Source organism: Mucilaginibacter sp. McL0603 (assembly GCF_049992945.1).
GTDB lineage: Bacteria > Bacteroidota > Bacteroidia > Sphingobacteriales > Sphingobacteriaceae > Mucilaginibacter.
Window position 1 is genome coordinate 3,571,440 of the sequence record NZ_CP188251.1, and the last position, 57,671, is coordinate 3,629,110.

General features: G+C 38.2%; 47 protein-coding genes (1 of these 47 only partly in view). 27 read left to right on the top strand and 20 right to left on the bottom strand.

The features are described from left to right. Window positions 1-397 precede the first annotated feature (397 nt). The 4 genes from ACPPVU_RS16405 to ACPPVU_RS16420 all read right to left on the bottom strand — a co-directional run bounded on the left by ACPPVU_RS16405 (window position 398) and on the right by ACPPVU_RS16420 (window position 3,619). Window positions 398-1,147, bottom strand: coding sequence for an ABC transporter ATP-binding protein (locus tag ACPPVU_RS16405; RefSeq protein WP_426667605.1), 750 nt, complete (start codon window positions 1,145-1,147; stop codon window positions 398-400). Further along, entirely contained in the window at window positions 1,144-2,013 is an 870-nt protein-coding gene (locus ACPPVU_RS16410; RefSeq protein ID WP_426667606.1) for an ABC transporter permease, read from the bottom strand. The genes ACPPVU_RS16405 and ACPPVU_RS16410 overlap by 4 nt, the downstream gene beginning before the upstream one ends. Beyond that, the gene (locus ACPPVU_RS16415; RefSeq protein ID WP_426667607.1) at window positions 2,013-2,981 is read right to left on the bottom strand and encodes an ABC transporter substrate-binding protein; all 969 of its coding nucleotides are present in this window, start codon (window positions 2,979-2,981) and stop codon (window positions 2,013-2,015) included. Before ACPPVU_RS16415 ends, ACPPVU_RS16410 begins: the two co-directional genes overlap by 1 nt. Window positions 2,982-3,127: 146 nt before the next feature. Continuing rightward, window positions 3,128-3,619, bottom strand: coding sequence for a hypothetical protein (locus tag ACPPVU_RS16420; RefSeq protein WP_426667608.1), 492 nt, complete (start codon window positions 3,617-3,619; stop codon window positions 3,128-3,130). A gap of 183 nt (window positions 3,620-3,802) precedes the next feature. Here ACPPVU_RS16420 and ACPPVU_RS16425 point away from each other — a divergent pair, with 183 nt between their 5' ends. The 4 genes from ACPPVU_RS16425 (at window position 3,803) to ACPPVU_RS16440 (ending at window position 9,439) form a co-directional block, all read left to right on the top strand. Further along, window positions 3,803-4,948, top strand: coding sequence for a methionine aminotransferase (locus ACPPVU_RS16425; RefSeq protein WP_426667609.1), 1,146 nt, complete (start codon window positions 3,803-3,805; stop codon window positions 4,946-4,948). Between the two features lie 49 nt (window positions 4,949-4,997). Further along, window positions 4,998-5,798, top strand: coding sequence for an amidohydrolase (locus ACPPVU_RS16430; protein ID WP_426667610.1), 801 nt, complete (start codon window positions 4,998-5,000; stop codon window positions 5,796-5,798). A 142-nt stretch (window positions 5,799-5,940) separates the two neighbouring features. Further along, window positions 5,941-8,985, top strand: coding sequence for a GH92 family glycosyl hydrolase (locus ACPPVU_RS16435; protein WP_426667611.1), 3,045 nt, complete (start codon window positions 5,941-5,943; stop codon window positions 8,983-8,985). A gap of 67 nt (window positions 8,986-9,052) precedes the next feature. Continuing rightward, window positions 9,053-9,439, top strand: coding sequence for a hypothetical protein (locus ACPPVU_RS16440; protein ID WP_426667612.1), 387 nt, complete (start codon window positions 9,053-9,055; stop codon window positions 9,437-9,439). A gap of 73 nt (window positions 9,440-9,512) precedes the next feature. Here ACPPVU_RS16440 and ACPPVU_RS16445 read toward each other — a convergent pair whose 3' ends face one another. After that, window positions 9,513-10,391, bottom strand: coding sequence for a polyphosphate kinase 2 family protein (locus ACPPVU_RS16445; protein ID WP_426667613.1), 879 nt, complete (start codon window positions 10,389-10,391; stop codon window positions 9,513-9,515). A gap of 144 nt (window positions 10,392-10,535) precedes the next feature. On the opposite strand from ACPPVU_RS16445, the gene ACPPVU_RS16450 reads away from it, so the two are divergent. The 4 genes from ACPPVU_RS16450 to msrB all read left to right on the top strand — a co-directional run bounded on the left by ACPPVU_RS16450 (window position 10,536) and on the right by msrB (window position 17,375). Then, window positions 10,536-12,857, top strand: coding sequence for a transglycosylase domain-containing protein (locus ACPPVU_RS16450; protein WP_426667614.1), 2,322 nt, complete (start codon window positions 10,536-10,538; stop codon window positions 12,855-12,857). 124 nt (window positions 12,858-12,981) lie between these two features. Then, a complete protein-coding gene (locus ACPPVU_RS16455; protein ID WP_426667615.1) occupies window positions 12,982-16,164 on the top strand; it encodes a tolB protein precursor in 3,183 nt (1,060 codons plus the stop codon). Between the two features lie 91 nt (window positions 16,165-16,255). Further along, a complete protein-coding gene (locus ACPPVU_RS16460) occupies window positions 16,256-16,840 on the top strand; it encodes a fasciclin domain-containing protein (RefSeq protein WP_426667616.1) in 585 nt (194 codons plus the stop codon). A 73-nt stretch (window positions 16,841-16,913) separates the two neighbouring features. Next, entirely contained in the window at window positions 16,914-17,375 is a 462-nt protein-coding gene (gene msrB, locus ACPPVU_RS16465; RefSeq protein ID WP_426667617.1) for a peptide-methionine (R)-S-oxide reductase MsrB, read from the top strand. Here msrB and ACPPVU_RS16470 read toward each other — a convergent pair. Beyond that, the gene (locus ACPPVU_RS16470; RefSeq protein WP_426667618.1) at window positions 17,365-17,721 is read right to left on the bottom strand and encodes a GIY-YIG nuclease family protein; all 357 of its coding nucleotides are present in this window, start codon (window positions 17,719-17,721) and stop codon (window positions 17,365-17,367) included. The two genes, msrB and ACPPVU_RS16470, sit on opposite strands and share 11 nt — an antisense overlap. An 83-nt stretch (window positions 17,722-17,804) precedes the next feature. On the opposite strand from ACPPVU_RS16470, the gene ACPPVU_RS16475 reads away from it, so the two are divergent. The 6 genes from ACPPVU_RS16475 (at window position 17,805) to ACPPVU_RS16500 (ending at window position 22,300) form a co-directional block, all read left to right on the top strand. Beyond that, a complete protein-coding gene (locus tag ACPPVU_RS16475) occupies window positions 17,805-18,581 on the top strand; it encodes an XRE family transcriptional regulator (RefSeq protein WP_426667619.1) in 777 nt (258 codons plus the stop codon). A gap of 193 nt (window positions 18,582-18,774) precedes the next feature. Further along, entirely contained in the window at window positions 18,775-19,143 is a 369-nt protein-coding gene (locus tag ACPPVU_RS16480) for a hypothetical protein (protein ID WP_426667620.1), read from the top strand. An 81-nt stretch (window positions 19,144-19,224) separates the two neighbouring features. Next, a complete protein-coding gene (locus ACPPVU_RS16485; RefSeq protein ID WP_426667621.1) occupies window positions 19,225-20,349 on the top strand; it encodes an aminotransferase class I/II-fold pyridoxal phosphate-dependent enzyme in 1,125 nt (374 codons plus the stop codon). After that, a complete protein-coding gene (gene bioD / locus ACPPVU_RS16490; RefSeq protein ID WP_426667622.1) occupies window positions 20,342-20,959 on the top strand; it encodes a dethiobiotin synthase in 618 nt (205 codons plus the stop codon). The genes ACPPVU_RS16485 and bioD overlap by 8 nt, the downstream gene beginning before the upstream one ends. Window positions 20,960-21,025: 66 nt before the next feature. Then, on the top strand, window positions 21,026-21,919 hold the full coding sequence (locus tag ACPPVU_RS16495; RefSeq protein WP_426667623.1) for a 3-hydroxyacyl-CoA dehydrogenase family protein: 894 nt from the start codon (window positions 21,026-21,028) through the stop codon (window positions 21,917-21,919). A gap of 66 nt (window positions 21,920-21,985) precedes the next feature. Beyond that, window positions 21,986-22,300, top strand: a complete 315-nt coding sequence (locus tag ACPPVU_RS16500) for a hypothetical protein (protein ID WP_426667624.1) — start codon at window positions 21,986-21,988, stop codon at window positions 22,298-22,300. An 89-nt stretch (window positions 22,301-22,389) separates the two neighbouring features. Here ACPPVU_RS16500 and argS read toward each other — a convergent pair whose 3' ends face one another. Beyond that, the gene (gene argS, locus ACPPVU_RS16505) at window positions 22,390-24,486 is read right to left on the bottom strand and encodes an arginine--tRNA ligase (protein ID WP_426667625.1); all 2,097 of its coding nucleotides are present in this window, start codon (window positions 24,484-24,486) and stop codon (window positions 22,390-22,392) included. Between the two features lie 179 nt (window positions 24,487-24,665). Here argS and ACPPVU_RS16510 point away from each other — a divergent pair, with 179 nt between their 5' ends. From ACPPVU_RS16510 to ACPPVU_RS16525, 4 genes are all read left to right on the top strand, one after another. Further along, window positions 24,666-26,114 carry an arginine deiminase family protein gene (locus ACPPVU_RS16510; RefSeq protein WP_426667626.1) on the top strand — a complete coding sequence of 483 codons (1,449 nt, stop codon included), beginning with the start codon at window positions 24,666-24,668 and terminating at the stop codon, window positions 26,112-26,114. A gap of 70 nt (window positions 26,115-26,184) precedes the next feature. Beyond that, window positions 26,185-27,111 (top strand): citrulline utilization hydrolase CtlX, encoded by a 927-nt coding sequence (ctlX, locus tag ACPPVU_RS16515; protein WP_426667627.1) that lies wholly within the window; start codon window positions 26,185-26,187, stop codon window positions 27,109-27,111. 83 nt (window positions 27,112-27,194) lie between these two features. Beyond that, entirely contained in the window at window positions 27,195-28,589 is a 1,395-nt protein-coding gene (locus ACPPVU_RS16520; RefSeq protein ID WP_426667628.1) for an arginine decarboxylase, read from the top strand. A gap of 47 nt (window positions 28,590-28,636) precedes the next feature. Continuing rightward, complete coding sequence (locus ACPPVU_RS16525; protein WP_426667629.1) at window positions 28,637-29,356, top strand: class I SAM-dependent methyltransferase; 720 nt, start codon at window positions 28,637-28,639, stop codon at window positions 29,354-29,356. Here ACPPVU_RS16525 and ACPPVU_RS16530 read toward each other — a convergent pair whose 3' ends face one another. Next, window positions 29,357-30,076 carry an RluA family pseudouridine synthase gene (locus ACPPVU_RS16530; RefSeq protein WP_426667630.1) on the bottom strand — a complete coding sequence of 240 codons (720 nt, stop codon included), beginning with the start codon at window positions 30,074-30,076 and terminating at the stop codon, window positions 29,357-29,359. A 142-nt stretch (window positions 30,077-30,218) separates the two neighbouring features. On the opposite strand from ACPPVU_RS16530, the gene ACPPVU_RS16535 reads away from it, so the two are divergent. Continuing rightward, the gene (locus tag ACPPVU_RS16535) at window positions 30,219-30,698 is read left to right on the top strand and encodes a hypothetical protein (protein ID WP_426667631.1); all 480 of its coding nucleotides are present in this window, start codon (window positions 30,219-30,221) and stop codon (window positions 30,696-30,698) included. 58 nt (window positions 30,699-30,756) lie between these two features. On the opposite strand, the gene ACPPVU_RS16540 is transcribed toward ACPPVU_RS16535, so the two are convergent. The 3 genes from ACPPVU_RS16540 to gatB all read right to left on the bottom strand — a co-directional run bounded on the left by ACPPVU_RS16540 (window position 30,757) and on the right by gatB (window position 34,229). Then, window positions 30,757-31,446 carry a response regulator transcription factor gene (locus ACPPVU_RS16540; RefSeq protein WP_426667632.1) on the bottom strand — a complete coding sequence of 230 codons (690 nt, stop codon included), beginning with the start codon at window positions 31,444-31,446 and terminating at the stop codon, window positions 30,757-30,759. A gap of 92 nt (window positions 31,447-31,538) precedes the next feature. Beyond that, window positions 31,539-32,663 carry a redoxin domain-containing protein gene (locus ACPPVU_RS16545; protein WP_426667633.1) on the bottom strand — a complete coding sequence of 375 codons (1,125 nt, stop codon included), beginning with the start codon at window positions 32,661-32,663 and terminating at the stop codon, window positions 31,539-31,541. A gap of 96 nt (window positions 32,664-32,759) precedes the next feature. After that, window positions 32,760-34,229, bottom strand: coding sequence for an Asp-tRNA(Asn)/Glu-tRNA(Gln) amidotransferase subunit GatB (gene gatB, locus ACPPVU_RS16550; RefSeq protein ID WP_426667634.1), 1,470 nt, complete (start codon window positions 34,227-34,229; stop codon window positions 32,760-32,762). Window positions 34,230-34,495: 266 nt separating this feature from the next. Between gatB and ACPPVU_RS16555 the strand changes: the two genes are divergently transcribed. Continuing rightward, window positions 34,496-35,680, top strand: a complete 1,185-nt coding sequence (locus tag ACPPVU_RS16555) for a M56 family metallopeptidase (protein WP_426667635.1) — start codon at window positions 34,496-34,498, stop codon at window positions 35,678-35,680. Window positions 35,681-35,746: 66 nt separating this feature from the next. On the opposite strand, the gene alaS is transcribed toward ACPPVU_RS16555, so the two are convergent. Continuing rightward, on the bottom strand, window positions 35,747-38,689 hold the full coding sequence (alaS, locus tag ACPPVU_RS16560) for an alanine--tRNA ligase (protein WP_426667636.1): 2,943 nt from the start codon (window positions 38,687-38,689) through the stop codon (window positions 35,747-35,749). A gap of 190 nt (window positions 38,690-38,879) precedes the next feature. Here alaS and ACPPVU_RS16565 point away from each other — a divergent pair, with 190 nt between their 5' ends. The 3 genes from ACPPVU_RS16565 (at window position 38,880) to ACPPVU_RS16575 (ending at window position 42,100) form a co-directional block, all read left to right on the top strand. Next, entirely contained in the window at window positions 38,880-39,215 is a 336-nt protein-coding gene (locus tag ACPPVU_RS16565; protein WP_426667637.1) for a MerR family transcriptional regulator, read from the top strand. Between the two features lie 73 nt (window positions 39,216-39,288). Then, complete coding sequence (locus tag ACPPVU_RS16570) at window positions 39,289-41,391, top strand: ComEC/Rec2 family competence protein (RefSeq protein WP_426667638.1); 2,103 nt, start codon at window positions 39,289-39,291, stop codon at window positions 41,389-41,391. Between the two features lie 64 nt (window positions 41,392-41,455). Beyond that, on the top strand, window positions 41,456-42,100 hold the full coding sequence (locus tag ACPPVU_RS16575) for a hypothetical protein (protein ID WP_426667639.1): 645 nt from the start codon (window positions 41,456-41,458) through the stop codon (window positions 42,098-42,100). Between the two features lie 71 nt (window positions 42,101-42,171). Here ACPPVU_RS16575 and ACPPVU_RS16580 read toward each other — a convergent pair whose 3' ends face one another. Genes ACPPVU_RS16580 through ACPPVU_RS16595 form a run of 4 tightly spaced genes read right to left on the bottom strand, consistent with a single transcriptional unit; the run spans window position 42,172 to window position 45,466 of the window. Continuing rightward, window positions 42,172-42,789, bottom strand: coding sequence for a hypothetical protein (locus ACPPVU_RS16580; RefSeq protein WP_426667640.1), 618 nt, complete (start codon window positions 42,787-42,789; stop codon window positions 42,172-42,174). Window positions 42,790-42,792: 3 nt separating this feature from the next. Next, a complete protein-coding gene (bioA, locus tag ACPPVU_RS16585) occupies window positions 42,793-44,058 on the bottom strand; it encodes an adenosylmethionine--8-amino-7-oxononanoate transaminase (RefSeq protein WP_426667641.1) in 1,266 nt (421 codons plus the stop codon). After that, the gene (locus ACPPVU_RS16590) at window positions 44,055-44,495 is read right to left on the bottom strand and encodes an NUDIX domain-containing protein (RefSeq protein WP_426667642.1); all 441 of its coding nucleotides are present in this window, start codon (window positions 44,493-44,495) and stop codon (window positions 44,055-44,057) included. The genes bioA and ACPPVU_RS16590 overlap by 4 nt, the downstream gene beginning before the upstream one ends. Then, window positions 44,495-45,466, bottom strand: a complete 972-nt coding sequence (locus tag ACPPVU_RS16595; protein ID WP_426667643.1) for a cation diffusion facilitator family transporter — start codon at window positions 45,464-45,466, stop codon at window positions 44,495-44,497. Before ACPPVU_RS16595 ends, ACPPVU_RS16590 begins: the two co-directional genes overlap by 1 nt. A 174-nt stretch (window positions 45,467-45,640) precedes the next feature. Here ACPPVU_RS16595 and ACPPVU_RS16600 point away from each other — a divergent pair, with 174 nt between their 5' ends. Then, complete coding sequence (locus ACPPVU_RS16600; RefSeq protein ID WP_426667644.1) at window positions 45,641-46,834, top strand: pyridoxal phosphate-dependent aminotransferase; 1,194 nt, start codon at window positions 45,641-45,643, stop codon at window positions 46,832-46,834. A 71-nt stretch (window positions 46,835-46,905) separates the two neighbouring features. Here ACPPVU_RS16600 and ACPPVU_RS16605 read toward each other — a convergent pair whose 3' ends face one another. From ACPPVU_RS16605 to ACPPVU_RS16620, 4 genes are all read right to left on the bottom strand, one after another. Beyond that, window positions 46,906-47,472: a hypothetical protein gene (locus ACPPVU_RS16605; RefSeq protein WP_426667645.1), complete on the bottom strand. Its 567-nt coding sequence runs from the start codon at window positions 47,470-47,472 to the stop codon at window positions 46,906-46,908. A 344-nt stretch (window positions 47,473-47,816) separates the two neighbouring features. Beyond that, complete coding sequence (locus ACPPVU_RS16610; RefSeq protein WP_426667646.1) at window positions 47,817-50,996, bottom strand: efflux RND transporter permease subunit; 3,180 nt, start codon at window positions 50,994-50,996, stop codon at window positions 47,817-47,819. A gap of 28 nt (window positions 50,997-51,024) precedes the next feature. Next, the gene (locus ACPPVU_RS16615; protein ID WP_426667647.1) at window positions 51,025-52,161 is read right to left on the bottom strand and encodes an efflux RND transporter periplasmic adaptor subunit; all 1,137 of its coding nucleotides are present in this window, start codon (window positions 52,159-52,161) and stop codon (window positions 51,025-51,027) included. A gap of 11 nt (window positions 52,162-52,172) precedes the next feature. Then, entirely contained in the window at window positions 52,173-53,507 is a 1,335-nt protein-coding gene (locus tag ACPPVU_RS16620; protein ID WP_426667648.1) for a TolC family protein, read from the bottom strand. A gap of 344 nt (window positions 53,508-53,851) precedes the next feature. Between ACPPVU_RS16620 and spt the strand changes: the two genes are divergently transcribed. From spt to ACPPVU_RS16635, 3 genes are all read left to right on the top strand, one after another. After that, the gene (gene spt, locus ACPPVU_RS16625) at window positions 53,852-55,057 is read left to right on the top strand and encodes a serine palmitoyltransferase (RefSeq protein ID WP_426667649.1); all 1,206 of its coding nucleotides are present in this window, start codon (window positions 53,852-53,854) and stop codon (window positions 55,055-55,057) included. Between the two features lie 66 nt (window positions 55,058-55,123). Beyond that, window positions 55,124-56,239: a hypothetical protein gene (locus ACPPVU_RS16630; RefSeq protein ID WP_426667650.1), complete on the top strand. Its 1,116-nt coding sequence runs from the start codon at window positions 55,124-55,126 to the stop codon at window positions 56,237-56,239. 199 nt (window positions 56,240-56,438) lie between these two features. Next, window positions 56,439-57,671 carry the 5' portion of an inositol-3-phosphate synthase gene (locus ACPPVU_RS16635; RefSeq protein ID WP_426667651.1) on the top strand. The gene runs 90 nt beyond the window's last position, so 1,233 of the gene's 1,323 nt are visible here — the first part of the coding sequence; it begins with the start codon at window positions 56,439-56,441; the stop codon falls past the right edge of the window.

Below are 57,671 nucleotides of genomic sequence, written 5' to 3' on the forward strand. Positions count from 1 at the left end.
TAAGTCGTAAGTCTTAAGTCAATTTTGTGAATTTCTGACTCACGACTCAACTTTCGACTCAGGACTAAACGTCAGTTCTTAATTGGCACGACACTATTGACTTTCTAAAAACCCATGAACACTTAATTGACTTATAATCAGCTATTAACAAAAATAGCGTTCACGCAAATGGTAAAAAAACGTAAAAACGGACCTGATTAAAAAGTTAACCTACTGATAAACAGTCGTTCATACAGTGTTCACAGCGTTCGTGCGTAGAATGTGAACGGCATTTTTTAAAAATCTAAATCCTAAAATCCTAAGCTCTAAATTCTAATACTGATTACTAATCGCTGATTAACTGATCACTAATCAACCAATCTCTAATCACCGGTTAACTAATCACTGATTAACTACCCTACCCAAACCAATCAAAAAGATCATTTTGTTTTAAAGCTGATTTCTTTTGCCCGTCCATATCTTTGATGATCTTTCCTTCGGCCATCTGGATGATACGATCGCCATAATTATAGGCATCTTTAAGATTATGGGTGATCAGTATTGTGGTCAGGTCAAAATCCTTAGTCAACTTATCTGCTGTCTTCATTACCACTTCTGCCGAACGTGGATCTAGTGCAGCAGTTGGTTCATCAAGTAGCAGCACTTTGCAGCTATCCATTACACTCATCAGCAGGGTAAGCGCTTGTCTTTGCCCGCCGGATAAGGTACCCATTGGCTGTTCTATCTTATTTTCAAGCCCCATACCCAGCAGGGCAATTTTTTCCTTTACAGATTTTTTAAATTGATCATTTACGCCGATAGATAAACCTTTAGCTTTTGTCCGTATAGCTGCTAATCGGAAATTGTCCAGTATGCTCAGGTCTGGTGCTGTACCGCTTAAAGGGTTTTGAAAAACACGTGCTATCCATTTACTGCGTTTATAGTCTTGCAATTTACTTACATCGTTGTCATCAATATAAATACTCCCCGAACTTGGTAATACGCTGCCTGCAATCAAATTAAGCAATGTGGTTTTACCAGAACCATTAGAGCCTACAATAACCAAAAATTCCTTTTCATTGACATGTAAATCAACGCCACTAACAGCATCAACCTGGTTGGCTTTACCCCTGTTAAAAGTTTTATGGACGTTTTTCAGATCGATCATGATGAACTTTTAAAGGATAAACGCGGCAGGCTGACGATCAGCAATACAAATACTGCTGTTACCAGTTTTAGTAAAGTAGCATCAACACCAATACTCAATGTAATAGCTAAAACGAATTGAAATATGATGGCTCCTAAAAGCACCAGGACAAGGCTTAGCCAAACAGAGGTGATACGGAACCAATTAATCAATGTTTCGGCAATTATTACAGAGCCTAACCCGGTTATTACGATGCCTATGCCCATGCTTATATCGGCAAAATCCTGTAATTGGGTGAAAAGCGAGCCGCTTAGTGCCGTTAAAGCATTAGCCAATGCTAATCCTATGATCTTCATACGGTCTGTATTTACGCCTAACGAGCGTATCATGGATTCGCTGTTCCCGGTGGCCCGCATGGCAATACCGAAGTCTGTTTTCAGTAAATAGCCGATTATTAGCGTGATAACCACAACAAAAACTATCAGTATCCAAAAGGAATTATGATTAGGATTGGTGGAGATATTGATGATTGTAAACAGATTTGGAAAATTCCCTATTGGAACATTTGATCTGCCTAAGATGAGTAAGTTAATTGAATACAAGGCCGTCATTACTAAGATACCGGCAAGCAATGGATTAATTTTTAGTTTGGTATGAATGATCCCCGTCAAAGAACCTGCTATAGCGCCTGCAACAATAACTATGGGTAAAATAACATAAGCAGGCAAATGATGTGTTAACAAAACTGCTGTTACCACCCCGCCGAGCGTATAGCTGCCATCAGTCGTAATATCAGGGATATTGAATATCTTCATCGAGATATAAATACCCATTGCAATAGCTGAAAAGCAAAGCCCCTGTAATAATGCGGTCAGGTAAAAGTCCATTATTTCACAGCTTCAAAATTTGCGGGAACAGTGATGTTATATTTCTTCGCTGCAACAGGATTGTATATCCGCTTGCGTATTTTCACCATTTCGGGCTTTAAACCATCTGTTTTGTGCGTTTTTAAAAATTGCGCGGCCTGTTCACCTGCCTGATACCCCCATTGGTAAATATCCGCTCCAAAAGCTGCCACTGCCCCTCTTTGTACTAAACCTGATTCACTGGTAAAAATCGGCACATTGGCTTGGTTGCAGCTTTTCAGAATAGTCTCAAAAGAAGCAAATACAGTATTATCTGGATTAGCAAAGAACGCATCAATGTTTTTGCTTAGTAAAGATTGTGTGACCAATTGCGCATCCGCAGATGAATTGAGTGGCAACGCAACAAGTGTAATATTTAACTTATCAGCCAATGACTTAATACGGTTCATCGCATCGGCTGATTGGGGTTCTGATTGATTATAGATCATCCCTATCACCAATTTTGTTCCTTTGGGCTTTAACAATTTCGGTATAATAGAAAATGAGGTATCGATATAAGCCAGTTCCTCTACAGCGCCAAACAAATTAGCGGGTGACTCCCCGGTAGAACTGATAACATTCATCCTGGCCGGTGTGGGCGATACCATCGCGAAAATTGGAATGGTTTTAGTCTTTTGTATTGCGGTTATTGTCGATAAAGTTGTACAGGTCGCCAGCAGGTCAACTTTCTCCGAAACAAAATAATTGACAATTTGTGTAAGTGTCGGAATATCTCCCTGCGCGTTACGGTATTCTATTTTAATATTTTTCTGGCTTTCGCTAAATCCATTTTTCTTGAGCGCATCTGTAAACCCTACACGGGCTTGTGAGATGGTGGCATCTTCAAAGGCGTCAACAAAACCGACAACCGGTACGTTGCTTTTTTCGGAATGACAGGATGCAAAAAGGATAACTATAAAAACTAAAGGGAGATATTTTAGAAGCTTCATCTGGCTAAGTTAAATAAAGCGGTGGAAAGGTGAAAGCAGAATGGCAAATGGCAAGGAAATCCGCATCTAATTGTCAAAACTTTTACAAGTTCTTGATAAACAAAAAAGGCCACCATCTGGCAGCCTATTTATTCCGTTTGATATTTCTACATACTACCCTGCCCTACATACTGCAACATAAGTGAAACTTTTCCGGCACTGTTAAATCCCCATACTTCCTGCATACGTCTTGAAACCTGTTTCCCGTCCTTATCTGTAAAAGTCTCATTTCCCCAAACACACACTAAATTTTCGTCACGGTCCAGGCTTTTTATGCTCATCCACGCATCAACTTTTACTTTTAAATTTTTAATTGAGCCTCTGAAGTCTTTTACGCCTGCCATATTATTGGCTTTGCCTTTTACTAATGTCCCATCCGCAAGCAACATCGTAACCGTATCCGATATCATATCCGCATGCTTGTCTAATGTATTATTTTCATAGTCTTTCCATAGTGTCAATACTTTTTCGGAATAACTCGGATCAGCCATGGTAAAACTTGAAGAATAATCTGCCTTGTAAAGCATCTTTCCCGCCTGTGCCCGGCATATACCGGCAAATGAAAGGGCCACCAAAGTAGCCAAAATAAACTTTTTCATGTCCTTGAGGTTTAATTGATTTGTAACTGGTTTGTTACATTAAATATATAACTTAAATAGTTAATAATCAAAATTTTATATCTAAAAAATCAAAGTAATTAAATAACTCATCAATTAATAATTGCGGGGAGCTTACAGCTGTATATCCATCCATTCAAAATAATATCACTAATTTAGCGCGGCATGATACCTATTGTTTCAAAACTACCCCAGGTTGGCACTACCATTTTTACAGTGATGTCGGCTTTAGCTAATGAAGTCGGCGCTGTTAACCTTTCGCAAGGCTTTCCTGATTATGACACCTCTCCGGAACTGATAAAATTGGTGACCCAGGCTATGAAGAAGGGCCACAACCAATACGCGCCAATGGCGGGCTATATGCCTTTACGTGAACAAATAAGCCGAAAAACAGAGAAACTATATGGCGTAAATTATGATCCGGATACTGAAATCACCATTACAGCCGGCGGTACACAGGCCATATTTACGGCCATTGCTACCGTTATTCGTCCTAATGATGAAGTAATTATTTTTGAACCTGCTTTTGATTGTTATGCTCCTGCTATTAAAGTAGCCGGAGGAATAGTAAAATCGCTGGAGCTGGAGCCACCGGATTATAGAATAAATTGGGATATGGTAAAAAGGCTGACTAACAGTCGCACAAAAATGATCATTCTCAATTCGCCGCATAATCCTACTGCTACTATTTTACAGCAAAAAGATATTGATGAATTATCCGCTATTGTGAAAAATCAGGACATTCTGATTTTGAGCGACGAAGTATATGAACATCTGATCTATGATGGACAGTCGCATCTGAGCATGGCACGTTATCCTGAATTAAAACAGCGCAGTTTTATTGTAGCTTCATTTGGGAAACCATTTCATGCAACTGGCTGGAAAGTAGGCTATTGCATGGCCCCTGCAGATTTGATGAATGAATTCAGGAAAGTACACCAGTTCCTGGTATTTTGTGTAAATGCGCCAATGCAGGTAGCCATTGCTGAATATTTAAAAAATGAAGAAACTTACTTGGGTCTGCGGGAATTCTTTCAACAAAAGAGAGATTATTTCAGAGAGGGATTAAAAAGCAGCCGTTTTGAAATATTGCCGTGTGCCGGATCTTACTTTCAGTCAGTAAGATATGGTAGAATAACTGATGAAAATGATACTGACCTTGCTATACGACTAACCAAGGAAATTGGTGTGGCATCTATACCTGTTTCAGCCTTCTATAATCAGGGGACTGATTATCATGTGTTAAGATTTTGTTTTGCCAAAAGGCAAGAAACTTTGGATAAAGCCGTTGATAGGTTAATTAAAGTTTAAATTTTTAAAGAATTATTTCTTAAAATTAATTCAGGATTTAAATATCTACATGGAAAATCTAAAAATTACCCTATTCCAGGGATATCTTTTCTGGGAAAATATTGACAAAAATCTACAGAATATCTCCCTGCGCTTAAATGGCATACGTGAAAAGACCGACCTGATCATATTGCCCGAAATGTTCAATACGGGTTTCACCATGAACGCGGAAAAACTGGCTGAACCAATGAATGGCAAAACCATGATCTGGATGCATAAAATGGCAACACAGTTTGAATGCGTTGTTACAGGAAGCCTGATCATAAAGGCAGATGGAAAATTTTATAACCGTCTTATTTGGATGCGCCCGGATGGGAAATACCATTATTACGATAAAAGGCATTTGTTCACACTTGCAAAAGAGCATCTTACTTATACTGCAGGAACAGAAAAATTGATCGTAGAACTTAAAGGCTGGAAAATATGCCCGGTAATTTGTTATGACCTTCGTTTCCCGGTATGGCTGCGGAATGTTAATGAAACTTATGATCTGCTTATCATAGTAGCCAATTGGCCCGAACGCCGAGCTCTTCACTGGCGCACGTTAATACCGGCCCGAGCTATTGAGAATGAGGCCTACGTGATCGGTGTGAACCGTGTGGGGCATGATGGAAATGAAATATATCATTCTGGCGACTCCACCTGTATCAGTCCAAACGGAACTGTAATTTATTATAAACGCGATGAGGAAGATGTTTACACCTTTTCTATTATTGGTGATGAGGTAGCAAAAACCAGGCGTGCCTTGCCCTTCCTAAAAGATGCTGATATTTTTGAGATAAAGAATAAGGTTAGTGTTCCTCCCTTATAAGGAAACATGAATTGACAGGGTTAAACATTTTCTTTGACAAAATATCATTTCAAACTGCTTAATTTGTTGGTTGATTTAGTTGTGTTTCGCGATAAAGCAAATCAATATTCAATAATTCTGTCAATTAATAATTTAACCCCTAATGAGGCTATCATTTCGTCAAGTCCTTTCTCTTCTATTTATTTTAAGTTTCGCATTAGTTTCATCCGCTCAAAAGAAAAATGATTACGCCAAACTGGTTAACCCATTTATAGGTACCGGTGGCCATGGGCACACTTATCCTGGTGCTGTGGTGCCATTTGGAATGGTGCAATTAAGTCCGGATACCCGTCTGGAGGGATGGGATGGTTGCTCAGGATACTATTTTACTGATACGGTAATTTATGGCTTTTCGCACACTCACCTTAGCGGAGTAGGTATACCAGATTATTGCGACGTATTATTTATGCCAACAACTGGTGACCCGCGGTTTAAAAACACGGATTACCGTTCAGGGTTTAAAAAGAAAAATGAATCGGCCTCTCCCGGCTATTATAAAACCAGACTAGATAAATATAATATTGATGTTGAGCTTACTGCGACAAAGCGTGTCGGCGTACACCGTTATGATTATCCCAGCACGCCACAAGCAAATATCATTATTGATCTGCAGCACCGCGATGAAGTACTGGATTCTTGGATAGAAGTTGTAAATGACCACGAGATACGTGGTTTCAGGCGTTCAACTTCCTGGGCAACTAATCAGCAGGTCTATTTTTATGCAAAGTTTTCAAAGCCCTTTAAAAGTTACGGAATAGCACGAAATGACACCGTGCAACAAGGGCAAAATAAAATACAAGGCAAAAATGTCAAGATGTATATCCAGTTTGATAATCCTGGTGAAGTGATTTCGAAAGTTGGTATCTCATCAGTAAGCGCTGATGGCGCTTTAAAGAACCTGGATGCCGAAGTACCCGATTTTGATTACAAAAAAGTAGAAAAAGACGCAAAGGCTGATTGGAACACAGAATTAAATAAAATACAGGTTGAAGGTGGCGCACCGGCCATTTCAAAAGAAGCTCAAAGTGCCCAGGAACACTCTGGTGGTTATAATCCTAATGGCTATAATCGTCCTCAACAGAAAAAACCGCCTGTGGTAACTGATTGGACTAAAATAAAACAAACCGTTTTTTATACTGCATTATACCATACGATGCTGGCTCCAAATATCTACAACGATGTGGACGGGCAATACCGCGGTTTAGATCAGAAAATACATAAGGCTGAAGGCTTTAATTACTATACCGTATTTTCTTTATGGGATACTTATCGTGCAGAAGATCCTTTATTTACTATCATTGAGCGTAAACGTACACTCGACTTTATTAAATCCTTTTTGGCGATGTATGAACAGGGTGGTTTATTACCAATATGGCCACTGGCTTCCACAGAGACATACTGTATGGTTGGCAATCATTCCATCCCGGTTATTGTGGATGCTTATGCCAAAGGGATCAGAGATTTTGATGCTGAAGAAGCTTTTACAGCGATGAAGGCTGCAGTAAACCGTAACCAATTTGGTCTTGACAGCTATCGCAAAAATGGTGCAGTGCTTGCTGATGATGAACCTGAATCGGTTTCAAAAACATTGGAATATGCTTATGACGATTGGTGTATTGCCCAGATGGCCAAAATGCTGAATAAGCCGCAGGATTATGCTGAATTTATAAAACGTGCTCAATATTGGAAGAACCTGCAAAACGATCAGAATGGCTTTATGCAGGCACGTGTGAATGGAGGCTGGTATGCACCTTTTGATCCAACTGATATCAATAACAATTATACCGAAGGTAATGGCTGGCAATACTCCTTTCTGGTTAACCAGGATGTAGATGGTCTGATCAACCGGATGGGTGGAAAAGATAAATTTGAAGCCAAACTGGACGAACTATTCACCACAACATCCAAACTAAGCGGACGCGAACAGCCGGATGTTACAGGCTTGATTGGGCAATATGCGCATGGAAATGAGCCAAGCCACCACATAGCTTACTTATACAATTTCACGGATTCTCCGGATAAAACACAAATGTGGGTAAACCGTATTTTAAAAGATGAATACAGTAATCAGCCCGATGGTCTTTCAGGTAATGAAGATTGCGGACAGATGTCAGCATGGTACATCATGAGTTCGTTAGGTATTTACACGGTACAACCCGGTCAAACACAATACCAGGTTGGTCTGCCCCAGTTTAATAAAGCAGTTATCAACTTAGAAAATGGTAAAAAATTCATTATTACCAACTCCGGTTCAGGTGTTAGTTTTGATAATATCTACCTGCAGGGAATGACGCTGAATAAAAAACCTTACAACAAACTTTATATTGACGATAAGGACATTGCCAACGGTGGTGAGTTTGATGTATATACTGGCCGTTTAGCAAATAAACTATTTGTGCAGGACCTGGAAAAATCCAGATCAGCAATTACTGATGAACTTATCATTCCCAATCCTTACTTTTTAGCCACGTCCCCTACTTTTAAAAAGCCTTTTGATCTCGAAATTAAATGTGCGGAAAAAGACGCGAAGATCTATTATACATTAGATGGGGCTACACCCAATTCTTCTTCAACCTTATACAGCAAGCCGATCAATATATCAGGTAATACAACTGTAAAAGCGATAGCCATAAAAGATGGAAAATCAAGCTTCGTAAATGAGGGTACTTTTAATAAGATAAGGGACGATATAAAACTAACGCTCCTTACCAAATATCTGCCAAATTATTCTGCCCAGGGTGATGCAAGTTTAATTGACGGCTTGCGCGGAACAATCAACTGGCGTTTAGGTCACTGGCAGGGATATCGGGATAATGATCTCGAAGCTGTAATTGATATCGGCCAGGTAAAACCTGTAAAAAATGTATCTATCGGCACTTTGCAGGATAGTAAATCATGGATCGTATTTCCTAAATATGTGGAATATTGGGTATCCAACGATAATAAAAACTATAAACTGGTAGCCACAGTAAATACAAAAGTGGATATCAAGGACCTCAACATCCAAACTCAGGAATATAAAGCTAACTTAAATACCCAGGCAAGATATGTTAAGATAGTAGCAAAGCAATATGGCCCATTGCCCGAATGGCACGAAAGTAAAGGACAGCCCTCGTACATTTTTGCCGATGAGATTACGATTGAATAATTTGGAAAGTCCATTATAATTAGTTTATTTTTACTTTAGTAAATAAACCTAAATAATTAATTATCAGATGGAACCAAACAACAACCTTTCGACAGGTGATGACGGCAAAACAGCCGGGATCATCAGCTATCTTACCATTATTGGATGGCTTATTGCATTTTTTGCTATGCATCAGAACAACAAAACTTCGTTGGGCAGCTACCAGCTAAGACAAACCTTGCTGTTTCATATCATTTCAATAGTTGTTTACTGGTTATTAGGTATGCTTTTCACAGCAATATTTTTTTCATCAGGGTTAGCCACAGGATGGTTTTCAATAGTATTCATAAACTGGATATTAAGAGTGGCGTTTTTTATATTATGGATTATAGGCTTTATTGGTGCTATTAATGGCGAGAAAAAACCTATCCCATTAATCGGCGAAAAGGCACAGTCTGTTTTCTCAACTATTTGATCCTATCATAGTATGCCATTTATGGCATATTTATAAATAATGCTTCAGAGACGCTTGAGAATGTCAGGCGTCTCTATTCTTTTTCAAGCATCATTTTCATTTCCTGAAGTTTGTCTTTTTCTGCCTTTGGCAAAACCGGGTATTTTAATTTTAATTCGTCTATCGTATGTAGTATGATCTGGGAGATGGCAATTCGTGTAAACCATTTTTTATCTGCAGGTATTACATACCATGGGTTCTCTTCTGTAGCAGTTTCTTTTATCGCTTTTTCATAGGCTTTCATATAATCATCCCAATATTGACGCTCTTCAACATCAGTCGCAGAAAATTTCCAGTTCTTTTTAGGATCATCTATTCGTTTTAAAAAACGTTGCTTTTGTTCTTCTTTGGAAAGATGCAAGAAGAACTTGATAATTACGGTGCCGTTACGATGCAGATGCTTTTCAAATTCGCGTATGCTGTGATATCTATAATCCCAAAATTCTTTACCTAAACTTTTCAAACTATTCACTCCAGGCAGGTTTTCCTTAAGTATTAGTTCAGGATGAACTTTTGTGATCAATACATTTTCATAGTGCGAACGATTGTGAATACCAATCCGCCCATTTTCAGGCAATGCTTTGTAATGTCTCCATAAGAAATCATGTTCATATTCTTCAGCATTGGGTTGTTTAAAGCTAAAAACCTGACAGCCCTGCGGATTCAGTCCCGACATAGTATGTGCTATCGCACTATCCTTTCCTGCTGCATCCATTGCCTGGAAAATGATAAGCAAAGAGTACTGTTTTGCCGCATACAATTCATCTTGCATGGCAACCGTTTTTTTTATCAGTTCATCTAATATTTCAGCGGCATCTTCTTTATTACATCCGGCTGTGTAAGCGGTTTCAAATTCTTGTAGTGTGAAATCTTTACCATTCGTGATTTTAAATTTGTCTGCAATGTGTTTCATAGTTAGAAAATATAGTGAATAAACACATACATCAATTATATGTCTTACTTACTAAGTTAGTTTAAAATTTACCTGTTATTATTGCGTTGTTTATATTTGTCAATCCGGCTATGATATAGCGGCATAATTTTACATCTTTACCCAATGTTCCGACGTATAAAAAACAAGTTTCTTCGATATTTCGTCATATTCATTTATTTTATTATCATCTTTTTCTGCGCCATAGAAATTAATTTTCTTTGGTTGTTTGGCTACTCCCCTAGTATACAAGATATTAAAAACCCCGAAATGTCAGTTTCATCAGAGGTTTATTATGCTGATGGTAAGTTGATTGGCCGCTATTCAAAAGAAAACCGCACCCCTGTTGAGTTTAATAGCATTTCTCCTAACCTTGTAAATGCTCTTGTTGCAACCGAGGACGTTCGTTTCTACAAGCATCACGGGGTTGATTTTTATTCATTTTTCACCAGTATGCTTTCCACTGCAAAAGGCGATAAACGCGGCGGTAGCACCATTACACAACAATTGGCCAAAAATTTGTTTGAAACCCGTAAAAAGAAATCACAGGGATTGATCAGGCATGTACCAGTTATAAATACTATTGTTTCAAAAGTAAAAGAATGGTTTACTGCTTTTCAGATAGAGCGCGTTTATAAAAAACAGGAAATCTTAACTCTTTATTTCAACACCGTACCATTCGGAAACAACACTTTTGGTATAAAAGCGGCTTCTTTAAAATATTTTAACAAAACACCAGATAAATTAAATGCTGCGCAATCTGCTATGTTGATTGGTATGCTTAAGGCCACATCAACTTATAACCCTATAAGAAATCCTGACAAGAGCATAGATAGGAGAAACATCGTGCTTGGACAGATGCAGAAATACGGGTATATCACCAAAACTGAATTTGCCGCTGATACAACCCAGAAACTTAACCTGGATTTAAGTTATATTGAGGATGAGTCACAAGGTGATTCCTATATACGTCGTGCTGTAGAAAAATGGCTGGATAAATGGTGCAAAGATAACGGGTACAATCTTTATGAAGACGGCTTGAAGATTTATACTACTATCGATCCCCGATTGCAGCAATATGCAGAAGAAGCTGTCGAAGAAAAGATGAAAATGTTGCAGAAACGCTTTTACAATCTTTGGGGAAATAAAATTGCGTGGCGTGACCTGGATGGGAAGATCATAACGGACTTTTTGTTAAAAAATGAACAACGTCTGCCGATCTATAAATTATTGGATCAAAAGTATCATGGTGATACTACGCAGATAAAACAGTATTTTGAAAAGAAAAAGAAAATGAGAATTTTCTCATGGAATGGCGACAGGGATACCACCTTTTCGAGTGTTGATTCCATAAAATATTACGCCAAAATATTGAACACAGGCATGATGACTATCGAGCCATCTTCCGGTAAAATTAAAGTTTGGGTGGGTGGTATTGATCATCGTTATTTTAATTATGACCATGTCAATCAATCCAGGCGTCAGGCGGGATCAACATTTAAACCATTTGCTTATGTAACTGCCTTGGATAATGGTTTCACCCCTTGCGATAAGTTCACTGATCAGCCGGTATCCATCAAATTTATGGACAATGGTAAACCAGACGTATGGTCGCCACAAAATGCTGATTTTCATTTTACTTACCAGGAAATGTCCTTACGATGGGCAATGGGTAAATCCGTTAACTCAATTACCGCCCAGGTAACCGAAAAAGTGGGCTGGAATAAAATAGTGGAATATGCACACAAATGTGGTATTGAAAGCCCTTTGAAATCTGTGCCTTCTGTATCATTAGGAACCAATGATGTTTCGGTATTTGAAATGGTTAGGGCATACAGCACATTCCTAAACAAGGGTAACCGCGTCGATCCTATTTTAGTAAGTAAGATCACAGATCAGGATGGCAATACATTAGCTGAATTCAAACCAAAAACCGAGAAAGTATTAAGCGACGAAACTGCATGGCTGATGCTATACATGTTCAGGGGGGGTATGGAAGAACCGGGTGGAACCTCACAGGCATTGTGGGAATATCCGGGCTTATGGAAAAAGGATAACCAGATAGGTGGTAAAACAGGAACTTCGTCTAAATATGTAGATGGCTGGTATATGGGTATCACAAAGGATCTTGTAACCGGAGTTTGGGTGGGTGCCGATGACCGCAGTGTTCACTTTACCAGCTCTGAAACTGGCGAAGGCTCACATACGGCGTTGCCTATATTTGCGCGATTTATGGAGAAGGTTTATGCAGATCCGAAATCCGGCTATAAATACGGCTTGTTCCCTAAACCGTGGACAAAAATCACTAAAGAGTATAATTGCCCTTCACCACATTTATCAGTTGATAGTTTGGAAACAGATAGCTTAGCTAACCCGATTGACACCTCAGCTGTTAAACCTGCTGAAGAAGAAAATCCTGAAAGCAAACCGCCTGTTCAAAACAGATAGAATTGATGAGTGTGTACCAAATGTTAAATTTAAGGTAGGGACAATTTTCTTTGAGTTGCAACTGTTATATTACAAGCTGTAATTGTTTAACGTTAAAGCGTATATTCATTGTAAATATTCATTTATGAATAAACTATACTTAGCCTTTATCCGGTTTAATAAACATTTTGTCATCCTGTTATGCATTGCAGGTACATTATTGTTTAGTTTGAGTGCTAAAGCACAATACTTTGGTCAAAATAAAGTACGTTACAAAAACCTTAAATTTAAGGTATACCGCACTCCTCACTTCGAGATATATTACTACATTAAAAATGATAGTACTATCAAACGTTTTGCACAGGAAAGCGAGCTTTGGTATACGATACATCAACAGGTGTTCAGGGATACATTCAGAAGGCCCAATCCGATCATCTTGTATGCGGATCATCCGGATTTCCAACAGACTACTGCTATTGATGGTGACATTGGTGTAGGTACAGGTGGTGTTACCGAAGGGTTAAAAAACCGGGTAGTAATGCCAATCATGGAAACCAATCAGACTACGAGGCATGTTATCGGTCACGAGTTGGTCCATGCTTTTCAATACCATGCATTATTGAACAAGGACTCAGCAATTTATGAGAATATAAACAACTTGCCATTATGGATGATAGAAGGTATGGCGGAATACCTTTCTATCGGTAAAAAAGATGCCTACACAGCTATGTGGATGAGGGATGCTTATTTGAACAAAAATATTCCTACCATACGTGATCTAACCGAAACAAATAAATATTTCCCCTATCGCTACGGCGAGGCTTTCTGGTCATATATTGGATCTACTTATGGTGATACAGTTATTGTTCCGTTCTTTAAAAATGTGGCCCGCTTTGGTTTGGAATACGGCATAAGACGAACCTTTGGATATGATGATAAGACTTTATCCAAATTATGGAAAAACTCGATCGAAGCATCCTACAAGCCACTGCTAAAAGATACTGTGCAGAAACCGGTAGGCAAGCGACTAATAGATAACAAAAATTCGGGCGAATTGAATGTGGCTCCAGCCATAAGTCCGGATGGTAAATATTTATCGTTTTTATCCGAAAAGGGCTTATTCACTGTCGATCTCTATTTAGCTGATGCCCGAACGGGAACTGTGCTTAAAAAGTTAACAAGTAAGATTTCCAATTCACATATTGATGAGTTTAATTTTATAGAATCCGCCGGCGCGTGGTCGCCCGACAGTAAAAGATTTGCCTTTAGTGTTTTCAGTCACGGGCGCAATCGTATGCTGATTGTTGACATTCCCAGCGGAAATGTTACGGCCGATATTTCAATGGAGAAAGCTGAACAGTTTAGCAATTTAAGCTGGTCGCCTGATGGGAAAAATATTGTATGTCAGGGGATGTCTGATGGCCAGGGCGATTTGTACATGTACAACTTTGATACAAAAAAGATAACCCAGCTTACAAATGACAAGTATTCTGATTATCAGCCAAGCTTTTCACGAGATGGTAAAAAGATTATATTTACAAGCGACCGTACTACTTATGATCAGTCGTTATCACAAGATATTACCTTTAATCTGGCTGAGTTAGACCTTGCTACGGGTAAGATAACCGATATAAAAATATTCAATGGGGCCAATAATTTAAATCCCGAATACTCATCTGATGGCAAGCAGGTCTATTTTCTTTCAAACAGGGATGGATTCCGCAATATGTACCGCTACACGCTAAGCGATGGTAAGGTAGAACAAATGACTGATCTGTTTACCGGTGTTTGTGGCATTACAGAATATTCACCGGCGATAAGCATATCAAACAATAATGATATTGTATATTCTTATTATAATGCCCAAAAGTATTACTTATATAATGCAAAAGCCTCTGATTTTACACCGAGGATAGTTGACAGCCAGGCTTTAAATTTTGATGCAGCTATGCTCCCTCCTTTTCGGTCTGTGGGTGTGGATTTGATCAATTCTAACCTGAATAACTATTTGGCTTATAAAAAAATACCTGCAGATTCAATTAAATCTGTCCCTTACAAACCAATGTTTAAACTGGATTACCTGGCAAGTAGTGGTGTAGGTGCTTCGGTAAGCCAGTTTGGTGCGGGCTTTTCGAGTGGTGTACAGGGTGTGTTTAGTGATATCCTGGGTCACAATCTGATCTATGCAGGTGCCAATATAAACGGCCAGCTATATGATTTTGGTGGCCAGTTCATATATATCAACCAGCAAGGACGATGGAACTTTGGTTTCGGTCTATCCCATTTGCCTTATGAGTTTGCTAATTACAGTATTGTATCCACTACATATCAGACACAACCCGCTTACCAGGAAAGATATGATCTTATTCATATTTTTGAAGATCAGGCTAACATATTTACTTCCTACCCAATTTCGAAAACTACTAGGGTAGAATTTGGCACCGGAATTTCACATTATTACTACCGGGTTGATAGGTACAGTACTTTTTATGACACATCAGGTAATGTGGTGAGTAACTATATTCACCAACATATTTCTAATTCTGATTACTCTAATGAGACTGGGCAGCTATTAACGCCATTCACTTTGTACCAAGTAAGTACATCTTTGGTGGGTGATAATTCATTCTTTGGCGTTGCTTCACCTTTAACCGGCTTTCGTTACCGTTTACAAGCTGAATATGATTTTGGCACGTATCACTTTCTTGCTCCCACAATTGATTTAAGAGAATACCTGCGTGTTGCCCCTGTAACATTTGCTGCAAGGTTGTATGGTTATGGTCGTTTCGGGGGCGACCTAGGTGGTCTTTATCCTCTGTATGTGGGTTACCCTTTTTATATAAGGGGTTATGAGTCTCAGACCTTTTATAGTAATAATGGTAAAACCCCAACCAATGGATTTACAATTGACCAATTATCGGGTCAAAGAATTGCAGTGGCCAACTTTGAAGTGCGATTACCATTTACCGGTCCTGAGAAACTTTCACAGATTAAATCAAAATTCTTTTTCAGTGAATTGAATCTTTTTTTCGATGCAGGCTTAGCATGGAACAAAGGCGACCAGATAAAATTTCAGTCCAGCCCGGATTTGACAGGTTATGCTGCAACTCTTGACGCAAATAAAAATCCTTTATTAGATCAAAACGGAAAGCCTGTTTTACATCCAGTTTTTAATAGCAACCAACGAGTACCTGCACTAAGTGCCGGAGCTTCTTTAAGGGTGAACCTTTTTGGATATTTTGTACTTGAGCCATACCTCGCCTGGCCATTTAACCGTACAGATATTGGTAAGCCCGTATTTGGTATAGGCTTTACACCGGGATGGTAATAATTTAAAGAATCATGAAGCGGCTAGTTCACTTTTTTAATTTATTCTGAAACATACCAGTTATTTTGCAGTTGATAACAACATCCACATTATGTTAAAACAAGCTATATTTCTTATTTTATTTTCATTAAGCACAGCTTCTGTATTTGCTCAAAAGTCTGATTCATTAGTAAGCAAGGCTGGCAAAATAAAGAATGTTGAAGGAGCATTTATGAGTTCGTCAAATAATATTATTGGGAATATTTCGTCTGCTTCAAACTTCTCAATATTGGCTAATGCAATTCAGATTGCTGGTCTAACAGATACATTGAACAGTAGCAATCAGGTTACTTTTTTTGCACCTGATAATAAAGCATTTGAGAAATTGCCGACTGGCAAATTGGATACATTATTACTCCCTGCACATAAAACTGAGCTGACAAATTTACTTTTATATCACGCTATTGCCAGGAAAATAACTTCAAAAGATATTGAAAGACAGATAAAAGCCGGGAACGGACAGGCTACATTTACAACTTTATCAGGTGGCATTTTAACGGCACGAATAAATGAAAACCGAAATATCGTTTTAACAGACGAGTCAGACGGTCAAAGTGTGATCAGTTTGTTAGATATACAACAAAGCAATGGGATTCTTTTCGTAATAAAGACAGTATTAATACCCCGTGCAAAATGACAATTTAATGCCAATAGAAGGCAAACCATACCAGAATTGTTTACGTAATTCTTCTAGTTAAACAATTATTTAAATGAAAAAGACATTCTTGATAATCGTGCTTCTTGCCACAGGGATATTCAGTGTACAGCGTACTATGGCACAGTCAAAAAAGAAGACTGCTGCTGAATGGAAAAAGACCCTTACTCCTAACCAATATGAGATAATGGTTGAAAGAGGCACTGAGACTCCTTATAAAAACGCCTATTGGGATAATCATGAAAAAGGCGTGTACGTTAGTGCGGCTACCGGCGAAGTTTTATTTAGCTCTGATGATAAATATGACAGCCATACCGGCTGGCCAAGTTTTGTAAAAGCAGTTGATCCAAGCAAAATCGCAATAGTGCAAGACAATAGCTTCGGTATGACCCGTGATGAAGTGGTCGAAAAAAGTACCGGACTACACCTTGGACATGTTTTTGACGATGGCCCTGCTGATCGTGGCGGCAAACGCTATTGCATGAACTCAGGCGCGCTCAAATTCATTAAAAAGTAACCAGCTTACGTGCAGCACTAATAGACGGGCGGATCATTGGTCTTGTCCTTGTGGTGTTTTCAAAATTTAATCCAATGGTCAGGTCTACCCAGTTAGGGTTAACAGATCTGATCATTTTTTCTTTTTGTGGCCTGGTAAAAGTACTTACAAATTTAAAACGCTCCATTGCCTGCTCTTCTGTATTGATCTCTTCAAAATAAACAAGGCGGTTAAGTTGTTGCGCGCTATCAAAAAATAAGGTAGGCATCTGGCCGTAAAACTGCAGGGTTTTTAAAAGATCAGAGCATAGTCCTACATGTAAATTGTTCCTGTTGCGGTCAGTTATAATATAAATAAAGCGTTTCATTTCAATAAAAATTTGCTGGTTAAAAAATATTTACTAATTTTATGAGCATAAAAATACTAATAATTTTAGCAAATGCAAATTTTATGTCAATAATTTCATCAAATATTAAATTTCTTAGGAAAAAGAAAGGTTTAACTCAGCAACAGTTTGCAGATCAGGTAGGTATAAAAAGGTCGCTTGTTGGTGCTTACGAGGAAGAAAGAGCTGAACCGAAGTATGATTTGCTAAAAAATATAGCATTGTTTTTTGAAATCACAGTAGATGACTTTATTAATGAGACCATAAACGAAAAGTGGGCGCCAAAACCCAAAGGCGATCCTGCCAATTTGCGCATACTTAGTATTTCTGTTGATAAGGATGATAATGAAAATATTGAGCTTGTTCCATTAAAAGCAAGTGCTGGTTACCTGAATGGTTATGCTGATCCGGAATATGTGGCAGCTCTACCTAAATTTTATTTGCCGATGTTTAAACAAGGCACCTTTCGGGCATTTGAGATAAAAGGTGATTCGATGTTACCTTTAGTATCAGGTACTATTATTATTGGTGAATACCTCGAAAACTGGGGTGATATCAAATCAGGTGACACCTATGTTATTATATCAAAAACTGAAGGTATAGTATATAAACGTGTAACCGGTAAATTTAAAGAACAGAAGAAATTAAAATTAGTATCTGATAATCCTGTTTACGAACCATATGATATAAGTGGTGAGGACATCCTTGAAATATGGAAGGCAAAAGCATATATATCTACTAACCTCCCCCTGCCAACACCCGAGCCAACCATGGAAAGCTTAACTACTATGATGGCACAAATGCAGCGCTCTATTTCAAAACTACAGCAGAATAATAATTAAAGACAACAATATAATCTGTCACGATAATTAACCGGCCAAAACGCCGGTTTTTTTATTTTAAAACAATCTTATAACACCAATATTTTACTGATTTCTGTTTCTTAAAATCTTAAGCAACAATTAAGTTACAAGAGAGATATTAAACCATAACCTTATAACTTTATCAAACCTTAAATTTAAAAAACCAGGAAAAATGAAGAAATTTTTGTTAGTGTGCTGCTTCCTTATCGGGATCACAGCAGTAAGCCGTGCACAAGGTGGCGGCCAGAGGAGAACTCCAGAAGAACAGGCTAAGCAATTACAAACACAGCTTAAGCTGAATGACGACCAAACAACCAAGATCACAGCAATTTTTCAGGCACAAGCCACAAAAAGAGATAGCGTCAGAACCGCCGCGAATGGCGACAGACAGGCAATGATGCAAGGTATGATGCCAATAATGCAAGATACAAATAATAAAATTAAAGCTGTTTTAACTCCAGACCAGGCTATCGCTTATGATAAGATAGTGCAGGAGCGAATGGAAAGAATGAGAAACGGCGGCGGTGGTGGTAATAACTAACTAAGAGCCCCATAATTTTTCAAAGAAAGCCTCCCGCTAAATTGGGGGGCTTTCTTTATTTTAGCAGCAAATTTTCAGCCGTTGAATCCATCAGAGAAATTTATCCGTGAAAAGCTTGAGGAAAGGCAACTGAACGGTGCCTATAGAACATTAAAACCGGAAAATAACCTGGTCGATTTCTGTTCAAATGATTACCTGGGTCTTGCACACTCGCAGGTTTTAAAAGATTGGATCAGAGAAGAAGCAGATAACAATACAAATGTTTTAAATGGATCTACAGGTTCAAGGTTATTATCAGGAAACCTATCTTATACTGAAAATGTGGAGCAAGAGATAGCTGCCTTCCATCAAAGCGAAGCCGGGCTGATCTATAATTCTGGATACGATGCAAATCTGGGCTTGTTTTCCTCCTTACCACAACGTGGTGATACTATAATTATAGATGAACTGATACACGCTTCAATTATTGATGGAGCAAGGTTGAGTTATGCTAACCGATACACTTTCAAACATAATGATCTGCAAAGCCTTGAAGAAAAGCTTAAACATGCCAAAGGAAATTGTTATGTAGTGATCGAAAGTGTTTATTCGATGGACGGCGACACGCCGCCCATTGAAGATATATTATCCTTAACTGAAAAATACAACGCACAATTGATTGTAGATGAGGCCCATGCAGTTGGCCTTTATGGCAAGGGAGTTATTAATGAATTAGGCTTGGAAAACAAGGTTTTTGCCCGAATAATTACTTTCGGAAAAGCTTTGGGATGTCACGGGGCAATAGTTTTGGGAAGTAAACAACTACGGGAATACCTGATCAATTTTTCGAGATCATTTATATATACAACAGCGGCTTCATTTCATCAAATTGCAGCTATAAAAATGGCTTATAAACTGCTCCCTTTATCGGATAACAGTATCAAAACGCTTCAGGAAAATATACAGCTTTTCAAAAGTACTATAACTGAACTCAATAGTAATTTACTGCCAAGCGATTCGGCTATTCAATGTCTTATAATTGGCAGCAACGAAAAAGCCAGGAAAATGGCCAATGGAATACAAAATGCCGGTTTTGATGTACGCCCTATCCTTAGTCCAACGGTTTCGCAAGGAACAGAAAGATTAAGGATATGTTTACATTCGTTTAATACATTTAATGAGATAAATTTGCTGGCGAAAACTATACATAAATTAACCTATGCCTGAAAAGGAGATATTATTTGTAAGCGGGATTGGAACTGGTATTGGTAAAACTGTGGTGTCGGCAGTGTTGGTCGAAAAACTCAAAGCAGATTATTGGAAACCCGTTCAATCCGGGGATCTGGATAAGAGTGATTCTTTTGCTATAAAAAATCTGATCTCGAATAAAGATTCTAAAATTCATCCGGAGACATACAAACTCAGTCAGCCTTATTCACCTCATAAATCGGCAGCAATAGATAAGCTTAGTATTGATCCGGAGAAGATCATTTTACCACAAACCAACAATACGCTCATCATTGAGGGTGCGGGAGGTCTGATGGTGCCTTTAACTGATAAATTTTTGATGATCGATCTGATAAAAAAATTAAATGTAAAAGTAGTGCTCGTTTCACAAAATTATTTGGGAAGCATCAATCATACATTGCTATCTATAGAAGCATTAAAACAATATGAGATACCAATAAAGGGGATAATTTTTAATGGTACAAAGGATATTTATTCTAAAGAGTTCATTCTGCAGTATACTGAAATTGCCTTATTAGGCCACATTCCTCAATACAAAGAGGTTGATAAAAAGGCTATTATTAATGCCGGCAATTATATAGAGATGTAATTCATTCTCCATTATTTGCTCAAACAAAGAATTTGCGTCAACTTAGTATTTCAATTATAAACCATCATGATAAAAAATATTACGGTTATAGGTTCCGGAACAATGGGTAATGGTATAGCGCATACTTTCGCACAGTATGGTTTTAAGGTGTCATTGGTGGATATAAACGACGAATCATTAACCAGAGCTTTACAAACAATAAGTGGTAATCTCGACAGACAAATAAAAAAAGAGGTTATTGATGAAAGTGTTAAAGCAGCAACACTCAATAATATCAGTACTCATACAGATTTAAAAGAAGGTGCATCAAATGCAGACCTGGTAATAGAGGCAGCAACCGAAAACCAGGATATAAAACTAGACTTGTTTAAGCAATTAAGTAACATTTGCAAAGATGGTGTGATATTAGCATCCAATACCTCCTCTATATCCATTACTAAGATTGCTTCAGTCACGAAGAATCCGGCCAATGTGATCGGTATGCATTTTATGAACCCGGTACCTGTTATGAGGTTGGTTGAAGTAATACGCGGTTATGCAACCAGTGATGAGATAACCAATACAATAATGCAACTCTCCACGCACCTGGGAAAAGACCCCGTTGAGGTGAATGATTATCCGGGGTTTGTTGCTAATCGTATTTTGATGCCAATGATCAATGAGGCTATTTATACCTTGTACGAAGGTGTTGCCGGTGTTGCCGAAATTGATACTGTAATGAAGCTGGGTATGGCACATCCTATGGGACCATTGCAACTGGCAGATTTTATAGGGTTAGACGTATGCCTGGCTATCTTAAAGGTTCTCCACGATGGCTTCGGGAATCAAAAATATGCACCGTGCCCTTTATTGGTTAACATGGTTACAGCAGGGCATTTAGGCATAAAATCAGGCAATGGATTTTATCAATATACTTCTGTAAATAAAGAACTTATAGTATCTTCTAAGTTCAAATCATAAAGATATTTTAAACCATTTCTTTATTTGTTTGTCAATAGGCTAATAACCTATAGAAACCATTTAAGAATGAAAACACTATCAAAGCTGGGGATACTCGCTGCTTTAGGAGCATCCCTATTTATGTCATCATGTACTGGTGAGTATTATGTATCCGATCAACCTGCCGATGTTGCATATGAAAGAGGCGCCCCGCCTTATGAAGGCGCTGTATGGATTGGTGACGACTGGTATGGAGTGGTAGAAGATATGTACATCAACACGGCCACTGGGCAAGACAACGAACTGGCCGCACTTATGTATCCGGAAACTGGTACCATAATGGAAGCCGCGGTTACGCATGGCATAAAGGATATTGGTCAAGATAAGCCCCCTACCCCCTAAAGGGGGAGTTAATAAAAGAGCTCTCTAAATTTCCCAAGTCAGAGGGCTTTTATTATGCTTAATCATTCCCCCTTTAGGTGGTAGGGGGCTCACATTCTCTCCGGCACTTCAATACCAAGCAATTTCATTCCTTTTTTAATCACCTTTGCGGATGCAGCCGAAAGCTGTAAGCGGAATTGTTTAGTTGCTTCATCTTCTGCTTGTAAGATTGACTTTTCGTGATAAAACTTGTTAAAAGCTTTAGCCAGTTCGTAAATATAATTAGCCACGACTGCAGGACTATAGGCAGTTGCTGCCTGTGTTATAGTTTCCGGAAATTGGCTTAATGCTAATATCAGATCACGTTCCTCAACAGCTAATGATATGATTCCCGTGCTTTTATTTCCATTGAATTCAGCCCTGCTTAATACTGACCGGATACGTGCATGGGTATATTGTATAAATGGCCCTGTATGCCCCTGGAAATCCACAGATTCGTTCGGATCAAACAATAAACGTTTTTTCGGATCAACTTTTAGCAGGAAATATTTTAATGCTCCCATACCTATGGTGTGATAGAGTTCCAGTTTTTCTTCTTCACTATATTCGGTTACTTTTCCTAACGCTTCTGTTTGCTCCTTTGCGGTTTGTTCCATCTCAGATACTAAATCATCCGCATCGACTACTGTCCCCTCGCGCGATTTCATTTTGCCTGATGGCAGATCAACCATTCCATACGACAAGTGAAATAATCCCTTGGCCCATGATTTACCCAGCTTTTGCAGGATCAGGAACAACACTTTAAAATGATAATCCTGCTCATTACCTACCACATAAATGGATTCATCCATATGGAAGTCATTATATTTTAATTGAGCAGTGCCCACATCCTGGGTCATATAAACAGAGGTACCATCAGCACGTAAAACTAGTTTCTCATCCAAGCCATCAGCAGTAAGATCGATCCATACTGAACCATCATCTTTTCTAAAAAATACACCTTTTTCTAATCCTTCATCAACAATATCCTTGCCTAATAAATAAGTGTTTGATTCGTAATAGAATTGATCAAAGTCTACGCCCAAAGCATTGTAAGTCTTACCAAAACCATCATAAACCCAAAGGTTCATAGTTTTCCATAAGCTGATCACTTCTTCATTCCCGGCTTCCCATTGTTGAAGCATTGTTTGAGCCTCAATCATAAAGGCGGTTTTAGACTGAGCTATACCTTTTATTTCTTCATTTTCCTCTTTAATCTTATCATCGATTTCGATGAAAGGCTTTAATAATTTTTGTAATTCTGTTTTTCGCTTTTCTTTTTCTTCGATTTTTACACTATTATATTCATCATCATCGAAACATTTCAAAATTTCTTTCCATCCAATATTATCATCTACTACCGATTCCATAAGAATTGTGGCTCTCAATCCAAAAGCTTCTATTTTAGATGCTGTATCAGTGTCGAGAAGTCTGTATTGCTTATTTTTAAAACTGACAATATTCTTTAAATGCACTTCGAGTTGAAGCTTTTGGGAACCATTAAACAAACCAAAATCATTTTCATTATAAATACTGTATAGTATTGGAGCTAATTGTTTTTTTATTTCTTTATCAGCTATCACATAGTATTTCCCAACTAAATGATCACCCTTCTCTCCTGTTGATTCCGGCGTTTCGCCATTACCAAACTTTTGCCAGGCCAGCATTGATTTGCAGATATGGATACCCCTGTCATTAACCAAATTTGCTTTTACAACCTCATAACCATCCGCTTTTAAAATTTCAGCTACAGAATAACCTAACAAATTATTACGCACATGCCCTAAATGCAACGGCTTGTTAGTATTAGGAGATGAATATTCCACCATTACCTTTTTACCATTCGGCTTAAATGCAGCAAAATCATCAGGCAATATTTCCGTATAGAATTTATCTAACCAATAAGCATCAGACAACGAGATATTCAAAAAACCTTTGATCACATTAAAACCAGCTATTTCTTTTACTTCACTTTTCAAAAACTCCCCTATTTCATTCCCCGTTTGCTCAGGCGATTTACGCGAAATTTTAGTAAACGGGAAAGTAACTATCGTGATTTGTCCTTCAAATTCTTTACGTGTTGGCTGCAGGTTAACATCGGCAGCATTCAGATCTGTTTGATATAGGGCTTTAACGGCTTTAACAGCGGCTTCAATTATAAAATCCATTTGCCAAAATTAGTTATTAGAGTCAAGATTTAAGAATCAAGAATCAGGAAAGAAAATTTGAGGTATAATTAGAAAAACCAACTGTCACTATCACTTGGTTCATGATTCTATACTCTTGACTCTAATTAAACTCTAATTAAGATATTTCCCGGTATATTTGTGCCCGATTACAGCTCTTTATGACTAAAAAAAATAATGATTTTAAGATCGATGTAACTTCCGAAATAGGCGATCTGCGTTGTTTATTGATACACAGCCCCGACAGTGGATTAGGTAAAGTAGTACCCTCAAAGGCACAGGATTGGTTATTTGAAGATATTGTACACCTGGATACCATGCGCAGGAATGAATACGATTATTATGTTAAACTGTTAATGTACTTCCTGGATCCGGACAAAATAAAAGGCAAATTACAGCAGATAGATTCAGAAGAAAATAACCGTTCCTTCTTTAAACCTGACAATAAAAACTTCCACGCATCTACAAAGGTTGTAGAGATACAAAGCCTGCTTGCCGATATTTTGATAGAAGATGATATCCGCAAAAAGCTGGTAGCATCAGTTTGCGCTATTGAAAACTGCACTTATCGTTTACAGCAGAAACTGATCGATACTAATCCTATTGAACTGGCCAAAATATTTATCTCAGGTTCGTTAGGCAATGATGAAATGATCTTTGCCCCTATTCCTAACCTGATATTCTCTCGGGATATAGGTATCGCCATCAATAATTATATGCTGCTTAACAAGCCGGCAAAAAAAGCACGCTCACGCGAAACCTTATTGGCAAGATATATTTTCTTCAACCATCCGCTATTTGCTGCTTATAAAAATAATATACTGGAGATACCCGAAACAGTCCATTATTTTCTGCGTCCTGGCGAAGAGCAAGACGAAAAAACGACGCTGGAAGGTGGTGATGTGATGATGGTAAGTCCACAACACTTAGTGATAGGCTGTAGTGAACGTACTTCGTTAAGCGGAGCAAATGAAGCCATGAAACTGTTGTTTGAAAATGATGTGGTTAAAAAGGTAACCATTGTTAAAATACCGCATAAGCGTGATTACATGCATATTGATACCATTTTTACACAGGTAAAACGCAATGTTTGGGTAATGCTGGGATCGCTTTCTGCTTTGGAGGATACAGTTGAAGAAACCAATGTGATGAAATGGTTTACAGACAAAAAGTCGAAAAACAAAACCGACATCATCCAGTTTGAGAAAGGAAAATCAAAGCCTAAGTTATTTAAAACCCTGGAGGAGCTATTAAGCGATATAAGCGAGAATGACCTGCAGAGCGGCAAAAAGACTAAATTCATTTACTCTGGTAACGATAAATTTCCATTTGATGCCCGTGAGCAGTGGACAGATTCCTGTAATCTTCTTGCTGTAAAAGAGGGCGTGGTTTTAGGCTATGATCGTAATGATAAAACAGTTGAAGCTTTCAGGAAAAAGGGCTTTGATATTATCAAAGTTGCCGATCTACTTCAAAAATTCGAGAACGATGAACTTGATCCGCAGGAAATGAAAGACACATTAATATTAATGCCATCATCAGAACTTTCACGTGCGCGTGGTGGTTTTCATTGTATGAGTATGCCACTTTTTAGAGACAAAATATTATAACTGGTCATTTGTTATTATATAAAGGCTAATGACAAATGACCGGTGACTAATGACTAATGACCACTGACTAATGACTAACCAACAGACCACTTCTACTATATTAATGATACGTCCGGTAAATTTTGGCTTTAATGAGCAGACTGCCGGTAGCAACGCTTTTCAGAACCGGAATGCTGAACAGCAGCAGGTTCAGAATAAAGCACTAAATGAATTTGATAATCTTGTTAGCTTATTGCGGAATAACGGCGTTGAAGTAATTGTTGTTGACGATACTCATGAGCCACATACACCTGATTCTATATTTCCTAATAATTGGGTGTCATTTCACCAGGATGGCAATGTATTTCTGTACCCTATGATGGCCGAAAATCGCCGATTGGAACGAAGGGAAGATATTATTATGCAATTGGAAGATGAGTTTCAGGTCAAACACGTAATTGACCTGAGCCGTTTTGAGCATGACCATAAGTTTTTGGAAGGTACAGGCAGTATGGTGCTCGATCGAGAGAATAAAATAGCCTATGCTTGTATTTCTCCGCGCACGGATAAAGAAGTGTTAGCATTATTTTGTGAACAAACCGGATACAAAGAAGTAAGTTTCCATTCGTTTGATCAACATCATCAAGCCATATATCATACAAATGTGTTGATGTGCATTGGCAGCAAATTCGCTGTTATTTGTTTAGACAGTATTACCGATGACAATGAAAGGAACGCCATACTCACCATTTTGAAATTAACACATAAAGAAATAATCAATATATCTTTTGTCCAAATGAACCAATTTGCCGGCAATATGCTCGAATTGAAAAATAAGAGCGGAGAAAGCTTATTAGTAATGTCGAAAAACGCATATCAATCTTTGGATCAAGATCAAAAAACAGCCCTCGAAAAATACAGTAAATTACTTTATGCGGATATCAATACCATCGAAAATAATGGTGGTGGCAGCGCCCGCTGTATGATAGCCGAAGTACATTTACCACCTATCAATTAAATTACATTAGAGAGATGAAATTAGTATTGATAAGTAAGGGAAAAATCCATTAAAAAATTACATTTTTGCCAAAATTTTAAAGAATGCAGAGTTACCAGGAATTTCTTGATCTAAGTGTAGGTTTTCCGCAGGATGGATTTGAGATCATCGATGATGAATTATATTTCCACGACCTGAATTTGATGGAAATGATAGAAACGTATGGCACACCATTGCGTTTTACTTATTTGCCTATGATCTCAAAGAAAATTCAGCAGGCAAAGCTGTTGTTTCAGCAGGCTATCGTTAAAAACAATTACCGCGGAAGCTATAAATATTGTTATTGCACTAAGAGCTCACACTTTAAGCATATTGTTGAAGAAGCGCTTAAAAATGAGATCCACCTGGAAACATCATCAGCATTTGATATGCCGATGATAGATGCATTGGAAAAAAAGGGGGCCCTTACCAAGGACGTTACCGTGATATGCAACGGATTTAAAACCTTCCAGTATAAAACTTATATTGTAGATATGCTACACGATGGTTTTAAAAACATCATCCCCATACTGGATAACAAAGAAGAGTTCAATATCTATGATGACGAGATCGAAATGGATACTCCCTGCAACCTGGGGATCAGGATAGCGGCAGAAGAGCAGCCAGACTCTCAATTTTACACCTCTCGTTTAGGTATACGCCTGGAAGACATTATCGATTTTTATCATAATAAGATCGAAGATAATCCCAATTTCAAGGTTAAGCTATTACACTTCTTTATTAATTCGGGTATTTCTGATACACCATATTATTGGAACGAGTTAGAGAAATATGTGACCCTGTATTGCAAGTTCAAAAAGATAAACCCCGATCTGGATACACTGGATATCGGTGGCGGTATGCCGTTTAAAGACTCCCTTGTATTTGACTTTGATTATGAGTATATGATCAATGAGATCGTGAGCCGGATAAAGGAAATCTGCGCTGAGCACGATACGGTTGAGCCGGATATTATTACTGAGTTCGGTAAATATACTGTGGCTGAAGCTTCGGGTATATTATATAAGGTATTAGGCCGTAAGCAGCAAAACGACCGCGAAAGATGGTTGATGCTTGATGGTTCATTTATTACTAACCTGCCTGATGTTTGGGCGCTTAATCAGAAATACATCCTTTTACCCGTTAATAACTGGGACTCTGAATATGAACGTGTAAACCTGGGTGGTATTACTTGCGACGGACAGGATTATTACAACCAGGAAGCTCATATGAACAGCGTGTTTATGCCAAAGACCCGCAAGGTGCAATACTTAGGCTTTTTTAATACCGGAGCATACCAGGAAGTATTAAGCGGATATGGAGGCATACACCATTGCTTGTTACCTTCACCAAAACATGTGATCATCCGCCGCAACCGGGATGAGACATTCAACTTTGAAGTGTTCGGTGAAGAACAGAACAGTAAACAGGTATTGAAAATATTAGGTTATACCAGCTAAAAAAATATAGCTGATAAACTTATTAAGCTGATCGGTGTTAAGCAATTATGTTTAATGTCAGATCAGCTTTTTTATTAGGTATTATTTTAATTTGCGCTTCGTGGTCAAATACCTGTCTCCAAAATCAGGATGATGTTTATACGCACAAAGCCGCATCAGATGGTGGTACCGGTAAGTTCTACTTTGGTAGGGAAATAGCCCATGTAATGGATTTCAGCGGCTCCGCATGGCTGGAACGGAATAGTCGTGAGGTAGAAGAAAATGCGAACCTTGCCGTCGCTAAATTACCTATAAACAAAAATAGTATTGTGGCAGATATCGGCGCTGGGACAGGCTATTATACTTTTAAAATTTATCATAATGTACCCCAGGGAAAAGTATATGCCGAGGAAATACAAAATGATGCGGTGACCTATCTTAAAAATAAAGCAGGGCAATTGAATGCCTCAAATGTGATTGTGGTAAAAGGTAAAGAACAATCGCCTGAGCTCCCCGAGAACAGCATAGATTTGGCCCTAATGGTTGATGTGTACCACGAATTAAGCTACCCGCACGAAATGTTGCAAAGTATACGTAAATCACTAAAACCAAAAGGGAAATTGTTATTGCTTGAGTATCGCGCAGAAGATCCAAAGGTTGATATAAAGCCCCTGCATAAAATGAGCACAAAACAAGTTGATAAGGAATTATCAGCAAATGGGTTTCATTTAGTGCAGGACGGAGAGTTTTTACCTATACAGCATTTTTTGTTGTATGAGAAGGATTAGTTAACTATCAAACTTTTCCAGCAACTTCAGTAACGTCTCAAAGTCTTTGGGATAAGGTGCATGAATAGTAATATCCTTTCCATCCGGCAGTTTGAAAGATACTTCGTAAGCATGCAGGGCAAAGCGCTTCATAATAGGTTGTTCTTCCTGGTCCTTGCCTAAATGATACTTTCGTTTGATCTCTGACAGGAAAACAGGCTTTCCTTTATACATTTCATCTCCTGCAATAGATGCACGTTGTGTAGCTAAATGTATCCTGATCTGGTGCATACGGCCTGTTACCGGGCGGCATTCAACCAATGTATAATGCTTAAAATATTTTAACGACTGGAACCAGGTTTCGGCACGCTTACCATCCTGGCGACTGATACTTACATTACCCTTGCCTACATTTAATATAGGGAGGTCGACAAGTAGTTTTTCAAAAACGTGCGTACCTTCAATAATAGCATGATATATCTTTTTTACCTGGCGTTTTTCAAACTGCATAGAAACCGTCCTGTACGCTTCAGGATTTTTAGCGATTATTAGCGCGCCTGAGGTCTCTTTATCCAAACGGTGACATATTTGTGCATCATCAGAATATCCTTTGGCTAAACGCAACAGATTGATCTCACCGCCTTCCCGTTCATCCAGAGAACTTAGAAAGGGTGGTTTGTTCACAACTATCACATCTTCATCCTCAAATAATATCAGGTCGGCAAATTTCGGAAACTTCATAGCCTGCAAAAATACGGTTTATTCACTCAATTGACCATCACCATTTTGTATAAAATAGTAGGATATCATCCGCAAAAAACAAATGTTAATAGTATTGGTTAAATACATTGAAAAACATAATAAACATCTAACTACAAATAAAATGAGCACAAATTCAATCGGGCCTGAAGAAAAGGGATTTTTCGAGAAGGTAAAAGAAACGATAGAAGGGCTTTGGGACGGTACCAAAGACAAAGCCGAAGAATTAAAAGATAAAACAGCAGATACTATAGATACTTTAAAAGAAAAAGTAACAACCGAAAAGAAAACGGTGGCTAAGAAAACAACCGCCGCTAAAAAAAGCGTTTCTGCCAAAGCAAATACTGCGAGCACAAAAGCCAAAACAGCTGCGGCAGAGGTAAAGGCTAAAGCATCTGACAAAACAAAGGAGATCAAAACTAAAGTTGCTGATGAAAACGCAAAAGCTAAAAAAGCCATTGCAGAGGTTAAAGCTAAGGCCGCTGATAAAGCCAAAGCAATAACTACTAAGGCTAAAGCTGAAAGTACCTCAGCCAAAAAATCAGTTGCTGCAAAAACAAATAAGCCAGCGCCTGCTAAGAAAAGAGCTACGGTTGCCAAATAACAACAGTGACTAAAAACAAAAAAGGTTCCGGAATTCCGGAACCCTTTTTTGTTATGTTTTAGGCTTCAAACTTATAGCCTACTCCTTTTACGGTTGAAACTATATCGTCACCTAATTTCTCTCTGAGCTTACGAATATGTACATCAATCGTACGATTAGTTACCACTACCGAATCTTCCCATATATTTTTCAATATTACCTCGCGGGTGTAAACTTTGCCAGGTTTTGAGGCAAGAAGATATAGTAATTCAAACTCTTTTTTAGCCAGCACTACTTTTTCATTTTTCTGGTAAACCAGGTAAGCCTCACGGTCTATCACCAGTGTACCTATCTCTAATTTATTGTCCGTCACCTCTTCAGCAGGTGCATTCCTGCGTAATATGGCGTTGATACGGCTTACTAAGGCTCTTGGCTTTATAGGTTTGGCAATATAATCATCAGCGCCAACGTTGAATCCGGCAATTTCTGAGTACTCTTCGCTGCGGGCTGTTAAAAATACCATAAAAGTATTCTTAAACTCGGGCATGGTACGCATAATACGGCAAGCCTCTATCCCATCCATTTTGGGCATCATAATGTCCAGAACGATCAGGTCAGGCAAAGCTTTTTTTGCCTCAGAAACGGCCTCCTGGCCATTACGGGCGGTATATACCTGGTAACCTTCTTTCTTCAGGTTATATTCGATCAGCTCTAAAATATCCGGTTCATCGTCAACAATAAGAATTTTCTGCTTAGTAGAAGTGCTCATGATATAAATTTTGTATAAATATATAAGCTTAAAAAAAGCAAATAGTTAATTCAATGTTAACAAATTGTTAAGTGTTACCTTATTTTAACTTATTATTGAGGCTTATTAAACGTTTTGTTTAAAAATTCTTCAAGATCGCTTCCGGTAATGTTCTTTGCAATGATATTTCCATCCGGATCAATCATGAAGTTTGAAGGTATCGCATTAACATGGTAAAGCCTTTCTGTCGGTCCTTCAAAGTTCTTTAGATCAGATGCATGGTTCCAGGCTAACTTATCCTGGTTAACAGCCTGCTCCCATTTGGGTTTGTCCACATCAAGCGATATACCAAGTATATTTAATCCCTTAGATTTGTAAATACTATACTGCTTTACAACATTAGGATTTTCTTGTCTGCATGGAGCGCACCATGATGCCCAGAAATCAACCAATACATATTTTCCCTTATAATCAGATAACTTAACGGGCTTGCCATCAATACCTGTCGTTGCAAAATCAGGTGCTTTATGGCCTACTGAAACAGGCTTTATTTCGTCCATTGACCTTACAAAACGTTGTACGGCGGGATTATCTTTAAAATTATCTTTTATTGCATCTGCATAAGCTACCAGTTGTTGCTCATACTTATTCTGGTCTAATGCGGTAATCGCATAAAATCCTGCAAGAGAATTCTTATTGCCATTGGCAAATGACAGAATATCAACACTTTGAGCGGAAAGTTGCTTTTCAATTTGCGGACGGTAAATAGATATTAATGAATCTGATTCATGTCCTATCTGTGTTGCCTTGGTACGATATTCATCAACGATCTTGTTTAACTTATCTCCGTAAACATTATTAATCTTGTTAAATTCTTTTATTTTTTCAGAATCATCCGAACCTGAAATAGTATACGAATGGGAACTATCTGTTAGGTTTGTTGAAAAATCGATGGCATCACCATTTTTTGCGATCAGGTCGAAAATATTACTGCCCGCACGCAATTTGTAAAGATTAGCATATGGTGACGGATGTTTAAACTGAAACTTTCCATCCTCCCCTAAATTGGTTGAATCTACTACTGAAATAGCTGTACTATCAGTAGCAAGCAGGTACACTTTTTTAATACTGCCAGGATTGGTAATAGTACCTGACAGGGTAAAAACAGATTTATCCTTGCACGAAAATATCAAGGCTGATAACAGAGCAATAAAGCTAAATACGGTATAACGTTTCATAAATTTGATATTGAAGGCATGAAATTTAAGATGTGTTAAAATTGAGAGTTAATTTTGTTTTTTCTCATATCTCACATCTAAAATCTCATATCTAACTTATTTAGATTCTAATTCTTTAATTAATAACTGATTGGTTTTTTGCGGGTCTATCCTGCCTTTTGAGCGTTTCATTATTTCGCCCATAAACAAACCCAAAACGCCTTTTTTACCTTTCTGGTATTCCACTACCTTATCCGGAAACTTGGCGATGGCTTCATTTATAAACTGGTAAACGTCATCTGCATCAGCATTGATCAACAAATTCAATTCTTTAGCTAATTGCTCCGGTGATTTTGCCGGGTCATTTATTAAGGCCGGGAACAATTTTTGAGCAGCTACAGAATTGTTGATCTTACCTTTATCCACCAAGTCTATTAGTCCGGCTAAATTAGCGGGTTTAATAGCGAACTTTGTAATTTCTATGCCATTTTCATTCAGGTATGATTTTACTGTACCCATCATCCAGTTGGCGGCTGCTTTATAGTTACTGGTGTATTTTATCAGCTCCTCAAAATATAGGGCAAATTCTCTGTCAGCTGTTATAACTAAAGCATCATTAACAGGTAAGCCTAATTTTTCAGTGTATTTATTATAAAGTTCGTTGGGCAATACGGGAAGGCTTTCACGTATACCGTTAACATATTCTTTATTCAAAAATAATGGCTGAAGGTCTGGCTCAGGAAAATAGCGATAATCATTAGCCATTTCCTTTGATCTTAAAACTGACGTCTCACCGGTGTCAGCATTAAAATTTAAAGTATTTTGGTCTATATGACCACCATTTTCTATAATGTTAACCTGCCGTTCAAACTCATGGTCTATAGCTCGCTGTACGTTACGGATAGAATTAAGGTTTTTCACCTCGCAACGATTTCCGAATTCGGTTGCCCCCTTAAGTCGTACCGAAATATTGGCATCGCAACGCATGCTGCCTTCCTCCATGTTACCATCGCAGATATCCAGATAACGTAGCAACTTACGTATTTCAGTTAAGTATTGACCGGCTTCTTCACTGCTGCGCATATCCGGTTCAGATACGATCTCGATCAATGGCACTCCTGCCCTGTTCAGGTCGATGAGCGAATCTGCACGATGCTGGTCGTGCATACTTTTACCGGCATCATCTTCCATATGAATATGGTGAATAGCTATATTCTTTTGTGTACCGTCAGCCAATCGCACCAAAACATATCCTCCCAAACATATAGGCGCTTGATCTTGTGTGATCTGGTAGCCTTTGGGCAAATCCGCATAAAAATAATTCTTACGTGCGAAGGTGTTATGCAAGTTGATACTGCAATTACAGGCCAGGCCCATTTTTACAGCGTACTCTACCATACGCTTATTAATATATGGTAAAGTACCGGGATGCCCTAATGACACAGCGCTGATATGCTCATTCGGTCCGGCGCCAAAAGCGGCCGAATCTGATGAAAAGGCTTTGCTTAATGTAGATAATTGCGCGTGCACTTCCAGACCAACAACAAGCTCATATTTATCTTTCATCTTCCCGGATAGAATTGTCATATTTTATTATATACTTCGGCTGCTACGAGCCAAGCAGGTGCCAAATATAATAAAACTACCAAATACACAGGCTATAAAGTCTATCTTGTAATAACATACAACTAATTTAGAAAAATTAAAGCCCATCACTCCTATTTATTCCTTTAAACTGTTTAAAAGGCCATTTTGAAAAAGAGATACATTTAAACTAATATTTTAGTTGATAATTTGAGATACATTATTTAGCTTTGGGTAACTAAAAAGTTAATTATAAACCAACCACAAATATGAACATGGCACAGTATATCATAATGGTTAATCTATGCATAATTGTATTGCTTGGATTCTATGTTATATTTCTGAAGAAAGAAACATTTTTCCAGTTAAACAGGGCCTATTTATTATGCTCACTTGCAGCCTCTTTTATTTTACCAATAATCCAAACAGGCTGGGCAGAGCAGTTAAATATTACCCGACAACTAAAATACACCTTCCAGGCTGAGCCTATTACCATATTTGCAAATTCCCCTGCTGCCGGGAATCATATAACATTTAGTACTATAGTATTATTGGTATACCTGGCTGGCGTAGCCATTCTCTCTGCTATCCTGCTCATGAGGTTGTTGGCTGTCAGGCGGATGATAGTTTCTTCTGATACTTCATCATCTTATTCATTTTTCAAAAAAATATACCTGGGCAACAAATCAACAGACAAGCTCATTTACGAGCACGAAAAGATACATGCTGCCCAGTGGCACTCTGCTGATATTATATTGATGGAGATTGTGATAATTTTTAACTGGTTTAACCCAGCTGTGTATCTTTTCAGGAAAGAGTTGAAAAATGTACATGAATTTATTGCCGATGAAGGCGCATTAAAATCTGCCAACAGTAAAAAGGATTATGCGCTTCTATTACTTAGTCAAACGTTTGAAACACCAATAAATAATCTAGTTAACACATTTTTTAATCAAAATCTATTAAAACAACGAATTATGATGATCCAGAAAAATAAGTCACCAAAAAACGTATTGTTAAAATATTTACTTGCAGCACCATTATTTATGTTGATGATTATTTTATCCTCAGCAACGGTAAATAGTAAAACTTCAGGCGTTTTAGCGAACAATGAATTTCCGCAAAACAAACAGGGAAAGGTCTACACTGCTGTAGATAAAGTACCTTCTTTTCCGGGTGGAACGGATAAGTTTTACGCGTTTTTAAGAACAAATATCAAATACCCTGCAGAAATGCGTCAGAAAAAAATTGAGGGTAAAGTCTTCATAAGCTTCATAGTAGAAGAGGATGGCTCGTTAAGCAATATTAAAATACTTAAAGAGCCAGGTTATGGTTCGGGCAAAGAAGCTGCACGTGTCCTGGGTATGTCGCCAAAATGGGTACCCGGTATGCAAAAAAATCAAAAAGTCAGGGTGGCCTATACTATGCCAATTTCTTTTACACTGAAGGCATAACCATATAACATTAAAAAGCCTGTCTCATTTTCAGGATAAGACAGGCTTTAATATATTTCATTGGTCTTAAATAAAACTTTTCGCTTTTTCCAGAGCTTTATCTAACCCGCTAATATCTTTACCGCCAGCTGTAGCAAAAAACGGCTGACCACCACCGCCGCCCTGGATTTCTTTCGCCAGGTCGCGTACAATATTGCCTGCGTTCAAGCCTTTATCTTTTACCAGATTTTCGGAGATCATCACCGTAAGATTTGGCTTCCCGTCGAAATCGGCTGCCAGTACCAGGAAAAGATCAGATACTATATCTTTTAACTGATAAGCCAGATTCTTTACCGCATCTGCATTAGGCAAGGCTACCTTTTCAGCTATAAAGTTAATTCCGTTGATATTCTGAGCCTTTTTAGCCAGATCATTTTTCAGACCTGATGATTTTTCAAGTATCGATTTTTCAATCTCTTTTTTCAGCTTGTTATTTTCATCCAGCAAAGTCTCAACGCTCTTACCGATATTTTTCGGATTTTTAAGGAGTTCTTTTAGCTGATGGATCAGTTTGCTTTGCTCATTGATATAATTCTCGGCAGTGATACCGGTGATGGCTTCAATACGACGCACACCGGCAGCAACAGCACTTTCAGCAATAATCTTAAAATAACCGATATAGCCTGTTGCTTTTACATGAGTACCCCCGCAAAGCTCTTTTGAGAAATTATCGTCAAAAGTGATCACCCGCACATAGTCGCCATATTTTTCACCGAAAAGCGCAGTTACGCCACTATTAATGGCTAAGTTATATTTTACATTTCGTTCTTCCTTAAGCGGAATATTTTCGCGCACCTTTTGATTGACAATTGCCTCGATTTGTGCCAACTCATCATCACTTACTTTAGCAAAATGCGAAAAGTCGAACCGCAGATATTCGTCATTCACTAATGAACCCTTTTGATTTACATGACTACCCAATACCTGTTTCAAAGCAGCATGCAGCAAATGGGTAGCCGAATGGTTATTCATGATGCTGGCACGCCTTTGTGGATCAACAATAGCAGTCAACGCATCATCAATCGCTTCTTCTGAAGGCAATTTGTCAACAAAATGAACGAACAAGCCATTCTCCTTTTTGGTATCGGTTACGTTGATTACTTCTCCATCCGGGAAAACCAATTCGCCGGTATCCCCTACCTGTCCGCCGCTTTCAGCATAAAAAGGTGTTTTATCTAATACGATCTGGTATTGCTCTTTTCCCTTTGCGGTTACTTTACGGTATTTTATGATGTGGGCAATGGTTTCTGTTTCATCATAGCCGGTAAATTCAACAGCATCGTCTTCTTTTAAGGTGATCCAATCACCTGTATCAATAGCAGTGGCTGCGCGGGAGCGGGATTTTTGAGCTTGAAGAGCTTTTTCATAACCCGTTAAATCAACTGACCACTCTCTTTCTCTAGCCATTAATTCAGTTAAATCAATAGGAAACCCATATGTATCAGATAATTCGAATGCAATCTCGGCAGGTAGTTGTTTAGGATGATTTTTATCTATATAATTTTTCAATGCATTATATGCGTCATGATAATCAGTTTTATCGTTTATGACACGTTCTAATTCTTGAATAGAAAAACCTCCATTTATTGGTTTATCAATATAACTTGAAATAAACTGGGCTAAATTTAAAACTACAAAATTCGTGTTTATCAAGTAGTCGGCAGTATGGTAAGTTTGCTTTGATGTCTTATCCCCCGAGTCGGTCCCATAATTTACAACATCAATAGTTTTTATATTTTCCCAAGGAAGTTCGTATTGCTTATCCAAGAAGTCTCGAATCTCGTTAATGTAGTCTATATATCCCGTTAATATATTTATACCGTTCCCTAATGTTCTTAGAAATGCATTCTCTTCTTCCAAAACCACTTTCTGCACAAAATCCTTCTGAGAATACAATTCATCAAAAACACCCTTAAACTGATTAGCCAATAAAGGAACTAACTGATTTAGAAAAGGTTCCTTGAATCCCAAATACTGATAAGAATAGCGAACCGCTCTGCGTAAAATGCGACGGATAACATAACCTGCTTTGTTATTAGATGGTAGTTGGCCATCTGAAATAGCAAAACTGATAGCGCGGATATGATCAGCCATTACACGCATGGCTACAGCATCATTCCAACTGTCTTCGCCAGGGTTTGCATCGCTTTTATATTTTTTACCGCTTTTTTCAGCAATGAATTGGATCATCGGCTGAAAAACATCAGTATCGTAATTTGATGTTTTATTCTGCAACACCCTTACCAAACGCTCAAAGCCCATCCCGGTATCCACGTGCTTGGCAGGCAATGGTTGCAGTGATCCGTCTTTCAGGCGATTAAACTGCATGAATACATTGTTCCATATCTCAATCACTAAAGGATCATCGGCATTGACCAATGTTTTGCCATCAACTTTTTGGCGGTCGATATCCGGGCGACTATCATAATGTATCTCTGAGCAGGGACCGCATGGGCCAGTTTCGCCCATTTCCCAAAAGTTATCTTTTTTGTTGCCCATCAGGATACGGTCTTCAGCAATGTATAGCTTCCAGAAGTCGTATGCATCCTGATCTTTTGGTAAACCTTCCTTTTCGTCACCTTCAAAAATGGTAACATAAATGCGGTCTTTATCTATTTTATAAGCCTCGGTCAGCAGTTCCCAACTCCAGGCAATGGCTTCTTTTTTAAAGTAATCACCAAAACTCCAGTTGCCCAGCATCTCGAACATGGTATGGTGATAAGTATCGATACCAACCTCTTCTAAATCATTATGCTTGCCGGATACACGTAAACAGCGTTGTGTATCAGCCACGCGTGGGTATTTTGCAGGCGCTTCACCCAAAAAGATATCTTTAAACTGGTTCATCCCTGCATTGGTGAACATAAGTGTAGGATCGTTCTTAATCACAATAGGGGCTGAAGGCACAATTACATGTCCCTTTGAAGCAAAAAAATCAAGAAAAGCCTGGCGTATCTCTGTAGAAGTCATGGAATAAAAATAGAGTGCAAAGTTAATTATTCGTCTCAAAGTGCGAAAACAGCAAAACAAACAAGTTATCCATGTAAATGAGTGGATTATAGCCGTTAGTAACACCAAAACTTTTCCACACTTTTAATTTTTGCAGAACTTTATTAACGATTTCTTCGTTAAACAATCAATCGATAATTACTTTTGAAATATGCCTTATAAAGAGCACGAGATTAGTAAAATGTACTACACCATGGGTGAAGTGGCTGCGATTTTTGATGTAAATCAGTCACTCATACGGTTTTACGAAAAAGAATTTGATGTACTACAGCCTAAAAAAAATAAAAAGGGCAACCGTTATTTCACTCCCGAAGATATCGAGCATCTGCGCATTATTTTCCATTTGATAAGAGATAAAGGCTATACTATTAATGGCGCCAGGGAGCATTTGAAGAAAAATATAGATGCTTCAAGAGAAAGCCAACGCGTGATCGATTCTTTGGAAAGTATAAAAAGATTCCTGCTCGAGGTACGCGAACAGCTATAATTTCCATAAAAAACATATCTTTATTTTCAGAAATGTACGGTTAGTGCCGGACCTGAACCTGTAAGTAATTGCTATGATTGCCGAACATAAAGGCGAAATTCCTTTTGTTGTCTTACTTCTTCCCTTTCTGGCCGGAATTGGTCTGGGCATTTATTTTCCGGTATTCCCGCTTATTTTATTCGTTGAAATTGCCTTTTACAGCTTAGTATTTGTTTTTATTGTATTGAACCTGGCTTATAAACGGCTAGGCTTATATAAATTTAAATGGCTGGGCGGTGTATTGATGCATACTATTTTACTTCTACTTGGTTGGGTGGTCACGATAAATTATAATGAGTTAAACAATAAGGATCATTTCTCAAAATCTAAAGCCGATTACCTGGTGGTAAAGATCAGCAACGAGCCTAAATTATCAGGCGACCTGTTAAGATTTACTGCTTCTATTGAAGCAAATGTATTCATCCATAAACCTATTCCATCCAACGGCAATTTACTCATCACGATAAAGGATAGTACTGCTAAAACGCTCTATTACGGCGATGAATTATTGATTCCTGCCTCCTATCAAGCAATTGATCCGCCATTTAATCCTGCTGAGTTTAATTATAAAAAATACCTGGCCAACCAGAACATCCACTACCAGGAATTTCTGAGACATCACCAGTTCTATGTGTTGAGCAGGAATGCCGGCAATCCAATTATTGCCTATTCACTCAGGCTGAGGCAACAGCTAGTTGAAAAACTCAAACGGCACATGCATGATTCGGAGGCTATTGCAGTAGCGTCCACACTGATATTAGGATATAAAGCAGATCTGAGCAATGATGTATTACAGGCTTATTCTAAAACAGGCACCATCCATGTTCTTTCTGTTTCCGGTGCCCATGTAGCGATCTTATTTATTCTGCTCAGTTTGATATTGAGTTTCATGGATAGATTCAGGTATGGTAAAACGATCAAAGCCATCCTGATCATTCTAATTATCTGGTATTACTCTTTGCTTACTGGCTTCTCTCCTGCTGTTTGCCGTGCTGCGGTAATGATCTCAATGGTCATCATCGGCAAAACATATAGCAAGTACATCAATACATTAAATATACTGGCTATCTCAGCTTTCTTCTTACTTCTTTACGATCCATATTTTATAACTGATGTGGGTTTCCAGTTATCTTATCTTGCTGTAGCAGGCTTAATTATATTACAGCCAATAGTTTATAAATGGATTAATATTGAAAATAAATGGGGCGATAAATTATGGGCCTTGTGTTCTGTATCTATTGCGGCACAAGTTATCACTTTCCCTTTAAGCGTATTTTATTTTCATCAATTCCCTGTTTATTTTTTGATCAGCAATTTGTTTATTATCGTTCCTTCAGCTATCATCATGTATGCAGGTATTGGTTATTTGTTGCTGCCAGATATTCCTTTTGTTTCTTCGGCATTGGGATGGATATTGGAAAAGTCTATCCTGATAATGAACAAAGTATTGTCACTGATAGAACATTTTCCTTATTCAGGGATTAGTAAAATATGGATCACCAATTTTGAGTATTTATTGCTCTATGGTATCATTATCAGCGTATTTTATTTCTTGTATGAGCAAAAAGCATGGCTCATCAAATTGAGTTTAACCTTTACACTGTTATTGTCGATAGGCATCAGTTATGCAAAATGGGATAGCTTACAATCAGATAATATTGTATTCCTCAATTTAAAAAAACATACCGGAATTATATTTAAAACAGGAGAACAGGCAGTTGTACTATCAGATTTGGCAGATAGTGATAAAGCCTACCGATACTCTATTCAGCCTTATCTTGATAGCTGCAGTATTAATACTATTTACAAAGTAAGCCAGAAGAGTAACCTCAGCTTATCTTTTCTGATAAAAAGGGGCAACCTGGTTCAGTTCAGAAATAAAAAGCTGTTGATATTCGATAAACAATTACCGAAAGCCGCATTGCCGGAAAAAATAAAACTTGATTACCTGTTCATTACCGATAATCCTGATACAAATATCGATTTTTTAAATAAATATTATGACTACAAATTATTGATCATTGATAATAATAACTCCAACAAGCTGATCGCCAGGCTCGAAAACCAGGCCAGTGTGATGTATGTCAATTATAAAACATTGCCGGGTAACAAATCGTTGATTATTACGTCTAATTAAGAAATAATAAATTATTTGCATCTAAGGCAATTAGTATCTAAATTGTATTAATAAAAAACAAACTATGAAAGTTAAATTATTAAGTATTGCGCTCGGTATTGTTTTATCAGCAACCATTATGAGTGCCAGTGCACAAAAAACCTACACAGAAGGTGTAGTTACTTATAAAACAAGTATGCGTGGACAAGATGTTGAAATTAAAGAATATTTTACAGCCGATTCTGCTGCTGCGACATTTACAGCTGGTCCGGCTACCATCAAACTATTATCAGACGCAAATCATAAATCTTTTGCAATATTAGTAGACGTACCGGTAGCCTCTATAAAGAAAGCGGCTATTTATACACCTGATGAAGTTGAGCAGGTTATGAGCTCTCTTCCAAGCTTTACTTTTGCGCCAGGTACCGAAACCAAACAAATTTCGGGTTTCAATTGCAAAAAAGTAGTTGCAACAGATACTAAAGACAAAAAAACCTATGATATCTGGGTAACCAACGACATTACTGTACCTCCAACAGCCATACCGGAGTATTACAAAGCTATTGGCGGATTCCCTGTACAGTACACTTCATTCCAACAGGGACAGAGCACTGAAATCACAGTTTCAAGTGTTACTGATCAAAAAGCACCGGCAGGAACTTTCGGTATTCCGGCAGATTTTGATAAAATCAGCAAAGACGATCTGGCAGCAATGTCAGGAGGTCGTTAATAGTATGACATTAAATTAGAAAAGGCTTCCTGACAATCAGGAAGCCTTTTCTAATTTATATATGTTATGCTTCAGTTTAATTCGCCAATCTCGTTGTTCAACTGATCTACCCATTGTATAAATAACAGGCTTTCCATCTCAACGGCTTTGTTTGCATGAAACTCCCAATTTGGTGAAAAGCTCTTTAACTGGTTGATCATTTCTTCCAGATGCCCTTCTTCTTCCAAAATAATGGATTTAACGTTTACATTGCTCGATGCTTTCTCTAATTCATCCTGATAAATAGGGTAAAGTTCATCAGCACGTACTTCGATAGCATAGGTCACAAGTAAATAAGCGGCAAAGCGCAATTCTTTACCTTTCAGACCCAATTCCTTTTTTAGATATCTGCAGACATCCACATCTAATTGATTAAGGTAATATTTACTGCTTTTATGAGCTATTAAATAATCGTTAGCGTAGGTTGGGCAATTCTCTGATTTGATCTTTTCTATTTGTTTTTTCAGGTAGAAAGCATGGCGATGTTCTTCTGCAGCATGTTTTAAAATAATATAGGTGACGGTTTCCGGGTCTTCACTTGCAGATATCTTACGCGCACCAGTATTTTCCATTAACGACAGGGTATTTAACCAGCGCGCGTGCAGCTTATTATTATTAATTATAGTAGACAGTAGTTTATTGAATTCCATAGATTATACTTCGTCAAGTGCACTTTCAATTTTGCTGTAAATATAACTCAGCTGTTCGTCAGTAATGCAATAAGGGGGTAAAATGTATACGATATTTCCTAACGGACGCAGAATTACCCCTGCATCAAGGAAATACTTATAAAGTGTATCCCGAAGTGTGCTAAAATATGAGGTGTCAGAAGCTGTTTCCCACTCCATCGCAAGTATGGTACCAGTTTGTCGCGTTGTTCTGATACGCGGATGATCTTTTATTTTTAACGCAAATTGACGATGCCCAGTTGCTATCCGGTTGATGTTTTCTTTTGTAGAAGGCTCCAAAAATAAGTCTAAGCTCGCAAGTCCCGCTGAACAAGCCACAGGGTTAGCGGTATAAGAATGACCATGAAATAAGGTTTTTAAACGGTCATCTGATAAAAAGGCATCAAATATTTGTTGTGTACAAGTAGTTAACCCAAATGCCATAGTGCCACCTGTTAAACCTTTTGAGAAACACATGATATCCGGTGGTGTTGACACATGATCACAAGCAAATGGCTTTCCTGTGCGTCCGAATCCGGTAAATACCTCATCGGCAATGAGCAACACCTCTTCCTTCCGGCAATGAGACATTAGTTGATCAAGATATTCAGCCTCATACATCAGCATTCCTGCAGCGCCTTGTACCAAAGGTTCAAAAATAAAACAGGCTAATTCGGATTTGAGATTTGAGATTTGAGATTTGAGATTCTCTATGTTTGATGGATCAGGCAGATCAATAAACTCTACTTCAAATAACAAGCTATCAAATGCGGCAGTAAATGCGCTTCGGCCACTAACAGCCATCGCTCCAAAAGTATCGCCATGATAGGCATTTTTAAAAGCCAGAATTTTAGTGCGTTGCTTGCCCTGGTTATGCCAGTATTGCAAACACATTTTAATAGCTACTTCAACTGCTGTTGAACCATTATCAGAATAAAATGCTTTTTGTTGATTTGATGGAAGAATATTAAGCAAGCGCTCAGCCAGCTCAATTGCAGTTGGGTGCGTAAAACCTGCAAAAATAACATGCTCCAGTTTAATAAGTTGCTCAGCTACTTTCTGTGCAATATAAGGATGTGCATGCCCATGAATGTTCACCCACCAGGATGATACTGCATCAATATAACATTTGCCATCTTCATCATACAAGCACGCTCCCTCACCTCTTACAATAGGTATCGGTGGCAAGGCAGTTTTCATCTGTGTGTAAGGATGCCATATAACTTTCAGATCCCTTTCTACAAGACTCATATATTATTTGTTAGAAGTTTTACAACGTGTTGATCAATTGGGAAGGTGACATCACTTTCCTGCAACTTAGCCATATCTATCCATCTAAAAGATTGCAACACATCCCCTTCTCCGTCAAAATCAAACGGTAATGTTTTGAATACAAGATTTAATGCCGTGATATTTTTTACCAGGTAATATACGCTGATGATCTGCGAATCATTAAAAGCTGATTTAACATAAAAATCGGTAGTATAAAAATGGCTGACCACTTCAATTTCGGTATTGCATTCTTCAACAAATTCACGCTTCAGGCCGTCTATTAGCCCCTCCCCATACTCCAGCCCGCCGCCAGGGAATTTTGCGAACCGGATGCCATATTCCTGTTCATCACTTATCAATATTTCATTTCGGTCATTGATCAACAGACCATATACACGAACATTAAATTGATACATTATTCATAGTGTTTTTTGTTACGGATAACTTTTTGCAGTGTCCAGGTTATTTCTTCTCTTTTAGGTTCCGATCTTATAGGACAATTAGGCATACTGCAATAGTAGCAGCATTGAGGCACGCACGGATCGGTATGGATAAACAACTCCGTTTTAGTCACTTTGCTGTTAATTAATTCATCAACCAATTTAACTTCATTATGAACCTGTTTAAGATCGAAATAGTTAGGCAGAGTTAAATGGCAATCAATATGCAGATCATTGCCATATTTTTGTGCACGAAAGTTATGTATATCTATCCAGGGATCACGCCTTTGTTTATTTAATACTGCGACCACTTTTGTAACCATATCAAAATCAGCTTCATCCATCAAGCCTGAAACTGATCTGCGAACCAGTTTATAACTGCTATATAATATATATAAGGCTACCAGAATGGATAAAGCACTATCCAGCCAGAGTATTTTTGTAAAATGAATAAGTAGTAACCCCGCTACCAATGCAACACTAGTGACCATATCCGTCAACAGATGCCGGCCATCAGCTTCAACCGTCATAGAAGGTAAGGCTTTACCCTTGTGGATCATGTAATATCCTAATGCGCCATTTATTACACCTGTTACGCCAATGATTATTGCACCTGTTAACAGATCGTGTATCAAGGTAGGATAAAAAAATCCATAAACAGACTTAATAATGATAGTGATAGCAGCAATACCAATCAGCGCGCCTTCAATAAACACCGAAAAGTATTCCACCTTACCATGCCCATACGGATGATTTTCGTCGCGAGGTTGTGAAGCCAGGTAGATGCTGAAAAAAGCGAAGGAACTTGCGATCACATTAACGATACTTTCTGCAGCGTCTGTTAATACAAAAGTTGATGCTGTTAAAAAATAAGCCCCGAATTTCGCCATCATCAGTACTGTGCCTGTTATGAGCGATATTAAAATAATCCTTTTCTGTTCCTTCAAAATATGCTGAATTTGCGGGCAAATTTATGAATAACAACGAGTATCTGCTGCCCCATTAAATTTAAAATCTTACTACGAGCAGTATAAAAAATTAAAGGCTTAAGACTTTGAACTTTAGACTAACGACTTATCACATATTTTCTATATTTGCCGCCATAAGAAAAAAAGTTTATTATGAGCGCATTAAGTAACAGGATCAACAACCTTGCAGAGTCAGCAACCATTAAAATGGCCAAATTAGGCCGTGAGCTTGCTGCAAAAGGTGTTGACGTGATCAGCCTAAGTTTTGGCGAACCCGATTTTCATACTCCTGAATATGTTAAGGAAGCGGCTAAAAAGGCCATGGATGAAAATTTCACTTATTACACACCCGTATCAGGTTATCCTGAATTACGAAAGGCGATCTCTGCTAAGCTTAAAAATGAAAATGGCCTGGATTATGATTTCAGCCAGATCGTAGTATCTACAGGTGCAAAACAAGCTATTGCTAATGCAGTGCTGTGTCTTGTAAACCCTGGCGAAGAAGTGATCATCCCTACTCCATACTGGGTCTCTTACTCAGAAGTAGTAAAATTAGCCGAAGGTAAAAGTGTGTTTGTTAATGCACCGGTTGAGCAGGATTTTAAAATAACACCAGAACAATTAGAGGCAGCTATTACGCCAAATTCAAAATTGTTCATGTTTTCATCACCTTGTAATCCAACTGGCAGTGTTTACAGCAAAAGCGAACTGGAAGGATTAGCAAAAGTGTTTGAAAAACATCCTCATGTTTATATCCTATCCGACGAAATTTATGAGCACATCAATTTTGTAGACAAACACGAATCAATAGCTCAGTTTGAAAGCATTAAAGATCGTGTGATCATCATCAATGGTTTCTCAAAAGCCTTTGCGATGACAGGTTGGAGAATTGGCTATACAGCATCAAATAAAGAAATTGCCGCTGCATGTGACAAAATGCAGGGACAGATCACTTCTGGCACTTGTTCAATCACTCAAAAAGCCGGCGTTGCTGCAAGTGAAGGCGGTTTAGAAAGTGTTTTAAAGATGCGTGAGCAATTCAGAAAACGCCGTGATCTTGTTTATGGGCTGTTAAAAGAAATTGATGGTATAAAAGTAAACTTGCCAGATGGCGCATTTTACTTTTTTCCTAATGTGACCTCATTCTTCGGGAAGAGCTACAATGGCAAAACTATCAATGATGCTGATGAATTAAGCATTTACCTATTGGAAGAAGCGCACGTGGCTACTGTAGGTGGTGATTCATTCGGAGATACCAAATCTATTCGTTTATCATACGCTGCAGCCGAAGATAAACTGGTAGAGGCCATGAAACGCATTAAAGAAGCTTTAGGAAAACTTAAATAAGAAAATCATTAATTACTAAAAAGCCCTTCACGAAAGTCGTGAAGGGCTTTTTAGTATAAGAGTAGATTTGTTTACAAACCAAATCCATAAGCTATACGCAACCCTACCAGCCCGTAGCTATTACCCTGACCTGAATAGTTTTCATATCGTACCCCTACATCCCATGATTTACAGGCATAGCCAACACCAGGAGAAAGTATTAGTTTAGTGTCCTTTTCTAACCCAGCTGTCCGATCACCACTAAAATCGCCAAATGCAGATGTTTCAAATCCCGCTCCTGCTTCGCCGCTTACATATACATTTGGAGCAAAAAATGCTTTAACGCCTGCTTTAACGGGGATCATTCCTAATGACTTATATTTTATACCGCCCAAATCAGGAATACTTTTCCCAAAGAAGTTATAATAGCCAGATGTAAGCATTAAGGCTACATTTTTGCTTGCATCGTATTGCAGGCGTGCAGTACCGCCTAATTCGAAATTGGAGATATCATGTGCATTTCCAGTTGGAATACCACCTTCTATTCCGATTCCCAGGCGCCATGCACTTGGTGGAGTAGTTTGTGCTTTTGCATTCGTGGTAAACAATATAGCTAAGGCCGCTACAGCAATAGCTATCATTTTTTTCGTGTTTTTCATTGTTGTTGTGTTCTTTTAGTTAACAAATAATGGTTTATGTATCCCCACTTAAACAAATATTTTGCCATTATACAACCCAATATATTTAACAGAACACTTTTATCATGGATTATTAACATTTGTTAGCAGCCTAAAATATTGGCCGTCAGTAATTTTTAACCGGCTATTCTGAGCGAGAATTTTTATGAAAATATGCTATTAAAATTTCCTTAAAAGCTGACCCAAATAGTCAATTTTGTAGCTTTTAAGGAAATTTTCGGCCTGTTTGTAAGGCATTATTATGAATAACCAAAGATGAGCCAATGAAGATTGCATAAAGAAGGCCCCGACATCAGGGCCTTCTTTTATACCTCATGATCGCGATCGGGATCAGGTTTATAGTTTTTCTCTAGTTCAGCAAGTGCTTTCTTACCATAAGCGGCTTTTGTGATCAGGTAAAACAGGACGGGCACTATAAATATAGCCAGCGAGGTTGCGGCAAGCATGCCTCCAAAAACCGTCCAGCCTATTGTTTGTCTTGCATTTGCACCTGCACCTGTTGCAACCAGCAAAGGTCCAACACCCAATATAAAAGCCATTGAGGTCATGATAATCGGTCGTAAACGTAAACGGACTGCTTCCAGGGTAGCGTGTTCCAATGGGATGCCCCTATCTACACGTTCTTTAGCAAACTCTACAATCAGGATGGCATTTTTAGCTGCCAAACCGATTAACGTGATCAAACCGATCTGCGCATAAATATTATCATCAAGACCAGGTTTGAACGTCAAAAACAATATCGCTCCAAACGCACCAAGGGGTACTGCTAATAATACGGAGAATGGTACCGACCAGCTTTCGTATAAGGCTGCTAAAAACAGAAACACGAAGCCAATTGATAACATGAAGATGTAAACTGTTTTTGAGCCCGATAATATCTCTTCGCGGCTTAAACCGGAAAACTCATAGCCAAATCCCTCGGGAAGTGTTTTTGCTGCTACCTCCTGCAAGGCTCGTATGGCATCACCGCTGCTAAACCCTTTGGCCGGGTTTCCGTCAATTTCAGCAGAACGGAACAAATTATAATGCGATATTAAAGGCGCATTTTGAATCATTTTATAGGATGTAAGCGTACTTAACGGCACCATACCGCCAGCCTTATTACGGACAAAATACTGCCCCAAATCCTTAATGTTGGTACGATAATTCGTATCAGCTTGTGCTACTACGTGAAAATTTCTGCCATAAATGGTAAAATCATTTACGAAAGTACTTCCCATGTACGTTTGAAGCGCATTATTTATATCTGATATCTGAACACCAAGTTTTTTTGCCTTTTCGCGGTCAATAGTTAACTGGTATGCAGGAGTACGTGCGGTGAAAAATGAAAATGCTTTTGAAATTTCTTTTCTCTTGCTTACTTCTGCAATAAAATTCTGGAGTACTTTTTCAAAAGTAGCTATGTCTCCTCCTGCCTGTTTTTGTTCTAATATGAACGAGAAACCTGCTGTGCTACCTAAGCCTGGTATTGCCGGTGGCGGAATTACAACCACGTTTGCTTCCTTATACCTGGCGAAAGCTTTTTGTATTTTAGCAACCACTGCAAAAACCTGGTGTGCCGCTCCCGGACGCTGATCCCATGGTTTAAGCTGACAAAATATGGTACCACTGTTAGACTTACTTGCAAAACTCACCGCATTCAATCCGCCTAAGGCAGCATAGTGAGCTATTTCAGGTATGCTATCAAGCGTCTTCATCATTTCGCGTAGCCGCGTAACACTTCTTTGTGTTGACGATGCTTCAGGTAGGTCATAAGTTACATAGACACGTCCATCATCCTCAGTGGGAATGAATCCCGTTGGCTTTTGTTTGAATAACAGTATAGCTCCTACAATAATGCATACTAATAAGATAATAACGAATTTTGAGTTTTTAATGCCCTTATCAACTGTATTTCTATATCTCCCCGTTACCCTGGTAAACCATTCATTAAATCTAAAGAAGAACCAATTCAGGCCTTTGGATTTGTTATCGATTTTATGAGGACGTAACAATAATGTACAAAGTGCAGGTGTTAATGATAAAGCCACAAAAGCTGAAATCAGAACCGATATGGCGATAGTAATAGCGAATTGCTGATAAAGGCGCCCTACTATGCCCGGTATAAAGCCCACAGGTACGAACACCGCAGCCAATATCAATGCGATTGCAATTACCGGCGCCGATATATCTGCCATGGCATGGCTCGTGGCTTCCTTCGCTGACATATTATCCTCATCCATGTAATGCTGTACTGCTTCAACCACCACAATGGCATCATCCACCACTATACCTATAGCAAGCACGAAACCAAATAAGGTTAAAGTGTTAATAGTAAAATGCAGCGGTATAAAGAATATGAATGTTCCTATAATAGACACGGGAATAGCCAGTACAGGTATCAGCGTTGTACGCCAGCTTTGCAGGAACAGGAATACTACGATAATAACCAGTACCAACGCAATTAAAAGGGTGACTATAACTTCATGTACAGATACTTTTACTACCGTCACCGCCTCGAATGGAACTACATAATCCACATCTACCGGAAATGCTTTTTTAAGTTCATTCATGGTAGCATATACGTTTTCAGCAGTTTCCAGTGCATTACTGTTTGGTGCCTGGTAAACTAACAGGTAGGATGCTCTTTTACCATCAACAAATGAATTACCTGCATAGTTGAATTTACCTAATTCAACACGGGCAACATCTTTTAAATGTACTATTGCACCGGTACCAGGCTGTGTTCTTACTATAATATTGGCAAATTCTTCCGGTTTACTTAACCTTCCGTTTGCCAATATGGAATATTCAAAACTTTGTGTTTTTTCCTGGGGTGTTGAGCCGACAGATCCAGCCGCCACCTGTGCATTCTGCTCCTGGATAGCATTGGTTACATCAGCTGCGGTCATTCCCAAAGCCGCAAGTTTATCAGGTTTAAGCCAAATACGCATACTAAAATCATCAGCACGTGTAAATACATCACCTACACCTTTAGCACGTAATAGGGCATCACGTACAAAAACATTGGTATAATTATCTAAAAATGGGACGTTATGTGATCCTTTTGGCGCAAAAATAGCCACCAGCATCAAAATACTTGGATTACGTTTGCGAGTAATAATACCTAATCGCTGTACTTCCTGTGGTAAAGTTGGCGTGGCAATACTTACACGATTTTGAACGTCAAGTGTGGCTATATTAATATCTGTGCCAACCTCAAAATTTGCAGTAATAGTTACCTGGCCATTGCTCGTGCTATTACTTTGCAAATAAGTCATACCTGGCGTTCCGTTAACCTGTACTTCTATGGGAGTTGCCACAGTTTGTTCAACAGTTTGAGCATCGGCACCAATATATGTACCGGTTATACTTACTGTTGGTGGTGTTATCTCCGGATATTGCCCTATTGAAAGGCTACTGATAGCTAATATACCGACTACAACTATTACTAATGAAATAACAATGGCTGTGACGGGTCTTTTTATAAAGGTATCTGCAATCATTCTTTTTATTTTTTAGAAAAAGCCTGTGTTATTTCCCCTGCTTTGCTTGTCCGGGCGCTTGTTGGGCCGCCGGATTACCCAAGGCAATTTTACCCCCATCGCGTAAGCGTTGGAAACCATCTGTTATCACCTTATCTCCCTCATTTATACCTGATAAGATCACTACATTAGTACCAATAATTGGCCCCAATTTTACTTTATGTTGTTTTGCAATAGTGTCAAGGCTTACAAAAACAAAATTCTCGCCCATTTGCTCACTTACAGCTTTAGTCGGAATGATGATCCTGTTACCCGATTGTTCATTCAACACCTTTACCACACAACTCATCCCGTCTTTTAGAATATTGCTTTCATTTGGAAATTGAACCCTCACTGTAATAGTACCAGTTTGATTATTTACCCCACGGTCAATAGCCAAAACTTTACCTGGTTTATTGTAAGTAGTAGCACCATCTGTTAACTGCAGTTTAAAAGTTGAGTCTGTACCTCGCTTTTGCAAATTATAAAACCGGTCGATATCCTGCTCATTGATCACAACATCAACTCCTATCGGATGTTCACTCGATATAGTATTCAACAATGTCGTACCCGGACTAACCTGGGCACCTAATTTTACCTGTGATATGCCTATTCTTCCGGTAAAAGGTGCTGTTATAATAGAATAAGACAAATCAGTTTTTGCCGATAAAACGCCTGCTTTTGCAACTGCAACCTGGCTTTTGTTAGTTTCATAAGCTGCAACTGCCTGGTCAACAGTCTGACGAGCCACTGCGTCTTCCTTTTGCAGATAAGTATAACGATCTACATCTTTTTGGGCTTTTACAAGGTTTGCCTCTGCACTTGAAACATTAGCTACTGCCTGATCATAAGCTGCTATATATTTACGACGATCTATCTCATACAACTCCTTGCCCTTTGGCACTACTTCACCTTCCTTAAAAAATATGCCGGTAATAAAGCCCGAAACCTGGCTGCGCAATTCAACTGAATTTAATGCCACAACTGTTCCCTGGTATTGATCATAATAAATAGCCTCGGCTTTTTTTGCCTCAATAACACTTACAGGAGTTGGCGGCAACGCAGCGTTTTGTTTTGCAGGCCTGCTGCATGATGTCCATGCCAGTAATGCTACCGGGCCTATCCAAAATATGTATTTATTCTTCATGAGTGTGATATTCAGTTTTGTTGTACAGTTAGAGTGCCTAATGCTTTTTGCAGGTCGATCTTACTCGACAGTAATTGGAATAAGGCATTATAATAATTCAGTTCAGCAGTTCTAAGATCTGATTGGGCTACAGTTACATCCAGAAAAGTTTTAATGCCTTCCCTGTATTGCAGACTTACAACGTGATAAACATCCTTTGCCAGTCCAACATTCTGTTTAAGGAACTCCCAATTAGTATAATTGCTTTTGTAACTCGCCAGTGCCTGTATATATTCAGTATTAATTGTATTGCGAGAATTAACAATATCGAGATCAGCCCGATTAACCTGAAGACGTGCTTTACTTAGATTCTCCAATCGTTTATTTCCCTGAAAAATTGGAATCGCAAGGGTCAACCCCACGTATGCATTAGGAAATGACTTATTATATAGACCGGAGAAACTACTACTATAATAATACCAATCGTAGACACCTGTTGCAGATATAGATGGTAAGAAACCCCATTTATAATAACTCACATTAACATTCTGCAGGCTTTTTTGTGTTTGAAGTAACTGATATTCTATACGGTTGTTAACATCAAGCTTTTGATTAGTATCAATGATTGCCTCGGTTTCATAACGTGCAGAATCATAACTAAGGGTCAATTCATTATTAGGGTTTACACCCATAATCTGTTTCAAATAAGCTACTTTGCTTTTGATGGCCTCTTGAGTTTGTTTATACAGAGCTAATGAATTATTTAATGCAATGGTAGCTTGTTTATAGTCGGTTTTATCAACTACACCGGCCTGATACTGCGAATTAGCATCCCTGAGGCTTCTCCTCAATCTTATAATATCTTCATTTAATATGTCCAGCTGCTTTTGAGATAATAAAACATCAAAAAATGCTTTGCTAACATCTGATACCACATTGATCTGGCTGCTCAGTGTATTTTGCTTATAATATAGCCGTGAGTATTTAGCAGCTTTGGCAGCCTGTAGCACGTCATTATTATAGATAACCTGATTGGCTTGTAAACCAAGAGTCGATGCATTGTCTATGGTTGCATTAGATGTGGCAAGACCCGTATTAGGTATTAAGGGTGTCCCTTTAAAATAATAGTCATAAAGACCAGAGCCGCTTATCTGGGGCAACCAGGATGAAAGACTGATCCTGATATCGCGTTCATTTATCGCTTCATCAATTGAAGCTTGTCTTACTACAGGTTGATTACGAAGTGCAAAGTCAACACATTGCCTTAAAGTGACTACTTTTACAGACGTATCGGCATTTGTTTGAGCAGAAACGATTGAGGGGAAATACAGAAGAAAACCAGACAGTAAGTAAAGTATTTTTCTCATAGAATGGTAAGGTGCGTATTAAACAATACAAATTAATGCAATGGTTCCTATAAATTTCAATAAATTTACAGCCGAAAGCGAATATGGCATAATTATAAACAAAAGTAAACTATCAACAGCATTTTTACTTTAATCATCATTAAATCATTCGTTTGAACACTGTTTTTTTCGTTTTTTTAAAAAAATGAAAAATTGTGACACGAATTAAATAAAAAATTTAATTAATTTGCCTTATGAGAATTTACATTACCACTAAAGTGTAATATAAAGATTTTCAGTGATCTAACATTTAAGTCATAACTTGTTCATGATATTTTTACAAAAAATTAAAACAAGGCTAATACATGGGTAAAAAACTACATGATAAAATTGCGTTGTTTAAAGACGCAGAAATGGCGAGGGAAAGAGGAGTCTATCCTTTTTTCAGGCCTATTGAATCCGGACAGGATACCGAAGTAATTATCGATGGAAAGCGCGTATTGATGTTTGGCTCAAATTCCTATTTGGGATTAACCAATCATCCTAAAATTAAAGAAGCTTCGAAAAAGGCCATTGATAAATACGGCACCGGTTGTGCCGGATCAAGATTTTTAAATGGAACACTTGACATTCATATTGAATTAGAGCAAAGACTGGCTAAATATGTTGGCAAAGAAGCCTCAGTTCTTTTTAGCACTGGTTTCCAGGTAAATCTTGGTGTATTATCATGCATAACAGGCCGTAATGATTATTTAATATTGGATGAATATGACCATGCCTCATTAATTGATGGCAGCCGGCTTTCATTTTCAAGAGTAATCAAATATGCCCATAATGACATGGATGACCTGAGGCGTAAACTAAGCATTTTGCCTGAGGAAGCAGTAAAGGTTATTGCCGTTGATGGTATTTTCAGCATGGAGGGTGACATTGTAAAGTTGCCTGAAATTGTTGAACTGGCTGAAGAATTCGGTGCCAATATCATGGTTGACGATGCACATAGCCTGGGCGTTATTGGTGTTAAAGGTGCAGGTACTGCATCCCACTTCAACTTAACAGATGATGTTGACTTAATTATGGGTACATTCAGTAAGTCCCTGGCATCATTAGGTGGTTTCATAGCTGCTGATTTTGCTACTATTGATTATCTGAAACACCGTGCACGTTCATTAATGTTCAGTGCAAGTATGCCTCCGGGTGCCGTAGCCAGCGTTATTGCAGCTTTGGATATCATTGAATCAGAACCTGAAAGAATAGCTAAGTTATGGGAGAATACCAATTATGCCCATAAACTATTAGTTGATGAAGGCTTTGATCTCGGACCAACAGAAAGTCCGATCCTTCCAATCTACGTGCGTGACAATGAAAAAACCTTCCTCGTAACAAAATACCTGCAAAATTCAGGCGTATTCGTAAACCCTGTAGTATCACCTGCAGTTCCATCCGACTCATCTTTACTTCGTTTTTCATTAATGGCAACACATACTTTTGCCCAAATAGAAGAAGCGATAGATAAAATAAACAAAGTGTTTAAAGAAGTTGGCGTTGCAATGATCAAAGAAAATATATAAGATTATTCCCCGGTAAAATCATTATCGGGGAATATTTTTATCCCCTATTTAACAAACCTCACTCTAATGAAAAAAATAGTTCCGGTTAGTAATAAAAAAGAACTGGCTAAATTTATCGATTTTCCTCACGATCTCTATAAGGACGATCAAAACTACGTACCGGAATTATTTATTGCACAAAGGGATATTTTAACCACCCACCCTTTTCACAAGCATTCATCATTACAAACTTTTTTGGCATATGATGGTGATAAAATTGTCGGGCGAATAGCCGCTATATATAATACTAACCATAATAAGTTTAACAATGTAAACGATGGTTTTTTTGGATTTTTTGATTGTGTAAATGATCAGGAAGTTGCAAATCTTTTATTTGCAGAAGTCACTAAATGGTTAGCAGAAAAGAAAGTATCTAAAATTGTTGGCCCCGTAAATCCATCAACCAATGAAACCTGCGGCTTGCTGGTAAAAGGCTTTGATAGCCCACCGATGGTAATGATGACCTACAATCAAGCTTACTATGTAGACCTGCTTGAGAAAGCCGGATTTACCAAGCAAGTTGACCTATTGGCATGGCGTTGGGGGAAAGATGATTATAATGACAAATCTGTTCAGTTACTTGATAAGTTGCAGGAGCGTTTAAAACGTAGCGACGTAACTATCAGAAAAGTCAATTTGAAAAAATTTAAAGAAGAAGCCGACGCGCTGCGTGAAGTATACAATACTGCATGGGACAAAAACATGGGCTTCTTCCCTATGACAAATGAGGAATTTGACTATACTGCCAAGGATTTGAAGATGATCCTTGACCCTGATTTTTGCCTGCTTGCCGAGCAACACGGAAAAATAGTTGGCTTTGGAGTAGCTATACCTGATATTAACCAGATACTGAAAAAAATAAAAAGAGGCCGTCTTCTTCCTACAGGTCTGTTTAAGCTTTTATTTGGCAAGAGCAAAATTAAGGGTATAAGGATTATGCTCTTGGGCGTAGTTGATGGTTACCGAAAAATGGGTATCGAGGCCGTTTTATACGGTAATATAATTAAAGAATACCGCAGAAAAGGTCTTGAATATGCAGAAGCATCATGGACTTTAGAAAATAATGACATGGTAAACCGTGCTATTGAAGCCATAGGCGGAAATCAATATAAAACATACAGGATATACGAAAAAGCTCTTTAAAAGGTATAAGTATCGCCCCACCTGTATTTCTGAAGAATCTAATCTTATCTATCAAAGCTGACCAAAATAAAAAACTGACAATTTTCATATTTTGGTCAACTTTGTAAAAATCGCGCCTTATTTGCTGAAAAATTCAGTTCTTTGGGCAGTTATTAGCAATCAAATGGCTATTGCCATAAATTAATAAATAAAAACAGAAATGAAAAGCAACATTCAACCTGCTGAAGGTAAACTAGGTATTTTGATTCCTGGTTTAGGAGCAGTAGCTACTACATTGATCGCCGGTGTTGAAGCCGTAAAAAAGGGTTTATCACAGCCAATCGGTTCACTTACACAAATGGGCCATATACGTTTAGGTAAAAGAACGGATAATCGTAACCCAAAGATTAAAGATTTTGTACCAATTGCAGATTTCAAAGATATCGTTTTTGGTGGTTGGGACGTATATGAAGACAATGTGTATGAAGCTGCGATGAAAGCTAAAGTACTTGAGCCTGGTTTATTGAATGCGATCAAGACCGAACTGGAAAATGTGGTTCCAATGAAAGCCGCTTTTGATAAAAACTATGCAAAAAACCTGGTAGCTACTAATGTCAAAACAGGTACACGGTATGAGTTGGCTCAGGCTGTAATGGCTGATATCAAAAACTTCAAGGATAAGAACAATTGCAGCAGAATAGTTTTGGTATGGTGCGGTTCAACTGAAATATATTATGAAGCTTCTGATATTCATCAGACCCTTGCAAAATTTGAACAAGCTTTGTTAGATGATGATAAACGTATATCACCAAGTATGATATATGCCTATTCGGCACTAAAAATGGGTATCCCTTTTGCAAATGGCGCTCCTAACTTAACTGTTGATATACCAGCCATGGTTGAACTGGCTAAACTAACTGAAACCCCTATTGCCGGTAAAGATTTCAAAACTGGGCAAACTTTAATGAAAACGATATTGGCTCCTGGTTTAGCTGCACGTTCATTAGGAGTAAAAGGATGGTTCTCAACAAATATATTGGGCAATCGTGATGGTTTAGTATTGGATGACCCAGATAATTTCAAAACAAAAGAAGTTTCCAAACTAGGCGTACTTGAAGATATTTTAAAGCCTGAAGACAATCCTGAATTATATGGAGATCTTTATCATAAAATACGTATTGATTATTATCCACCACATGGTGATAATAAAGAAAGCTGGGATAACATCGACATTTTTGGTTGGTTAGGATACAAAATGCAAATCAAGATCAATTTCCTTTGCCGGGATTCAATTTTAGCTGCTCCTATTGCATTGGATCTGGCTTTATTCAGCGATCTGGCAAAAAGAGCTCAAATGAGTGGTGTACAAGAATGGCTATCATTCTATCTTAAGTCGCCACAAACTGCGCCAGGCCTGCATCCTGAAAATGACATATTTAAACAATTGATGAAA

What these genes read in the sequence shown, in the direction of transcription:
- ACPPVU_RS16615 (WP_426667647.1), bottom strand. Translation starts at nt 52,161, where the DNA reads ATGAAGAATAAATACATATTTTGGATAGGCCCGGTAGCATTACTGGCA.
- ctlX (WP_426667627.1), top strand. Translation starts at nt 26,185, where the DNA reads ATGACTAACCAACAGACCACTTCTACTATATTAATGATACGTCCGGTA.
- ACPPVU_RS16555 (WP_426667635.1), top strand. Translation starts at nt 34,496, where the DNA reads ATGAACATGGCACAGTATATCATAATGGTTAATCTATGCATAATTGTA.
- ACPPVU_RS16565 (WP_426667637.1), top strand. Translation starts at nt 38,880, where the DNA reads ATGCCTTATAAAGAGCACGAGATTAGTAAAATGTACTACACCATGGGT.
- ACPPVU_RS16410 (WP_426667606.1), bottom strand. Translation starts at nt 2,013, where the DNA reads ATGGACTTTTACCTGACCGCATTATTACAGGGGCTTTGCTTTTCAGCT.
- ACPPVU_RS16605 (WP_426667645.1), bottom strand. Translation starts at nt 47,472, where the DNA reads ATGAAAAACACGAAAAAAATGATAGCTATTGCTGTAGCGGCCTTAGCT.
- ACPPVU_RS16545 (WP_426667633.1), bottom strand. Translation starts at nt 32,663, where the DNA reads ATGAAACGTTATACCGTATTTAGCTTTATTGCTCTGTTATCAGCCTTG.
- ACPPVU_RS16540 (WP_426667632.1), bottom strand. Translation starts at nt 31,446, where the DNA reads ATGAGCACTTCTACTAAGCAGAAAATTCTTATTGTTGACGATGAACCG.
- bioA (WP_426667641.1), bottom strand. Translation starts at nt 44,058, where the DNA reads ATGAGTCTTGTAGAAAGGGATCTGAAAGTTATATGGCATCCTTACACA.
- bioD (WP_426667622.1), top strand. Translation starts at nt 20,342, where the DNA reads ATGCCTGAAAAGGAGATATTATTTGTAAGCGGGATTGGAACTGGTATT.
- ACPPVU_RS16440 (WP_426667612.1), top strand. Translation starts at nt 9,053, where the DNA reads ATGGAACCAAACAACAACCTTTCGACAGGTGATGACGGCAAAACAGCC.
- ACPPVU_RS16455 (WP_426667615.1), top strand. Translation starts at nt 12,982, where the DNA reads ATGAATAAACTATACTTAGCCTTTATCCGGTTTAATAAACATTTTGTC.
- ACPPVU_RS16520 (WP_426667628.1), top strand. Translation starts at nt 27,195, where the DNA reads ATGCAGAGTTACCAGGAATTTCTTGATCTAAGTGTAGGTTTTCCGCAG.
- ACPPVU_RS16570 (WP_426667638.1), top strand. Translation starts at nt 39,289, where the DNA reads ATGATTGCCGAACATAAAGGCGAAATTCCTTTTGTTGTCTTACTTCTT.
- alaS (WP_426667636.1), bottom strand. Translation starts at nt 38,689, where the DNA reads ATGACTTCTACAGAGATACGCCAGGCTTTTCTTGATTTTTTTGCTTCA.
- ACPPVU_RS16415 (WP_426667607.1), bottom strand. Translation starts at nt 2,981, where the DNA reads ATGAAGCTTCTAAAATATCTCCCTTTAGTTTTTATAGTTATCCTTTTT.
- ACPPVU_RS16435 (WP_426667611.1), top strand. Translation starts at nt 5,941, where the DNA reads ATGAGGCTATCATTTCGTCAAGTCCTTTCTCTTCTATTTATTTTAAGT.
- ACPPVU_RS16445 (WP_426667613.1), bottom strand. Translation starts at nt 10,391, where the DNA reads ATGAAACACATTGCAGACAAATTTAAAATCACGAATGGTAAAGATTTC.
- ACPPVU_RS16480 (WP_426667620.1), top strand. Translation starts at nt 18,775, where the DNA reads ATGAAGAAATTTTTGTTAGTGTGCTGCTTCCTTATCGGGATCACAGCA.
- argS (WP_426667625.1), bottom strand. Translation starts at nt 24,486, where the DNA reads ATGGATTTTATAATTGAAGCCGCTGTTAAAGCCGTTAAAGCCCTATAT.
- gatB (WP_426667634.1), bottom strand. Translation starts at nt 34,229, where the DNA reads ATGACAATTCTATCCGGGAAGATGAAAGATAAATATGAGCTTGTTGTT.
- ACPPVU_RS16470 (WP_426667618.1), bottom strand. Translation starts at nt 17,721, where the DNA reads ATGAAACGCTTTATTTATATTATAACTGACCGCAACAGGAACAATTTA.
- ACPPVU_RS16525 (WP_426667629.1), top strand. Translation starts at nt 28,637, where the DNA reads ATGTTTAATGTCAGATCAGCTTTTTTATTAGGTATTATTTTAATTTGC.
- ACPPVU_RS16405 (WP_426667605.1), bottom strand. Translation starts at nt 1,147, where the DNA reads ATGATCGATCTGAAAAACGTCCATAAAACTTTTAACAGGGGTAAAGCC.
- ACPPVU_RS16510 (WP_426667626.1), top strand. Translation starts at nt 24,666, where the DNA reads ATGACTAAAAAAAATAATGATTTTAAGATCGATGTAACTTCCGAAATA.
- ACPPVU_RS16530 (WP_426667630.1), bottom strand. Translation starts at nt 30,076, where the DNA reads ATGAAGTTTCCGAAATTTGCCGACCTGATATTATTTGAGGATGAAGAT.
- spt (WP_426667649.1), top strand. Translation starts at nt 53,852, where the DNA reads ATGGGTAAAAAACTACATGATAAAATTGCGTTGTTTAAAGACGCAGAA.
- ACPPVU_RS16590 (WP_426667642.1), bottom strand. Translation starts at nt 44,495, where the DNA reads ATGTATCAATTTAATGTTCGTGTATATGGTCTGTTGATCAATGACCGA.
- ACPPVU_RS16500 (WP_426667624.1), top strand. Translation starts at nt 21,986, where the DNA reads ATGAAAACACTATCAAAGCTGGGGATACTCGCTGCTTTAGGAGCATCC.
- ACPPVU_RS16610 (WP_426667646.1), bottom strand. Translation starts at nt 50,996, where the DNA reads ATGATTGCAGATACCTTTATAAAAAGACCCGTCACAGCCATTGTTATT.
- ACPPVU_RS16535 (WP_426667631.1), top strand. Translation starts at nt 30,219, where the DNA reads ATGAGCACAAATTCAATCGGGCCTGAAGAAAAGGGATTTTTCGAGAAG.
- ACPPVU_RS16620 (WP_426667648.1), bottom strand. Translation starts at nt 53,507, where the DNA reads ATGAGAAAAATACTTTACTTACTGTCTGGTTTTCTTCTGTATTTCCCC.
- ACPPVU_RS16460 (WP_426667616.1), top strand. Translation starts at nt 16,256, where the DNA reads ATGTTAAAACAAGCTATATTTCTTATTTTATTTTCATTAAGCACAGCT.
- ACPPVU_RS16430 (WP_426667610.1), top strand. Translation starts at nt 4,998, where the DNA reads ATGGAAAATCTAAAAATTACCCTATTCCAGGGATATCTTTTCTGGGAA.
- ACPPVU_RS16450 (WP_426667614.1), top strand. Translation starts at nt 10,536, where the DNA reads ATGTTCCGACGTATAAAAAACAAGTTTCTTCGATATTTCGTCATATTC.
- ACPPVU_RS16475 (WP_426667619.1), top strand. Translation starts at nt 17,805, where the DNA reads ATGTCAATAATTTCATCAAATATTAAATTTCTTAGGAAAAAGAAAGGT.
- ACPPVU_RS16495 (WP_426667623.1), top strand. Translation starts at nt 21,026, where the DNA reads ATGATAAAAAATATTACGGTTATAGGTTCCGGAACAATGGGTAATGGT.
- ACPPVU_RS16630 (WP_426667650.1), top strand. Translation starts at nt 55,124, where the DNA reads ATGAAAAAAATAGTTCCGGTTAGTAATAAAAAAGAACTGGCTAAATTT.
- ACPPVU_RS16575 (WP_426667639.1), top strand. Translation starts at nt 41,456, where the DNA reads ATGAAAGTTAAATTATTAAGTATTGCGCTCGGTATTGTTTTATCAGCA.
- ACPPVU_RS16600 (WP_426667644.1), top strand. Translation starts at nt 45,641, where the DNA reads ATGAGCGCATTAAGTAACAGGATCAACAACCTTGCAGAGTCAGCAACC.
- msrB (WP_426667617.1), top strand. Translation starts at nt 16,914, where the DNA reads ATGAAAAAGACATTCTTGATAATCGTGCTTCTTGCCACAGGGATATTC.
- ACPPVU_RS16425 (WP_426667609.1), top strand. Translation starts at nt 3,803, where the DNA reads ATGATACCTATTGTTTCAAAACTACCCCAGGTTGGCACTACCATTTTT.
- ACPPVU_RS16580 (WP_426667640.1), bottom strand. Translation starts at nt 42,789, where the DNA reads ATGGAATTCAATAAACTACTGTCTACTATAATTAATAATAATAAGCTG.
- ACPPVU_RS16420 (WP_426667608.1), bottom strand. Translation starts at nt 3,619, where the DNA reads ATGAAAAAGTTTATTTTGGCTACTTTGGTGGCCCTTTCATTTGCCGGT.